This window comes from Pseudomonas sp. S31, assembly GCF_016648105.1.
GTDB lineage: Bacteria > Pseudomonadota > Gammaproteobacteria > Pseudomonadales > Pseudomonadaceae > Aquipseudomonas.
Genome location: NZ_JACVVE010000040.1, coordinates 1 through 52,412, shown reverse-complemented (window position 1 = coordinate 52,412; position 52,412 = coordinate 1). Strand labels below are relative to the sequence as shown.

The window sequence follows — 52,412 nt, the reverse complement described above, 5'->3', positions numbered from 1 at the left end:
CCCCCTCCCCTTGCACCCCCTCCGAACGGAACTAAGCTTGTTGCCACGACGGCTGCGCTTGCAATATGCGCAGCAGACGCGGCGCATGGCCTGACGCCGCCAACAGAAAAAGCTTGACCGATCGATCAGAAAAAAGCGAAAAACGGTACACATTACAACCGTTTATTTGTGTACACTCTCGAAGTCCCGTTCAACAAGAATACTAAAACCGTGGAACCTTAGAATGAGCACTGCAATCAGTCCGACCGCTTATAACTATAGGGTCGTCCGCCAGTTCGCCATCATGACGGTGGTCTGGGGGATTCTGGGCATGGGCCTGGGCGTGTTTATCGCCTCGCAACTGGTCTGGCCCCAGCTCAACCTCGACCTGCCATGGACCAGCTTCGGTCGCCTGCGCCCGCTGCACACCAACCTGGTGATCTTCGCCTTCGGTGGCTGTGCGCTGTTCGGCACCAGCTACTACGTGGTGCAGCGAACCTGCCAGACCCGGCTGATTTCCGACAGCATGGCGGCCTTCACCTTCTGGGGTTGGCAGGCGGTGATCGTCGGTGCGCTGATCACCCTGCCGATGGGCTATACCACCACCAAGGAATATGCCGAGCTGGAATGGCCGCTGGCGATTCTCCTGGCCATCGTCTGGGTCACCTACGCACTGGTGTTCTTCGGCACCATCGTCAAGCGCAAGACCAAGCACATCTATGTCGGCAACTGGTTCTATGGCGCCTTCATCGTGGTCACGGCGATGCTGCACATCGTCAACCACATCTCGCTGCCGGTCAGCCTGTTCAAGTCGTACTCGGCGTACTCCGGCGCCACCGACGCGATGATCCAGTGGTGGTACGGCCACAACGCCGTGGGCTTCTTCCTCACCACCGGCTTCCTGGGGATGATGTACTACTTCGTGCCCAAACAGGCCGAGCGGCCGATCTACTCCTATCGCCTGTCGATCGTCCACTTCTGGGCATTGATCACCCTGTACATCTGGGCCGGCCCGCACCACCTGCACTACACTGCCCTGCCCGACTGGGCGCAGTCGCTGGGCATGGTGATGTCGATCATCCTCCTGGCACCGAGCTGGGGCGGCATGATCAACGGCATGATGACCCTGTCGGGCGCCTGGCACAAACTGCGCACCGACCCGATCCTGCGCTTCCTGGTGGTGTCGCTGGCGTTCTATGGCATGTCCACCTTCGAAGGCCCGATGATGGCGATCAAGACGGTGAACTCGCTATCGCACTACACCGACTGGACCATCGGCCACGTGCACGCCGGAGCCCTCGGCTGGGTGGCGATGATCTCCATCGGCGCGGTCTACCACATGATCCCGCGCCTGTATGGCCGTGCGCAGATGCACAGCGTCGGGCTGATCAACGCGCACTTCTGGCTCGCCACCATCGGCACCGTGCTGTACATCGCCTCGATGTGGGTCAACGGCATCACCCAGGGCCTGATGTGGCGCGCCATCAACGATGACGGCACGCTCACCTACTCCTTCGTCGAGGCCCTCCAGGCCAGCCACCCGGGCTATATCGTACGCGCCCTCGGCGGTGCGTTCTTCGCCTCCGGCATGTTGCTGATGGCCTACAACGTGCTGCGTACCGTGCGGGCCGCCAACCCGGCACAGGCCGAGGAAGCCGCCAAGATCGTCGTCGTGGGAGCGCACTGATGAAGCATGAAGCCGTCGAGAAGAACATCGGCCTGCTGGCCTTCTTCATGGTCATCGCCGTGAGCGTCGGTGGCCTGACCCAGATCGTCCCGCTGTTTTTCCAGGACGTGACCAACAAACCGGTCGAAGGCATGAAGCCGCGCCCCGCCCTCGAACTCGAAGGGCGCGATATCTACATCCGCGAAGGTTGCGTCGGTTGCCACTCGCAGATGATCCGCCCGTTCCGCGCCGAGACCGAGCGCTACGGCCACTACTCGGTAGCCGGCGAAAGCGTCTGGGACCACCCGTTCCTGTGGGGCTCCAAGCGCACCGGCCCGGACCTGGCCCGGGTCGGCGGGCGCTACTCCGACGACTGGCACCGCGCCCACCTGTACAACCCCCGCAACGTCGTGCCCGAGTCGAAGATGCCGTCCTACCCCTGGCTGGTGGAGAACAAGCTCGACGGCAAGGACACCGCGAAGAAGATGGAAGTCCTGCGCACCCTCGGCGTGCCGTACACCGACGAGGACATCGCCGGGGCCCGCGACGCGGTCAAGGGCAAGACCGAAATGGACGCCGTCGTCGCGTACCTGCAAGGTCTTGGCACCATCATCAAGAGCAAACGGTGACGCTGATGGATATCGGGATGATTCGCGGCCTGGGCACCGTCGTGGTGATGGTCGCCTTCGTGGGCCTGGCGCTGTGGGTATTCAACCCACGGCGCAAGCAGGACTTCGACGAAGCGACCCAGTTGCCGTTCGCCGATGACCCCGAAGCCACCCGCCACGTCGAGCAAGCGCAAGCAAAAGCGTCTGGGAGCAAACAACAATGACAACCTTCTGGAGTCTGTACGTCACCGTCCTGACCCTGGGCACCATCTTCTCGCTGACCTGGTTGCTGCTGTCGACCCGCAAGGGCCAGCGCGAAGAGGTCACCGACGAGACCGTCGGGCATGCCTTCGATGGCATCGAGGAATATGACAACCCTCTGCCTCGCTGGTGGTTCTGGCTGTTCGTCGGCACCATCGTCTTCGCCCTCGGCTACCTGGTCCTGTACCCGGGCCTGGGCAACTGGAAAGGCGTGCTGCCGGGCTACAGCTACCTGGATAACGACAAGCAGACCGAGTTCTCCAACGGCCAATCCGGCTGGACCGGCGTGCACGAGTGGGAAAAGGAAATGGCCAAGGCCGATGCCCGCTTCGGGCCGATCTTCGCCAAGTTCGCCGCCATGCCCATCGAGGACGTGGCCAAGGACCCGCAGGCACTGAAGATGGGCGCGCGGCTGTTCGCCTCCAACTGCTCGGTGTGCCATGGCTCGGACGCCAAGGGCGCCTATGGCTTCCCCAACCTGACCGACAGCGACTGGCGCTGGGGCGGCGAGCCGGAAACCATCAAGACCACCATCATGGGCGGTCGGCATGGCGTGATGCCGGCCTGGTCTGAAGTCATCGGCGAACAGGGCGTGGCCGACGTGGCCGCATTCGTGATCAGCAAGCTCGACAAGCGCACGCTGCCCGAAGGCGCCAAGGCCGATGCGGAGAACGGCCAGAAGATCTTCGCCGCCAACTGCGTGGCCTGCCACGGGCCTGAAGGCAAGGGGACCCCAGCCATGGGCGCACCCGACCTGACCCACCCGCAGGCGTTCATCTACGGTTCGAGCTTCGCCCAGCTGCAACAGACCATCCGCTACGGTCGCCAGGGCCAGATGCCGGCCCAGGAACAGCTGCAAGGCAACGACAAGGTACACCTGCTGGCGGCTTATGTGTACAGCCTGTCGCACCAGGCACCGGCACCCGCCGAAGGCCAATGACTCGCTGGCAACGGCCCTGCCCCTGGTGACAGGGCCGTTGCCGCGCAGTCGAAACGGGAACCGGTTCCGCATGCCTTGCCCAGACCCACTGCGCAATCCTGCCAGTACAGGCAGCCCGCCTGTCTACCAATAAGGATTGCCCAGATGAATGAACGCCCCTACCCCAACGCCCTGCCGGCCAAACAACCTGGCCGCCATGGCAATCGCCCGACGCCGAGGGCCTTCGTGTTCGCTTCCGACCCACAATACCCCTGGACCCCCGCCACCGACGATGGCATCGAGCAGTCCGACGCCGAGCGCGACAGCGAATCGCAAGCGCTGATCAACGAGCAGTACGCGAGCATCGCCACCTACCGCACAAGCCTGGGCGGCACGGGCATCCCAGTGATGATCAACGGCGACATGACGGCCTTTGGTCACGGCTGGCAGCGCCGCGTGCTGTATCCGATCCTGCAAGACCACTTGAAAGAGAACTACTACTTCGGCCTGGGCAATCACGACTACCGCAACAACATCGACGACACCCTCAACAATGGCGCTGCCAGGGACAGCGTGATGGACCTGATCGACCATCACAAGGAGCGTGTCGACGTGATGCAACTGCAATCCACTTACGACTACGAGGGCATTCGGCACAGTGGAAGCCTGGGCTACAGCATCAGCTTTGGTCGGGTGCGACTGATTCAGCTGAACAACGAGCCCACGTACCGGGTTTCCTTCATCAGCGGTTCCACTGCCGGACGCATTCGCTTTGAAATCTCCGACGCCCTGGACTGGCTGGAGGAGCAACTCAAGGAAAGCTACGAGCACGGCCAGATCACCCTGCTCAACATGCATCAACCTGATGACTGGGCCGGCAGCGCCGAACAACTCCAACGGTTCCAACGCATGATCGAGCACTATCAGGTCAATGCTGTGTTCGCTGGTCATTATCACAAGGACGCTGGGCGGCATCTGCACGACGCACGCCATTTTGGCCGCGTACCCGCCTACCTGAGCGGCTCGGCCTCCCAGCGCACCTATCTGCTGGCAGAACTGAGCGAAGACGCGCAGCACCTGAGCGTCAAATGCGTACGCGACAACGACTGGGCCGCAGCCGAACACCTGGACACGCTGAAGCTGTATTGAGCGCCAGACAAACACGTTGTTTATAGAAAGGGGCGGCCTGTCAATTGACCTGGGTCAAGCGGCCGCCAAATACACCATTACAGGACACAACCCAATGCGACTGAACGTCGCACCGCGACTCGTGGCGTCCCGACCGGCGTATGATGCCTACAGACGCCTAGCTAGACATGACCGCGGCTGGCACGTACCGGCCGCGGCGTTTTTCCACTGCCGTGGGACTTGATGATGAGCAAGCAAATTCCGGTACATGATGTCACCCCGCCTGCCAGCAAAGGGAAGGACTCCGTCGACCTCTACGCCGCCCGTGAAAAGATCTACACCCGTGCCTTCACCGGCCTGTTCCGCAGGCTGCGGATGGTCGGCGGGGCGTTCCTGTTCCTGCTCTACTTCGGCACCGTGTGGCTGAACTGGGGTGGTCACCAGGCGGTCTGGTGGAACCTGCCGGAGCGCAAGTTCTACATCTTCGGCGCCACCATCTGGCCGCAGGATTTCATCCTGCTCTCGGGCATCCTCATCGTCGCCGCCTTCGGCCTGTTCTTCATCACCGTGTTCGCTGGCCGTGTCTGGTGCGGCTACACCTGCCCGCAAAGCGTGTGGACGTGGATCTTCATGTGGTGCGAGAAAGTCACCGAGGGTGACCGCAACCAGCGCATGAAGCTCGACCGCGCACCCATGAGCGGCAACAAGTTCGTGCGCAAGCTGGCCAAGCACAGCCTGTGGTTGCTGATCGGTTTCGTCACCGGCATGACCTTCGTCGGCTACTTTTCGCCGATCCGCGAACTGTTCAGCGAATTCTTCACCGGCCAGGCCGACGGCTGGGCCTACTTCTGGGTCGGCTTCTTCACCCTGGCCACCTATGGCAACGCCGGCTGGTTGCGCGAGCAAGTGTGCGTGTACATGTGCCCCTACGCACGCTTCCAGAGCGTGATGTTCGACAAGGACACCCTGATCGTTTCCTACGATCCGCGCCGTGGCGAGACCCGTGGCCCGCGCAAGAAGGACGTCGACTACAAGGCCAAGGGCCTGGGCGACTGCATCGACTGCACCATGTGCGTACAGGTCTGCCCGACCGGCATCGACATCCGCGACGGCCTGCAGATCGAATGCATCGGCTGCGCGGCCTGCATCGACGCCTGCGACAGCATCATGGACAAGATGAACTACCCGCGCGGCCTGATCAGCTATACCACCGAGCACAACCTGTCGGGGCAGAAGACCCACATGGCCCGCCCGCGCCTGATCGGCTATGCGGTGGTGCTGCTGGTGATGATCGGCGCCCTGGCCACGGCGTTCGCCACCCGCTCGCTGGTCGGTTTCGACGTCAGCAAGGACCGGGTGCTGTACCGCGAGAACGCCCAAGGGCGGATCGAGAACGTGTACAGCCTCAAGGTGATGAACAAGGACCAGCGCGACCACGTCTACGTGCTCGATGCCTCCGGCCTGCCCGACCTGCGCCTGGAGGGCCAGCGCGAGATCAGCGTGGCCGCCGGCGACATCGTCAGCCTGCCGGTGCAACTGTCGGTCGCCCCCGAGAAGCTGCCTTCGACCACCAACGAAATCACCTTCATCCTCAAGAGCGCCGACGACGGCGACAGCCAGGTTGAAGCCAAGAGCCGCTTCATCGGCCCACAGATCCGCTGAGAGAGAACGACAATGCCTGCTGCCACCGCCGCCAGCCCCTGGTACAAGCACCTCTGGCCCTGGATCATCATCGGCATCCTGACCACCTCGGTGTGCCTGAGCCTGACCATGGTCAGCATTGCCGTGCGCAACCCGGACAACCTGGTCAACGACAACTACTACGAGGCCGGCAAGGGTATCAACCGCTCGCTGGACCGCGAGCTGCTGGCCCAGACCCTCAACCTCAAGGCCAGCGTGCACCTGGACGAACTGACCGGCGAGGTGGACGTACGTCTGAGCGGCAACAGCGACCCGCAAACCTTGGAGCTGAACCTGATCTCGCCGACCCAGCCGGACCGCGACCGCAAGGTGGCGCTGAGCCGTGTCGAAGCCGGTCGCTATGTCGGGCAGCTGGATGACAAGGTCGAAGGAAGGCGCTTCGTCGAACTGCTGGGCAGCCAGGACGACCATGTGTGGCGGCTGTTCGAAGAAGAAAAGGTCGAGCATGGCCTGACCTTGCAATTGGGCGATGAAGCGCTGCAAGGTGCAGAGCATAAGTAGCCGCCGCACCACCATCCTCCCCTGTGGGAGCGGGCTTGCCCCGCGAAAGGGCCTGGCCTGCAGCATGCGTTGCCAGTACCGGCCCTTTCGCGGGGCAAGCCCGCTCCCACAGGGACTGCACTCCAGCCAGTTCTTTGTGTTTGCCCTATGACCCAACCCACCCCCTGCTACCACTGCGCCCTGCCCGTTCCGGCCGGCAGCCACTTCACCGCCCAGGTGCTAGGCGCATCGCGGATGTTCTGCTGCCCGGGCTGCCAGGCGGTGGCGCAGGCCATCGTCGCCGGCGGCCTGGAGCACTACTACCAGCACCGCAGCGAGACCAGTGCCAATCCCGAGGCTTTGCCTCGGCAGTTGCAGGACGAACTGGCACTGTACGACCGCGCCGATGTGCAACAGGGGTTCGTGCACCATGCCGGCGAGCTGGCCCAGGCCACCTTGCTGGTCGAAGGCATCAGCTGCGCGGCTTGTGGCTGGCTGATCGAAAAACACCTGGGCAAGCTGCCCGGCGTTGCCGAAGCACGGCTGAACCTGTCGAACCACCGCTTGCTGCTGAACTGGGACGACCGCCAGTTGCCGCTGTCCGCGCTGCTGGCCGAGCTGCGCCAGATCGGCTATGCCGCCCACCCCTACCAGCCCGACCAGGCCGCCGAGCAACTGGCCCGGGAAAACCGCAGCGCCCTGCGCCGCCTTGGCGTGGCCGGGCTGCTGTGGTTCCAGGCGATGATGGCGACCATGGCCACCTGGCCGGAATTCAACATCGACCTGTCGCCCGAGCTGCACGCCATCCTGCGCTGGGTGGCGCTGTTTCTGACCATCCCGATCGTGTTCTACAGCTGCGCGCCGATCTTCAAGGGCGCCGCGCGCGACCTGCGCACGCGCCACCTGACCATGGACGTGTCGGTGTCGCTGGCCATCGCCCTCGCTTTTGGCGCCGGGATCTGGACCGCCATCAGCGGCAGCGGCGAGCTGTACTTCGATACCGTGGGCATGTTCGCCCTGTTTCTGCTCACCGGCCGCTACCTGGAGCGCCGCGCCCGCGAGCGCACGGCGGCGGCCACCGCGCAGTTGGTCAACCTGCTGCCAGCTTCGTGCCTGCGCCTGGACAGCAACGGCAATGCCGAGCGCATCCTGCTGCACGAGCTGCAGCGCGGCGACAAGGTGCGCGTACTGCCCGGCGCGGTGATCCCCGCCGATGGCCACATCGTCGAAGGCCGCTCCAGCGTCGACGAATCGCTGCTGACTGGCGAATACCTGCCCCTGCCTCGCCAGGCTGGCGAGCGGGTCACCGGCGGCACGCTGAATGTGGAAAGCACCCTGGACATCGCTGTCGAAGCCCTCGGCCAGGACTCGCGACTGTCGGCCATCGTCCGCCTGCTCGAACGTGCCCAGACGGAAAAACCCCGCCTGGCGCGGATCGCCGACCGCGCCGCGCAGTGGTTCCTGCTGTTCAGCCTGCTGGTTGCCGTGGCCATCGGCCTGTGGTGGTGGTACCTGGAGCCGGCGCGGGCGTTCTGGATCGTCCTGGCGATGCTGGTGGCGACCTGCCCGTGCGCCCTTTCGCTGGCCACCCCCACCGCCCTGACCGCTGCCACCGGCACCCTGCACAAGCTCGGGCTGCTGGTGACCCGTGGCCATGTGCTGGAAGGCCTGAACCAGATCGACACGGTGATCTTCGACAAGACCGGCACCCTGACCGAAGGGCGCCTGGCCCTGCGCACCATGCACCCCCTTGGCGCCTTGCCGGCCGAGCGCTGCCTGGCCCTGGCCGCCGCCCTGGAAAACCGCTCCGAGCACCCCATCGCCCGCGCCTTCGGCCATGCCACCTTGCCTGCCGAAGCCGTACGCAGCGTGCCCGGCCTGGGCCTGGAGGGCCAGGTGGACGGGCTGCAGCTGCGCATCGGTCAGCCTGCGTTCGTCTGCTCGCTGAGTGGCACACGCCCACCATCGCTGCCCGAACCCCGTGGCCAGTGGCTGCTGCTGGGCGACACCACGGGGCCGCTGGCCTGGTTCGGCCTGGACGACCGCCTGCGCGAGGATGCGCCGGCGCTGCTGGCCGCGTGCAAGCGACGCGGCTGGCGGACCCTGCTGCTGTCCGGCGACAGTTCGCCGATGGTTGCCGAAGTGGCCGCCCAGTTGGGCATCGACCAGGCCATCGGCGGCCTGCGCCCGGACGACAAGCTCGAACGGCTCAAGGCATTGCAGGCCGCAGGCCACAAGGTGCTGATGCTGGGCGACGGGGTCAACGACGTGCCCGTGCTGGCCGCCGCCGACATCAGTGTGGCCATGGGCAGCGCCACCGACCTGGCCAAAACCAGTGCCGACGCGGTACTGCTGTCCAACCGCCTGCAGGCCCTGGCGCAAGCCTTCGACCTGGCCCGGCGCACACGCCGCAACATCGTCGAGAACCTGCTGTGGGCGACCTTGTATAATGGCCTCATGTTGCCGTTCGCCGCGCTCGGCTGGATCACTCCGGTGTGGGCGGCCATCGGCATGTCGGTCAGTTCGCTGATCGTGGTGCTCAATGCCCTGCGCCTGACCCGCCTGCCGGCAGGCCCGGCGCCGCTGGCGAGCGAAACGCCGCTGCCTGGAAGGAACACGCCATGCCCGCGCTCTATGTGATGATCCCAGCCGCCCTGCTGCTGGTCGGCGTGGCCGTGTACATCTTCTTCTGGGCGGTGGACAGCGGCCAGTACGACGACCTCGACAGCCCCGCCCACAGCATCCTGTTCGACGACCAGGATCCGCGCCACCAGGCCGCGGTGAAATCCGAGCCGGCCGAGGCAGACGACCAGGAACCCCCACCCCGTGCCTGAACTGCTGCCCCTGCTGGGCTCGGCACTGATCCTCGGCCTGCTCGGCGGCGGCCATTGCCTGGGCATGTGCGGCGGCTTGATGGGCGCGCTGACCCTGGCCATACCGCCCGAGCAACGCAGCCGACGCCTGCGCCTGCTGCTGGCTTACAACCTGGGGCGTATCCTCAGCTACGCCTGCGCCGGCCTGCTGCTGGGCCTTGCCGGCTGGGCCGTGGCCAGCAGCCCCGCCGCCCTGGCGTTGCGCGTGATGGCGGCACTGCTGCTGATCGCCATGGGGTTGTACCTGGCCGGTTGGTGGAGCGGGCTGACGCGGATCGAGGCGCTGGGGCGGGGGCTGTGGCGGCATATCCAGCCACTGGCCACGCGCCTGCTGCCGGTGTCGAGCCTGCCGCGGGCGCTGCTGCTCGGCGCGCTATGGGGCTGGTTGCCGTGCGGGCTGGTGTACAGCACCTTGCTGTGGGCCGCGAGCCAAGGCAATGCGGGGTATTCGGCGGCACTGATGCTGGCATTCGGCCTGGGCACCTGGCCGGTGTTGCTGGCCACAGGGCTTGCGGCGGAGCAGGTGAATGCGCTGCTGCGCCGGCGCAGCGTGCGCGTCGCCGGCGGGGTGCTGGTGATCCTGTTCGGTATCTGGACCCTGCCCGGGCCGCATCAGCACTGGTTGATGGGGCACTGAGCGGATGCCGCCGATCGGGCTGCAGCCGCTCGCCGTCAGCCCTTGATGCAGGTCAACACCGCCAGTTACAGCCAGCCCTAGACTCCGGACACTGCATCTCTTTCCGGGACCGCCCACATGCTCGCCGACCTACGTTGGGATGCCGACCTGATTCGTCGCTACGACTCGGCCGGCCCACGCTACACCTCCTACCCGACCGCCGTGCAACTGCACAGCCAAGTGGGCTCGTTCGACCTGCTTCACGCCTTGCGCGAGAGCCGCCGAGCGGTGCGTCCCCTGTCGCTGTACGTGCATGTGCCGTTCTGCGCCAACATCTGCTACTACTGCGCCTGCAACAAGGTCATCACCAAGGACCGCGGTCGCGCCGCGCCCTACCTGCAGCGCCTGGAGCAGGAGATCCAGATGATCGCCTGCCACCTCGACCCACACCAGCGCGTGGAACAGCTGCATTTCGGCGGCGGCACACCCACCTTCCTCAGCCATGCCGAACTGCGCCAGTTGATGACCAGCCTGCGCCGCCACTTCAACCTGTCGGACGACGACAGTGGCGACTACGGCATCGAGCTCGACCCGCGCGAAGCCGACTGGCCGACCATGGGCCTGCTCCGCGAACTGGGTTTCAATCGTGTCAGCCTGGGGGTACAGGACCTTGACCCGGCCGTGCAGCGCGCGGTCAACCGCCTGCAGAGCCTCGAGCAGACCCGCACGCTGATCGAAGCCGCACGCACCCTGCAGTACCGCTCGGTCAACCTCGACCTGATCTACGGCCTGCCAAAGCAGACGGCGGAGGGTTTTGCCCGCACCGTGGACGAGGTGATCGGCCTGCAACCCGACCGCCTGTCGGTGTTCAATTACGCCCACCTGCCCGAGCGTTTCATGCCGCAACGACGCATCGACAGCAACGACCTGCCGCCACCGGCGGCCAAGCTGGAGATGCTGCGCAACACCATCGAGCAATTGACCGCCGCCGGCTATCGCTACATCGGCATGGACCACTTCGCCCTGCCCGACGATGAACTGGCCGTCGCCCAGGAAGAAGGCACCCTGCAGCGCAACTTCCAGGGCTACACCACCCACGGGCACTGCGACCTGATCGGCCTGGGCGTTTCGGCCATCAGCCAGATCGGCGACCTGTATTGCCAGAACAGCAGCGACCTCAGCACCTACCAGGAAGCGCTCGCCAACGGTCAGCTGGCCACCCAGCGCGGCCTGGTGTGCAACGACGACGACCGCCTGCGTCGAGCCGTGATCCAGCAGTTGATCTGCCATTTCGAGCTGGACTTCGAGCCCATCGAGCAGGCCTTCAACATCGATTTTCGCGGCTACTTCAATGAGCTATGGCCGCAACTGCAAAGCATGCAGCATGACGGCCTGATCAGCCTGGATGCCCAGGGCATCCGTATCCTGCCGGCAGGGCGCCTGCTGGCCCGCTCGGTGTGCATGCTGTTCGATGCCTACCTTGCCCTGCAGAACCGCCAGCGATTTTCGCGGGTGATCTGAGACCGAGACGAATAACCACATGGACAATACGGCTTGTCAGGAACACTATGGTCAGGCAAAGCGCTTCGGCGACACACTCGCTGGGGCGCGGCCAGTGCGCGGCAAAATCGCGCATGCTGGCCTCCGACCCGTGCCGTGAGTTACCCTTACGGCCTATGTGTGTTTTTCCACAAGGATCGATAGAACATGTCCGAGCCAGTCAAACTGCGCCCACACAACCAGGCCCATTGCAAGGATTGCAGCCTGGCGCCCCTGTGCCTACCTCTTTCGCTCAACCTGGAAGACATGGATGCACTGGATGAGATCGTCAAACGCGGACGCCCGCTGAAAAAAGGCGAGTTCCTGTTCCGCCAGGGTGACGATTTTGGCTCGGTCTATGCGGTACGTTCCGGTTCCCTCAAGACCTTCAGCCTGAGCGACAGCGGCGAGGAGCAGATCACCGGCTTCCACCTGCCCAGCGAGCTGGTCGGGCTGTCGGGCATGGACACCGAGGCCTACCCGGTTTCGGCCCAGGCCCAGGAAACCACTTCGGTCTGCGAGATCCCCTTCGAGCGCCTCGACGAGCTGTCGGTCCAGCTGCCGCAGCTGCGCCGCCAGCTGATGCGGGTGATGAGCCGCGAGATCCGTGATGACCAGCAAATGATGCTACTGCTGTCGAAGAAAACCGCCGACGAGCGCATTGCCACCTTCCTGGTCAACCTGTCGGCGCGTTTCCGCGCTCGCGGCTATTCGGCCAACCAGTTCCGCCTGAGCATGTCGCGCAACGAGATCGGCAACTACCTGGGCCTGGCGGTGGAAACCGTGTCGCGGGTGTTCACGCGCTTCCAGCAGAACGGCCTGATCAGCGCCGAAGGCAAGGAAGTGCACATCCTCGACCCGATCCAGCTGTGCGCGCTGGCCGGTGGTGCGATGGAGGCCTGAGGCCGCCGTGAACAAGGTATACTGGCGCATTCGTGTTCCAGGATACCCGCGACAATGCACAGCGACGCCTTCGACCTCAAAGCCCTCATCCGCCCGGTAGTGGACTTCCCCAAGCCGGGCGTGATCTTCCGCGACATCACCCCGCTGTTCCAGTCTCCACGCGGGCTGCGCTACGTGGCCGACCAGTTCATCGAGCGCTACGTCGAAGCCGAGTTCAGCCACATCGGCGCCATGGATGCGCGGGGCTTCCTGATCGGCTCGATCATCGCCCACCAACTGAACAAACCGCTCATCCTGTTCCGCAAGCAGGGCAAGCTGCCTGCCAATGTACTTTCGGAAGGCTACCAGACCGAATATGGCGAAGCGTTCCTGGAAGTGCACGCCGACAGCCTGTGCGAAGGCGACTCGGTGCTGATTTTCGATGACCTGATCGCCACCGGCGGCACCTTGCTGGCCGCAGTCAACCTGGTGCGTCGCACTGGCGCCCAGGTGTTCGAGGCGGCGGCGATCATCGATCTGCCGGAGCTTGACGGTTCTCGCCGGCTGCAGGCAGCCGGGGTGCCGACCTTCTGCCTGACCGAGTTTTCCCTGAGCGAGTATTGAGTCGTATCGAGGGCTGCCCTGCAGCCCTTCGCGGGCAAGCCCGCTCCCACAGGGATCGCATCAACCTCGAACCTGTAGGAGCGGGCTTGCCCCGCGATGGGCTGCAGAGCAGCCCCAGCGAATCAAAGGGAGATCGGCTTGCGCCCGGCAAAAGCGTGGGCCAGCGTGCCACCATCGACCAGTTCCAGCTCCCCCCCCAGCGGCACGCCATGGGCGATGCGCGAGGCCACCAGGCCCTTCTCGGCCAGCAACTGAGCGATGTAGTGCGCAGTCGCTTCGCCTTCCACCGTCGGGTTGGTGGCCAGGATCACCTCTGTGAAGGTGCCCTGCTCCTCGATCCGCGCCATCAGCTGCGGAATGCCGATCGCCTCCGGACCCAGGCCGTCGAGCGGCGACAGGTGGCCCTTGAGCACGTAGTAACGACCGCGATAGCCGGTCTGTTCCACCGCATACACATCCATCGGCCCCTCCACCACACACAACTGGCTGTCGTCGCGACGCGGGTCGGCGCACTGCGGGCAGAGCTCCAGCTCGGTCAAGGTGCGGCATTGGCGGCAATGGCCCACTCCCTCCATGGCCTGGGTCAGGGCCTGGGCCAGGCGCAGACCACCACTGCGGTCACGCTCGAGCAACTGCAAAGCCATGCGCTGGGCGGTTTTCTGACCGACGCCCGGAAGGGTGCGCAGGCCGTCGATCAGTTGGCGGATCAGGGGGCTGAAGCTCATGGGAAAGGCCTGACATATCAATGAGAGGCGGTTTATACCGGCGTGGGCGAGCAGCGTCAAATCTCCCACTTCACAGGCGGAAACCACCGACCAGTCGATGCAGTTGACCCACTTGCTCTTGCAACCGTTCACAGGCACGCAGGGTTTCCTCCAGGTTACCTACCCCTTGCTGACCCAGGGTCTCGGTCTGTGCGACTTCGTCGCCCAGCGACTCGACCACCGTCGCCTGTTGCTGGGTCGCGGTGGCCACCGAGTGATTGGTCTGATCCATGTGCTCGATAGCGGCGGTGATGTCGCCAAGCAGCTCCCCGGCCCGCCCGGCCACCTCGACACTGTGCTGGCCCTGTACCTGGCTGTCGAGCATGGCGGCCATGGCGTCGCTGGCCGCCACCTGCAACTGCTCGATCATGCCCTGGATATCCTGGGCCGAGGCATGCGAGCGGTGGGCCAGGCTGCGCACTTCATCGGCGACCACGGCGAACCCGCGCCCGGCCTCCCCGGCCCGGGCTGCCTCGATAGCGGCATTGAGCGCTAGCAGGTTGGTCTGCTGGGCAATCCCCTTGATCACCTCGAGGACATGCCCGATGGCATCGCTATGGCCGTGCAGCGCCTCGATGCGTGCGCGCGAGGCGTCGATGCTCTCGGCCAGACGGCTCATGCCGGCCATGCTCTGCTCCACCACCTCGCGCCCCTCGCCGGCCTGGGCGCTGACCCGGCTGGCCTGCTGCGAGGCGCTGCTGGCATTGCGGGCGATCTCCTGCACCGCCCCATCGAGTTGCTGCAACGCGGTGACCATGCTGGTGCAGCGTATCTGCTGCTGGTCGCTGCCGGCCAGACTGGCGTGCGACACCTGCAACACCTCGCGGGCCAGCGCCTGCAGTTGCCCGGTGGCCCCGGCCACCGATTGCATCGAGGCATGGATGCGCGCGACGAAGCTGTTGAATGCCGTGGCCATGCCGGCGAACTCGTCACGCCCCTGCACAGCCAGGCGCTGGGTCAGGTCACCCTCGCCAGCGGCCACGTCCAGCAGCGCCTGGTTCAACCCCCGCAAGGGCTTGAGCAAGGCGCGCAACAGCAGGCCCAGGATCAGTACGCTGAACAGTAGCCCCAGGGCCATTGCCGCCAACGCGGAATCGCGAAAGTCATCGAGCATCGCATAGGCCTGGTGCTCGTCGAGGTCCAGTGCCATGTACCAGTCCACGCCCGGCAGCCCCTTGATCGGCACGAAGTAGAGCAGGCGCGCCTGCGCGCCCTGGCCAACTTCAGCGAGCCCCGGGGCCGGCGTGCTGATGGCTCCGGGGTATAGCTGCTCCAGGGTCTTGAGATTCAGTGCCGGGTCGGCGTGCGCCATCACTCGGCCCTGGCGGCTGACCAGGAAGGCATGCCCCATGCCACCCAGGTCCAGGCCATTGACGATCCGCTGCAGCACATCCATGGTCATGCCGCCACCCAGTGCGCCGACGACCTGACCGTCGCGCACGATCGGCGTCGCCACGGCCATGATCATCTCCTGGCTGGCGGCGTTGATGTAGGGCTCGGTGACCAACGTGGCCTGGCGTTGCACGGCATCCTGGTACCAGGCGCGCTGTCGCGCATCGAAACCGGCCGGCATGTCCTGATGGGGGCGGATCTGGAAGTGCCCTGCCGTGTCGGACAGGTACACCATGCGAAACGCATTGGCCAACGTTGCCTGGCCGAGCGTATCGCCTGCCTGCTCCAGGCTGGGCAAGCGCCCCAGCACCTGGGCGGCGCTCTCGATCAGCAATACCCGCCCAGCCAGCCAGTGGCTGACGTTGTCCGACGCCAGGCTGCCGAGCTCCTGCAAGCGGCCGTGCAACTGGGTTTGCAGGGCCTGGCGCTGCCAATGCAGGTTGAAGAGGGTGAAGCAGGCAAATAGGCCAACCATCAGCAACGAGGTGACCAGCATGATCTTGTGACTGAATTGCAGGTTGATACGCATCGCTTGAGTGTCCTTGCCAAGCTGGCGTCGCCGCAGGCTGCCGCCCACGGCGCGCCCGAGCCTTACCAGATCGGCAACGAGTAGCTGACGGTCAGGCGGTTGTGATCGGCGTCGCCACCTACTTCGCTACGCAGCATCGAGTTGCGCCAGGCGAAGCCGAGGTTCTTCAACGGCCCGCCCTGGATGACGTAGCTGAGCACCAGGTCACGTTCCCACTCCTTGGCATCGGCCGCCCCGGCGACCTTGATCTGGTCACCCTTGAGATAGGCCAGGTTGAGATTGAGCCCAGGCACGCCCACGGCGGCGAAGTCGTACACGTACTGGCCCAGCACGGTGCGCTCGCCTGCGTAGTTGAAGCTGGCGGTCAGGCGGTCGGTGATCAGGTACAGGCTGGTGCCACCGGCCCCTTCGCCGGGTAGGCTGCCCTGGTTGAGCTGGACGAAGTTGCTGCCATCGGAGACCTCCTGATAGCCCAGGCTGAAGGCATGCCCACCCACGCCATAGGTGAACATGGCGCTCCAGGTGTCATTGTCGATCTCGCCGTCTCCACCGCGGGTATAACCCGAAGTCCGGTAGCCGGCCTTGCCGCTGGCATTGGCGCCGTCGCTACCGGTGCGGAAATAGCGCAGGTCGGACTTGAGCACCTGGCCAGGCGCCAGGGGCAAGCTGTGCAGCAAGCCGAAGAAGTTCTGTTTGTAGTAGTCCTCGAGGTTGGCGTAGTAGTACTGCAGGGTCAGGTCCTTGATCCCCTTGTAATCGCCGCCGGCGAACAGGAACTTGTTGCTCTGCTCCTGGCCACCCGCCACCGCCATGCCGGTGAAGTTGCTCGACATGCGCCCGACCACATGCTCGATCTGGCCCGCCGTGAGGGTCAGCCCGTCGATGTCGTTGGAGGTGACGATGCCGCCCTCGAACAGCTGCGGCAGCAGGCGTGCATCGTTGCTGGTGAGAATCGGCAGCTTCGGTTGCAGAATGCCGTAGCGCGCCTCGGTCTTGGCGAACCGCAGCTTGCCGGTCAGCCCTCCCCGGCTGAACTCGTCGGCCGCTTCGGCGCGCCCTTTGCTGTCGGTGTTCTCGGGGAATACCGAACCCTGCCCAGGAGCATCGAGCTTGATCCCCACGGTGGCGATCGCATCGACGCCGAAGCCGACCGTGCCAGGCGTGTAGCCCGACTGCACGTTGAGCACGAACGCCTGCCCCCATTCGCGGACGCTGTCCTTGTCGACGTCGCGGTAGTCGTGGTTGTAGTAGAAGTTGCGCAGGTCAAGCCTGGCGCTGCTGTCCTCGATGAAGCCCGTGGCCTGCGCCAGCTGGGCCTGTGTTGCCAGCGCGGTGCTCCCCACAGCCATCGCCAGTAACGTCTTTCTCATTGTTCTCGTCTCCCAAGTGTTGCTGTTATGGTTATTGCACTCGAATCCAGGACGAACGCTTCCCCAGGCGAGGCATGTGCCACCTGTGCGAAGCGGGTGTTGTGAAGCGAACGGCGAAGAGCAATCGGGGCCTGTTCAGGCCCCGATGCGGTCAACTCATTGCGACTTGACGGCGCCGCGTACTACCGCGTCTTGCTCGCCCACCTTGGGCGAACGCACGGCCAGCACGGCGATCAGCGAAATCAGCACAGTACCGAGCAGGTACAGGGCGACCGGCTGCCAACTGCCGTTGTAGCGGCTGAGCAGGAAGGTGGCGATCAGCGGCGCGGTACCGCCGGCCAGGGCTGCGCCCAACTGGTAGCCCAGGGTGATGCCGGTGTAGCGAACGCGGGTGGAGAAGATCTCCGAGCTCATGGTGCCGAGCACCGCCGTCACCGGCGCCCAGAGCACGCCGAAGGCGATCACCGTGGCCAACAGCAGCCCCCAGCTGGTACGGGTGTCGAGCAGCATGAAGTACGGCACGACGAACGCCGCGATGGCCAGGATGCCGATGATGTAGACGGTCTTGCGGCCGACCTTGTCCGACAGCCAGCCCATCAGCGGGATCATCAGCGAGGCCACTGCCGCGCCGATCATCACCGCGTTCAGGGTGCTGACCTTGTCATAGCCCAGGGTGCTGACCGCATAGCTGACGACGAAGGTGGAAAAGATGTAGAACGGCGCCGTCTCGACCACTTTCAGGCCAGCGGCGATCAAAACTTCGCGCCAGTGATCGCGCAGGGTCTCGACCAGCGGCATCTTGGCGACGTTGCCGGTTTCCTTGGCTTTCTTGAAGTCCGGGGTCTCGTCCAGGCCATGGCGGATCCACAGGCCCAGAAACACCAGGCCGGCACTGAGCACGAACGGCACCCTCCAGCCCCAGCTCATGAACTGCTCGTCGGGCAACGTGGCCATCAGGCTCACCGCCATGGTCGCCAGCAACATGCCGAGGGTCACGCCGACCTGGGGCACGCTGCCGAACAAGCCCTTGCGCTTGGCAGGGGCGTATTCGTAGGCCAGCAACAGCGCGCCGCCCCACTCGCCGCCGATCCCCAGGCCCTGGATCACCCGAAGGGTGATCAGCAGCACGGGCGCCCATACGCCTATGTGCTCATAGGTCGGCAGGCAACCGATGAGCACGGTTGCACCGCCCATCAGCGACAAGGTGATGACCAGAGTCTTCTTGCGCCCGATGCGGTCGCCGATATGGGCGAACAAAACACACCGATGGGCCGTACGAAGAAGGTCAGGGAGAACGACAGGTAGGCCAGCAGCAGGCCGACGACCGGGTCGAAGGTGGGGAAGAACAGCTTGTTGAATACCAGGGCGGCAGCGGTGCCGTAGAGGAAGTAGTCGAACCATTCGATCGAGCTGCCGGTTAGGCTGGCGACCAAGGCTCGGCCACGCCCCTGGTTTGCAGGGGGGGTTGCGCTGGACGGCGTCATTCGAGTCTCCGTTTTTTTGATGTTATGTCGGCGAGCACAGGGTGAATTGGCGCAAAAGAGCAACCGGGTTGCACCGTGTCGAGCGGATCTTATTCAAGTTTTAAAAAAAGGTGCAACCTAGATTAAACGATTAATCTTCAAATATTTTTGAAACTGCCTGAAAATGCCCTGATTTGATTCGCATACAAGACAGAAAAACCCGCATTCACCCAAAACAGGGCAGCGTGACTGACAAGTCATTTAATTGCTTAACGGTTTCAGCGCAGCGTGCAGGGAATTTAAGGTTGCACCGGGTTGCACCTTTATCGAAAAAGCCCTTACTCTAAAAACGACACAACAACAAACACACCGAGGCAGCAATGAACGTGCTTTTTATTGGTTATGGGCGCATGGGCGGCGCACTGGGCGACGCCTGGTTGAAAGGCAGGTTGGTGGATCACTTGGACATCGTCGACCCTGGCCTGACCGCCGACCCGCAACAAGGCCGCTACGCTCGCCTGGAAGAGGTGCCGGCTGATCGGGCGTTCGACCTGATCGTCCTGGCCGTCAAACCCGCCTACGCCACCACCGCGCTGGCTGGCCTGAACGACCGGCAGTGCAGCCGGGCCGTCGTCGTCTCGGTGGCTGCGGGCGTTACCGAGCACACTCTGAGCAACGCCATCGGCCAACGCAGCCCGGTAGTGCGGGCCATGCCTAATACTCCCGTGCTGGTAGGTGCGGGCTGCACCGGCCTGTATGCCGGCGAAGGGCTGGATGCGGCACGCAAGGCGGTGATCGGCGCCCTGTTCGAAGCAGTGGGCACGGCCTATTGGGTAGCCGAGGAAGGGCTGCTGGATGCCGTCACCGCCATCAGCGGCAGCGGGCCGGCCTACTATCACCTGTTCAGCGAGGCATTGGCGCAGGCCGGTATCAAGCTGGGGCTGGACGCGGAACTGGCCCGCAGTCTCGCCGCACAAACCGCCTTCGGCGCGGCAACGTTGCAACATCAACCCCATGCCAATTTCACCGACTTGCGCATCGCGGTCACCTCACCGAACGGTACCACTGCGGCAGCCATCGATGTTTTCGAAACCGAGGGGCAACTTCGAGAACTGGTTGAAGCTGCAACTTACGCAGCCCATCGACGCTCGGTCGAACTGTCGAAAGATAGCTGAAGTTTTTTGTCCAAACATTCAAGTTAAGTAGCAGACATTAAAAAGCCGCCATTGGGCGGCGGCTTCCTGTAAGGCAAATGCCTTAGAACGGCATCTTGAAGCCCGGCGGCAACTGCATGCCGGCCGTCATGCTGCCCATCTTGTCCTGGCTGTTCTGCTCGACCTTGCGCACGGCGTCGTTCAGGGCCGCGGCGATCAGGTCTTCCAGCACTTCCTTGTCGTCCTCGTCGGTCGACATCAGGCTCTGGTCGATGCTGACACGCTTGACGTCGTGACGACCGGTCATCACCACGCTGACCAGGCCACCACCGGCCTGGCCCGTCACTTCGGCGTTGGCCAGCTCTTCTTGCATCTTGGCCATTTTTTCCTGCATCTGCTGGGCCTGCTTCATCAGGCCGGCCATGCCACCTTTCATCATGGGGGTATACCTCGATTGGGTCATAGGGTGCAGCCCGGCAGCTGGCCGGGCGCAGGGTTATTCCGTTACTGGCCCTGGCTGGCCAGGGCCTCTACAGGCTCAATAGTATCCTGTCGCACCTTGGCACCGAACTGCTTGATCATCTGTTGGATCAACGGATCCTGCTCGATCGACACCACGGCATCCTGTTGACGTTCGGCACGCTTGCGGGCCGCAGCCTGGGCCGGTGTTTCCTGCTCGGGGCGGATCAGCTCGATACGCAGGTTCAGGGTACGCCCCAGGTGCTGGTTGAGCGCGTCGTTCAAGCGGCGCTGCTGGGTGGCGTTGAACAGCGCCCCCTGGCCTGGATCCAGGTGCAGCAGCCAGTCATCGCCATCGACGGCCATCAACGTACAGTTTGCGGCGATGTTGCCTGTCATGCCCGACACTGGCAACTGCGGGAATAATTCCAGCCATTGCAGGGCCAGGCCGGTGGCCGGCGCCGCTGCCGGCAACGGCTCTGGCACGGCGGCCGGGGCCTCTTCCTGGACATGCTCGGCCAGCTCGTCCAGGTAGCTGAAGCCTACCGGGTCGCTGTCGCCGCCGTAGTAGTCCTCGTCCATCGGCGGCTCGTCGTCGCGCTCCATGCCGGCCGGAGAATAGGCAGCTGGGTCGAACGGGGGCTCGTCGTGATCCGCCTGGCTGGCGTGCGGCGCACTGGCGGCTGGCGCGGGAGCCTCGACAGGCGCCGACTGCGGCGCGGGGGCCGTTGTTGCAGCGGCAACGGCAGGCTCTTCCCAGGGCAGGTCGAGCACCTCCTCTACCGCTGCTGTGGGTTCGGGTTCGGGTTCGGGTGCAGGTGCAGGTGCTGCCACCGGCTCGGGCACCGCTGGCACACTGCTTTCGACTACAGGCGCGGGCTGAGGCTCAGGGGCGGGCTCGGCAACCACGGCCGCCCTCTCGGGCGCCTGGGCCGATGCTGCCACCGGAGTTGCCGGATCAGCTGTGGCCTGGCTGATCCCCACCGGCTTTAGTACCGGTGTCGGCGCGCCCTCGGCGTCCGCCGGGCGGAACGCCAGCATGCGCAGCAGGACCATTTCGAATCCACCACGCGGATCCGGCGCCAGAGGCAGGTCGCGGCGGCCGATAAGGCCCATCTGGTAATAGAACTGCACGTCCTCGGCCGGCAAGGCAGCCGCCAGGGCCAGCACCCGCTCGCGATCGCCCTGGCCGTTGTCCACTGCCTCGGGCAGCGCCTGGGCAATGGCTACCCGGTGCAACACATTGAGCATCTCGGCCAGCACACCGCTCCAGTCCGGCCCCTGCTCGGCGAGGTTGCGCACGGCCTCGAGCAAGGCCCGGGCGTCCCCTTCGAGCAGGGCCTGCAACACACCATAGACCTGGCCATGGTCGAGACTGCCGAGCATCGCGCGCACGTCGGCGGCCAGCACCTTGCCCTCGCCGAAGGCGATGGCCTGGTCGGTCAGGCTCATGGCATCACGCATCGAACCATCGGCGGCGCGGCCGAGCAGCCACAAGGCATCGGCTTCGAACGGCACGTTCTCGGCTGCCAGTACATGGCTCAGGTGCTCGACCACCCGCTCCGGGCTCATGTTCTTCAGCGAGAACTGCAGGCAGCGCGAGAGAATGGTGGCCGGCAGCTTCTGCGGGTCGGTGGTGGCGAGGATGAACTTGACGTAGGGTGGCGGCTCTTCCAGCGTCTTCAGCAAGGCGTTGAACGAGTGGGTGGAGAGCATGTGCACTTCGTCGATCAGGTAGACCTTGAAGCGACCACGGCTTGGCGCGTACTGCACGTTGTCGAGCAGCTCGCGGGTGTCTTCGACCTTGGTGCGGCTGGCAGCGTCGATCTCGATCAGGTCGACGAAGCGGCCCTCGTCGATCTCGCGGCACACCGAACAGGTGCCGCACGGCGTGGAGGTGATACCGGTTTCGCAGTTCAGGCACTTGGCGATGATACGGGCGATGGTAGTCTTGCCGACACCACGAGTACCGGTAAACAGGTAGGCGTGGTGCAGGCGCTGGTTGTCCAAGGCATTGATCAAGGCCTTGAGCACATGGGTCTGGCCGACCATTTCGCGGAACGAGCGCGGACGCCATTTACGTGCAAGAACCTGATAACTCATCGAAAAACCATCGCAACCTGATCGAGCGGAAGATCGCTAATGCTAGCGGAGCGGGGCCGAAATTGCACCCTGCGTGGCTCGTCTAAGCTAAGGAACTGGCGCGCGCAGGTCAGGGAGGATTGCGTCTTGCGAAAATTGTTGCTGTTGTGGTTGCTGTGCATGGCTCCCGCCTTCGCCGCGCAGCCGGTACTGCGCTTCTCCGTGGCCGAAAGCTGGAGCATGCCCCTGATCCGTATCGAAGGCGGCCAACCGGTGGGGGGCATGCTGTTCGACCTGATGCAAGCCATGGCCCGGGAGGCCGGTGCACGCCCCGAATACCACGTGATGGCGCGCCTGCGCCTGCAGCAGGCCATGGAAGAGGGCGATATCGATGTACGCTGCTATGTCAGCCCCCAGTGGTTCAACGCCCGCCCGGGCAATTTCGTCTGGAGCATCCCGCTGCTCCATCAGCGCGACTTGCTGGTGGCTCGCGCCTCCGATACTACCCCTGCCCGTCCCGAGCAACTAACGCCGCAGGCCATCGGCACGGTGCTGGGCTTCGCCTACGACACGCTGGAGCCGTTGTTCGCCAAAGGCCAACTGCAACGCGAGGACAGCCGCAACCAGTTGCTGGTCCTGCAGAAGCTGCAGGCAAGCCGCTACCGATACGCGGTGAGCAACCAGCTGTCGTTGCAGTGGTTCAATCAGCAGGTGCCGCCCGAGCAGCGCTTGCAGGTAATCGCGGTGCTCGAGGAGCAACAGCTGGGGTGTCTGGTGCGCAATGACCCATCGATCCCCTCGCAAGGGTTGTTGCGCGCGTTGGTGAGGATGAAGCAATCGGGGGAATTGCAGCGGATCGTCCAGCGCTACGGCGGCGCGGGTTCTTCGGAGGACATTTCGGTGGCGCGGCCTTGAATCGGGGCACACGAATACAACTGAGAATCTATTGGCGCGCCTGCAAGGAAAGAACTCCTGACGCGCCACCCGCACGTGCAGGCTCAGGTTCCAGGCGCCACCGGTCGGGAGTACTGCCCGTCGCGGATCCAGCCGATGAACGAGCGATCATCCTTGCTGATGAACTCGACACGGGCCCAGCCGTCCTTGTACGCCAGCACGCCCACCACATCCTCCTTGACGATATAGGGGCGCTTCGTGGCCTTGCCACCTGCGGTTTTCAGTAGGTAGGCCTTGTCGGCAGAAATGGTCGCCAGGCCGATCCACGGCTTGCTGGCGGTCTGGCTCAGCTCCAGGCCCGTGGTGATTTCCGGCATCAGTACGCTTGGGCAGCCAGGGTGCTCACGGCCTCTTTCCACCGTCAATGTCACGCCGTCTGCCACCGGGGCCACGGTGCCTGGGTAGGCTTCGTCGAGCCAGGTGGTGATCGGCGTAGCCGCTGCATCCTCGACCTTGCCCTTGAGGTAGAACGTACAGTGGCGAGTCACGCCCTGGCCCAACTCCTCGGAGTAATAGCCCTCGACTTGATGTTCCGGCGTGACCGCCAGCATCAGCGTCTCGTATTGGCCCGACTTGAGCACAGGCGCACCTGCCAGTACCGGCATGGCGCTGCACAGCAACAATGCCCCTGCGGCCAACACCTGGTTGGAAAACGTCTTCAGCATCTTACTTCTTCCCTTCCAATGCCTCGTAGGCTCGTTTGATTCTTACGTCGTAATCGCCGTAATCATCGCCGTTGTAGCTTCTCGCCATGCCGGCGTAGTCCTTGTTCTTGGCAGCCTTGATAAACGCCGGATTCTTGCTGCAGAACCCGAGGAACGCCTTGAGTTGCTGGCCGGCATTGAGCTTCATCGCCGTGACGAAGTCGAACACGTTCTTGTGACCGCAATCGGCAAAGTTGAAGCCCATGATCTGGAACATACCCCAAGACGCCGCCTTCAACGCCGCCTCCTGATCCAGGGCGAACGCAGTGGCCATGGTTTCCCAGGCCTTGGCCTGGTCCTTGTTGTTGGTTTGCCATTGGGGCCCGGCTTTCTTTTTGTAGGGGTAGGAAAGCAGCGGATGGGTACGGTCGTACTTGTGCTTGGTGTAACGGCGGAAGATGTGCCCCTCGAAGGCGATCACCGGCAAGCTGGCCGGCCCGAAGCCTGAACGCCCGCCCGATTCCACCGTGGCGAAAGCCTTGACCAGGTTGGCGGTGATGCCGTGGCCCAACTGGGTGGCGGCATTCTGAAAATCGCTGTCGCTCAGGGTGGTGCCGCCATCACAGGTGGCCTGCAGCACCATCTCCCGGTTACGTCGCTCGGCCTCGATGATCGCCCGCGCCCGGGCCAGGTAGTGATTGACCGTGGCCTGGACCATGTCGGGGGCGCTGTTGTTGCCGAACACACTGCCCAAGGCATTGGCGAACGTTGGCAGGCGCAGCGAGGGGTTGAGCTTGACCGGCACGCGGATGGCTTGCTCGATCAGGCTGTTGAAGGTGCGCCCACCGGGGTCCACTACCCCGTCGGGGTGCGCGTACTTGAGGTGACGGAACTGGTACTGGCTGATGCATTGCACCAGGCGGCTGTCGGTGCGGCCGTTTTCCGGCAGTGGCATGCCCAGTCTTGGCGTAGTGATCAGGTTGAGCAGATACTGGATGCACTGCACATCGGCAGGCAGGTTTCGCGCTTTGCCGGGTGCGCCTACCGACGCCACGATGAGGCTCGGCAACCCTTGCAGGTTTTTCATTGCGTACGTCCTTGTCGGTCACATTCCGAAACATATCGCGCCGGAAACTAGCAAGGGGCTCGGGGGATTGTCCAGCGGGCGGCGTAGGGACTTTCTGAAAATGCGGACTGGCTCTTTAAGGCTCGTCAGCTAGCAGACCGGTGAGCCGCACCTGTGAGGGCTGATTTGCCTCGAGGAGATACCGCAGCAGCAGGGCCAGCTCAGGCACCTACTCAGAACACAGAAAGGAAATGAAGCAGAGAAGCGAAGACGGTCTCGAGATTTCGAGGACCTGAAATGGAGGCGGCCCCACCAGCCACACCCCGGCACTCGATGTTCCCGCTATGGCTGCTCCCTTCCGGGCCTGACCAGGTTAACGGGTAATCAATGCGGGGGGACCGATGGGGCCACCACTACGCGGCTCGCCAAGTGACGAGCCGCGCCATTGTACCGGTCTGGGGCGAAGATACAACCGTTGAAGCGAGAAAAAGTCATCGTTTCTCAATGACTTGTCTGGATTGGGCATGGTGCAGGGTGCTAACCGCCCATGGTGAAGCGGCCAAGGCCAATCTCGTCGGATCGGCTAAGCCTGACTCAAGCAACGACGTGTCCTACAGCGTGTACGTCTGGCTGTTCATTGACTCTCATTCGCCCAATGATAAGAATCTTTGGGGAATGCCAGAGCTCGGTTTCCGATATGAGCGTCACACCGAACCAGGAGGTATCAATGCCGAACGTCTCGATTGCGCTGATCAAAGAGAGCAACAGAATGCTTTCCATGCGTGCAAAAAAGGCCGTTGCTGATCGCTCTTCAAAGCTATCGCCAGAAACCATCAACAACATGATGAGAAAAGCGTTCAGCCGCCTCTCACGGTGATTCGGGTGGTCGCCTCGTGAGCTCAAACCAAACCGGACCTTTAGGTGCCGCTGAGCCTAGCCTGCTCACCCACCATGCCGAACATGGCCAAACGAAGGGCCAAGCGTCTGAATCCGAGTCGGTGTCTCTGCATTCGGAATTGCCTTTCGACGTTTTTCGCAAGCTCGTGGAGTCGCCGGACGACTTCCTGGGGCTGCTTGCCTACTCGCTATACAAACGTCACAAGATTGAGTGGATTGGAACTCATCCATATGACGAACACGAAACCTTCAAGAAAGTCGCATGCACGCCGCAACAACTGGGCATGTATCGCTATCAGGCCGAGCAGATGGCCAAAGGCTTCATCGACGTTTCGCTCGATCAGCTGGAAGCCGAGATGCGAAGCTCGATCCTGGAAGGCGAGGTGATTATCAAGATCCAAGATCTGGACAAAGCCCTGCACGCAAAAGTCGCCACACTTGAAAAAACCGTCACAACCAAAGCTGATGCACTGAAGTGGAAGTTCTGGCCGGCCTTGGGCAATCACATGCTCAGCGGCCTAGCATCCGTGATCGTGGCGCTGCTGATCTTCGGCTGCTTCTCACTGTACAACCTGTACCAGCAGCAAGGCGGCCTGGAGGGCATGGCGAAACAGGCGTCCATCCTTTGGGACCAGCAGCTTCCTGATTCCCCTGCCCCACTACCACAGTTTCCCCAAGGCTGAAAACACCTAGACTTGTCCAAATTGCGGAAAATGAGGCAAGTGCCAGGTATTGCATACTTCTGTAGGAGCGGCCTTGTGCCGCGATGGGGCGCGAAGCGGCCCTCGGTCCTGCGCAGCAAGCTGAAATGCCGGGGCCGCTGCGCAGCCCATCGCGGCGCAAGGCCGCTCCTACAGTGATTGCGACTCGCCAGTGATCGAGTCGTCAGATGGCAATACCCTGCTCCGCCAGGAACGCGACGAACGCATCCTCATCCAGCACCTTCACCCCCAGTTCGCTGGCCTTGGCCAACTTGGAGCCCGCACCCGGCCCGGCGACCACGCAGTGGGTCTTGCCCGACACCGAACCGGCCACCTTGGCCCCGAGACTTTCCAGCTTGTCCTTGGCCACGTCGCGACTCATGCGCTCCAGGCTGCCGGTCAGCACCCAGGTCTGGCCAGCCAGCGGCAGGCCTTCGGCGGTTTTCTTCTCGCTGCTCCAGTGCATGCCGAAATCCAGCAACTGGGCTTCGATCTTCCGCGCCAGCTGCTGGTTGGCCTCGTCCTTGAAGAACTCGCGCACGGCCTCGGCCTGTTTGGCGGCCAGCGCCTGGCGCAGATCGATGCCATCGGCGGCGATGATCTTGTCCAGGCTGTCGAGCTTGGCCACCAGCTTTTCCGCGCCGGTCGGCCCCACCGATGCGATGTCGAGCTTGGCGATCATCCCCGCAAGCGTGGTGCTGGCCGCGAACTCGGCCGCCAGCTCGCCTTCGTCCTGCAACTGCATGCCGCTGGCCAACAATTGCTCGATGACCTTGCGGTTATGCTCGTCCTCGAAGAAATTGTGGATCTCGTAGGCCACTTCCAGGCCGATGTCCGGCAGGTAGGTCAGCACCTGTGGCAAGGCCACCTGCACCCGCGCCAGGCTGCCCAGCGAGCGGGCCAGCACCTTGGCGGTCTCCTCACCCACATCCGGAATACCCAGGGCATAGATGAACCGCGCCAGGCTCGGGCGCTTGCTGGCTTCGATGGCATCGAGCAACTTGCGGCTGGACACTTCGGCGAAGCCTTCCAGGCCGACCACCTGGTCGAATTCGAGCTTGTACAGGTCGGCCGGCGAGCCGATCAGGCCCTCGTCCACCAACTGCTCGACGCTCTTCTCGCCCAGGCCGTCGATATCCATGGCGCGCCGCGACACGTAGTGGATGATTGCCTGCTTGAGCTGGGCGCCACAGGCCAGGCGGCCGACGCAGCGGTACACCGCACCTTCGCTGGTGGTTTCCTTGCCCTTGCTGCGCTTGACCAGCTGGGTGCGCTCGACTTGCGAGCCACAGACCGGGCACTCGCTCGGCACTTCGACCGGGCGGGCATCCTGCGGGCGGCGTTCGAGCACCACCTGCATCACCTGCGGGATCACGTCGCCGGCCCGGCGGATGATCACCGTATCGCCGATGCGCAGGCCCAACCGGGCGATCTCGTCCATGTTGTGCAGCGTGGCGTTGGACACGGTCACCCCGGCCACCTTGACCGGCTTCAGACGCGCCACGGGCGTCACTGCACCCGTGCGGCCGACCTGGAATTCGACGTCCAGCACCTCGGTGAGCTCTTCCATGGCCGGGAACTTGTGGGCGATGGCCCAGCGCGGCTCGCGGGCGCGGAAACCCAGCTCGCGCTGCGCGGCCAGGCTGTTGACCTTGAACACCACGCCATCGATCTCGTAGGCCAGGCTGTTACGGCGCTCGCCGATGTCGCGGTAGTACTCCAGGCACTGCTCGATACCGGCGGCATGCTTGAGCTCGCGGCTGATGGGCAGGCCCCAGGCCTTGAGCTGTTCGAGCGTGCCGATGTGGCTGTCGGCGATGGCTTCGGAGACCTGCCCCACGCCATAGCAGCAGAATTCCAGCGGGCGGCTGGCAGTGATCTTCGAGTCGAGCTGACGCAAGCTGCCAGCGGCGGCATTGCGCGGGTTGGCGAAGGTCTTGCCACCGGCTTCGGCCTGGGCGGCGTTGAGCCGGTCGAAACCGGCCTTGCTCATGAAGACTTCGCCACGCACCTCCAGCACGGCCGGCCAGCCCTTGCCCTGCAGCTTCAACGGGATGTTGCGCACGGTGCGCACGTTGGCGCTGATGTCCTCGCCAGTGGTGCCGTCGCCACGCGTGGCGCCCTGCACCAGTTGGCCATCGCGGTACAGCAGGCTCACCGCCAGGCCGTCGAGCTTGGGCTCGCAGCTGAAATCGACCGCGCCCGGTTGATCCAGGCCTTCCACCACGCGGCGGCCGAATTCACGCAGGTCCGCTTCCTCGAAGGCATTGCCCAGGCTGAGCATGGGCACTTCGTGGCGCACCTGGCTGAACGCGGCCAGGGCGGTGCCACCGACGCGCTGGGTGGGCGAGTCCGGCGTCACCAGGTGGGGGTGTTCGGCTTCCAGCGCCTTGAGCTCGTTGAACAGCCGGTCGTACTCGGCGTCGGGCACGCTGGGCTCGTCGAGCACGTAGTAGCGGTAGTTGTGCTGATCGATCTCGGCGCGCAGTTCGTGGATTCGGGATTCGGCGTTCATGTTTTCAGGGTCTCTTGCAAAGCAAAAGAGCAGCCTGGGGTTGGTGCGTGGGGTTGGAGGCTTTTGCTGCCTGTGCCGGCCTCTTCGCGGGTAAACCCGCTCCTACAGGCTCACCACCATTTTCAAGTCGGTGGTGAGCCTGTAGGAGCGGGTTCACCCGCGAAGAGGCCGGCACAAGCGACAACGAAACCCGAACCGACCAGCACGCCCCCAGGCTGCTCTTCGTCTGGATCTATCAGCGTTTCTGAGTCAGCGCCCGACGCTCGAACTCGACGATGCGCTGGCGGTAATGCTCGATCGTCTGCGCGGTCAGCACGCTGCGCTGGTCATCCTTGAGCTCGCCGTCGAGCTCATGGGCCAGCTTGCGCGCAGCAGCCACCATCACGTCGAAGGCCTGCTTCGGATGGCGCGGGCCTGGCAGGCCGAGGAAGAAGCTCACCGCACGGGTGCTGAAGTGGTCGATGTCGTCCAGGTCGAAGATGCCCGGCTTGACCGCGTTGGCCATGGAGAACAGCACCTCGCCGTGGCCGGCCATGCTTTCGTGGCGGTGGAAGATGTCCATCTCGCCGAAGCGCAGGCCGCTCTCGAGAATGTTCTGCAGCAACGCCGGCCCCTTGAAGCCGCCTTCGTCACGGGAGATCACGCTGATCACCAGCACTTCCTCGACCGGAGGCAGCTCCTTGGCGGCATTGCCGGTGGCGGCGAAACCGCTGTTGCGGTTGTTGTCGGCGGCGAAGTCATCCTCGCTGTCGGCGAACAGGTCTGGCTCGCGCGGCTCGGCGCTCAGGTTCAGGTCGCCCTGAGGGGCTTCAGCGGCACGCTTGCCACGCTTGCTTGGCTTCGCGGCCTTGGGGGCAGGCTTGGGCTCGCGCTCACGCGCCGGGGCACTCATCGAAGGCAGGTCGCTTTCGTCGAGTTCAGGCTCTTTCTGCGTCTCCAGTACCCGGGCCGGGCCCAGCACCTCGGCACTGCCTTCTTCGTCAGGCAGGTTGGAGTAGCTGCGATCCAGGCGGAATTTCAGCTTGCCTTTGCCGCCGCGCATGCGGCGCCAGCCGTCGAAAAGAATACCGGCGATGACAATGATGCCGATGACGATCAGCCACTCGCGCAGACCGATTTCCATGTAATCCCGTGCCTCTAATAAAAATATGCTTGAAAACAAAGGGTTCAAAGCCCTTTAACACGTGGCGCCAACTCTATGTTCTGACAGGCGTTTTACCCACGCAAAAAACGAGTGACATTAAGCTAGCACGACCAAAGACAACTTTACACCGTCTGTCGCACATGGCGGGGGCATTTCCCTGCACAATTGTGCGCAATCCCCCTTTCTCAGGCGTCGACCATGGCCAACGCCTCCTCCACATCGACTGCAACAAGACGTGAACAGCCAGGCTCGTGCATGGTTACCCCCATCAGTTGGTCGGCCATTTCCATGGCGATCTTGTTGTGGGTGATGTAGATGAACTGCACGCTTTCACTCATTTCCTTGACCAGGCGCGCGTAGCGCCCGACGTTGGCATCGTCCAGCGGCGCATCGACCTCGTCGAGCATGCAGAACGGTGCGGGGTTCAACTTGAAGATGGCAAACACCAGCGCCAATGCGGTCAGTGCCTTCTCGCCACCGGACAGCAAATGGATCGTGCTGTTCTTCTTGCCCGGCGGACGCGCCATGATCGTCACCCCTGTATCGAGTAGATCTTCGCCCGTCAGTTCCAGATAAGCGCTGCCACCACCGAAAACTTTTGGAAAAAGTGCCTGCAATCCGGCATTTATCTGATCAAAGGTATCCTTGAAGCGGTTGCGGGTTTCCTTGTCGATCTTGCGGATGACGTTTTCCAGGGTCTCCAGCGCCTCGACCAGATCGGCGTCCTGGGCATCGAGGTAACGCTTGCGTTCGGACTGCTGCTCGTATTCTTCGATGGCCGCAAGGTTGATCGCCCCCAGGCGCTGGATGCGCGCCTCCATCTGCTCCAGCTCCTGCTCGGTGCCCTGCTCGCTGGACTCGGCGTCCAGGGTGGCGAGCACCCCTTGCAGGTCGTAGCCGTCGGCCAGCAGTTGCTCCTGCAGGGTCTTGCGGCGCACGTCCAGGCCCTGGCACTCCAGGCGCAACTGCTCGAGCTGACCGCGCAGCAACTGCGCTTGCTGTTCGGCCTGGGTGCGACGGCGCTCGGCATCGCGCAATGCGCGATCGGCTTCGTCCATGTGCAGGCGTGCCTGGCGCATCTCTTCGTCGACGCCCATGCGTTGCTCCAGCAGGGCTTCGAGCTTCATGCGCAGCTCCTCCAGCGGCGCCTCGCCCTCCTCCAGGTTCAGGCTCAGCTGCTCCTGGCGCTCGGTCAGGCGCGCAGCCTGTTGCTCCAGACGTTCCAGGGCCTGGCGGGTGGAATCGTGCTGGGCGCGCAGCGAACCCAGGCGCACCGCCAGTTGATGGGCATGGTCCTTGTGCTGGCGGGCTTCCTGGCGCACGCGGTCGAGGCTTTCGCGCAACGTGTCGCGGCGGGCCATCAACTGCTCGCGCTGCTCGGTGTCCTGGGCCATCAGCTCCAGGGCTTCCTGCAGCAGCAGGCGCGATTCACCCAGTTGTTCGAGCTCCAGGGCGCGCTGCTCCTGCAGTTCATGCAGTTCCTCGTGCAGCCGCCGCAGGCGCAGTTCGAGCTGCTCGGCGCGCGCCTGGGCGGCGGAGAGGCCGGCCTTGAGCTCGCCGTGCTGGCGAGTTTCTTCCTGGGTACGGCGACGCAACTGTTCGCGCTGCTCTTCCAGGTCGAGCTGCTGCTCGCGCAGGGTCTGCAACTGTGCCTCCAGCTGCTCCAGCGCAGCTTCGTGCTCCAGTTGCTCCTGGCCCAGGCGCTCGATCTCCTGGCCACGGGCCAACACACCGCCCTCAGCGTCGCCGCCGCGGCTGACGCGCAGAAAATGCCGGCCGACCCAGTATCCATCGCGGCTGACCAGGCTCTGGCCATCGGCCAACGAAGCACGCAAGGCCAAGGCCTGAGCGAGATCCTCGACCGGCTTGACCTGGGCCAGCCAAGGCGCGAGATCGATGCGACCCTCGACCTTGTCGAGCAGGCTGCCAGGCTGACGCGCACGTTCACCATTGCCCAGCAACAGGCGCATCTCGCCCTGTTCCAGGCCGCTGAAGTCCAGGCTGGCGAAGTCTTCCACCAGCACTGCCTGCAAGTCTGCGCCGAGCACGGTTTCCACGGCCAGCTCCCAGCCCGGCTCCACGCGCAGCCCTTCGGCCAGCCGGGGACGCTGCGCCAGGCCCTGGTCACGCAGCCAGTCGCCAGCACCGGCGGCTGGTTCCAGTGCGGCCTGCTGCAAGGCTTCCAGTGACGCCAGGCGGCCACCAAGCCGCTGGACCTCGCCTTGCGCCTGATGTTGGGCGCGGGTGGCCTGCTGCAATTGCTCGCGCAGCGCCTCCAGGCGTTCGACCACTTGTTCCTCGGCCAGTTGCAGCTCTTCGAGCGACAGCTCGCTGCTGGCCAACTGCTCGGCCAGGTCGAGCATGGCAGCGTCCTGCGGGTCGGCGCCCAACTGGTCACGTTCCTCGCCAAGCTTGCGCTGGCGCTCGGCCAGGCGCTCCAGGCTGGCCTCCAGTTGCTGCAGGCGTGCCTGCTGCACTTCGGCCTGGCGTCGCGGCTCGGCGGAACGGGTGTTGAAGGTATCCCACTGTTCCTGCCAGCCGTGCATGCCCAGCTCGGCTTCCTCCAGGGTGGCCGCGGCTTCCTCGGCAGCGGCCAGGGTCAACTCCTGCTCCGGCTCGAGCATTTGCAGTTCTTCACCCAGGGTAGCCAGCAAGGTGCGGTCATGGCCCAGGTGCGATTCGGTCTCCAGGCGCGTGCGCTCGGCTTCCTTGAAATCGTCCTGCAACTGCCGCAGGCGCTGCTGGCCATGCTGGATGCTCTGCTCGACCCGGGCGATGTCGCCGGCCACCGAATAGAAACGGCCCTGTACCTGGTTGAAGCGCTCGGACAATTCGTGGTGGCCATCGCGCAGGTGCTCGATGCTGGCATCGGCGTTGCGCTGTTCGGCGACCAACGCCTCGTGGGCCACGTCCTGGTCGCCGATCACCGCTTCGCGCTGGCGCACGCGGTCGTCCAGGTCACGCCAGCGCAACGCCGACAGGCGCGCCTTGAGCTGGCGCTCCTGAGCCTTGTATTCGCGGTACTTCTCGGCGGCCTGGGCCTGGCGATGCAGGCGTTCGAGCTGGCGCTCGAGCTCTTCGCGCAGGTCGGTCAGGCGCGCCAGGTTTTCCTGGGTGCGGCGGATGCGGCTTTCGGTCTCGCGGCGACGCTCCTTGTACTTGGAGATGCCGGCCGCTTCCTCGATGAAGTTGCGCAGCTCCTCGGGCTTGGCCTCGATCAGCTTGGAGATCATCCCCTGTTCGATGATCGAATAGCTGCGTGGCCCGAGGCCGGTGCCGAGGAAGATGTCGGTGATGTCGCGGCGCCGGCACTTGGTGCCGTTGAGGTAATAGGTGTTCTGCCCGTCGCGGGTGACCTTGCGGCGGATCGAGATCTCGGCATAGGCCGCGTACTCGCCCACCAGGGTGGTCTCGCTGTTGTCGAACACCAGCTCGATGCTGGCCTGGCTGACCGGCTTGCGGCTGGTGGAGCCGTTGAAGATGACGTCGGTCATCGACTCGCCGCGCAGGTTCTTCGCCGAGCTCTCGCCCATCACCCAGCGCACCGCATCGATGATGTTGGACTTGCCGCAGCCGTTGGGCCCTACCACCGCCGCCATGTTGCTGGGGAAATTGACCGTGGTCGGGTCGACGAACGACTTGAACCCGGCCAGCCGTATGCACTTCAGGCGCATCGGTCAGCCTCGGGCCAGCGCGGCCAGCACCAGCTCGCAACTGCGCTGGCTGTAGGCGCTGAGTACCTCGCGGATGCGCGGCAGGTCGCGGGCGACCACGGCGTCGAGCAAGCGGGCGAACAGTTCCAGGTAATCGACCATGTTGGCCTGGCGTTGGTCCAGGGCCAGGTAATACGCACGGCTCATAGCCGGCTGCAGGTTCTCGACGGTTTCCTGCAGGTAGGGGTTGTCGGCGAACGGGTAGGCGGCGCGCATCACCGCGAAGCTGTCGGCGACGAAGGCCTTGATGTCCTGCCGGTCGCAGGCGTGCTGCAGGCGCTGCTGGATGTCCAGGAACGGGCGCAGGTCGCTGTCGAGGCGCCATTTCTGTGCAACCGCGTTACCCAGCAGGATGTAGAACTCGCCCATCAGCGTGCACAGGCTGCGCACGTTGTGTTCGCTCAGCTCGGTGACGTGCGCGCCGCGGCGCGGCAGGATCGCCACCAGATGGCGACGTTCGAGGATCAGCAGCGCTTCGCGCACCGAACCCCGGCTGACGTCCAGCGCCTGGGTGACCTTCAGCTCCTGGATGCGTTCGCCAGGCGCGAGCTCGCCACGGATGATCCGCTCGGCCAGGTAGTCGGCGATCTGCTCGGAGAGGCTGTCCGGCGCCTTGAACGTCATGGTTTTCCTTCAAAATCATTGGACTGGGCACTAAGGGGGCGATTGTAGCGCACTTGGCCAGCAGGCGAGCAGAGGGTGGCCGCTGTTTATTCGACCATTGCCCGGGTGTTGCAGGCGGCGCGATCTATGCTTGGTAAAGGGACAGCAACAGGCCGTTGGGCAGGGGCTCGAGCGCTTTCCTGACCTTTGAGTCAGAAAAATATTGACCAAGTCGTCAGGTCTGCTTAGAGTCCGCCCAACAACAATAAAACCATTGCGAGGCCATCCCCGTGATCCAGTTTCTCGTCAACCAGGAGCTGCACCGTGAGCACGCCCTGGACCCGAACATGACGGTGTTGCAGTACCTGCGCGAGCACCTGGGCAAACCCGGCACCAAGGAAGGCTGCGCCAGCGGCGACTGCGGCGCCTGCACCGTGGTGGTAGGCGAACTGACCCAGGACGAGCACGGCCAGGACAGCCTGCGCTACCGCAGCCTCAATTCGTGCCTGACCTTCGTCTCGGCCCTGCACGGCAAACAACTGATCAGCGTCGAAGGCCTCAAGCACCAAGGCGAGCTGCACAGCGTGCAACGCGCCATGGCCGATTGCCATGGCTCGCAATGCGGCTTCTGCACCCCCGGCTTCGTCATGTCGTTGTTCGCCCTGCAGAAGAACAGCAGCGGCCACGACCTGCACCGCGCCCAGGAGGCCCTGGCCGGCAACCTGTGCCGCTGCACCGGCTACCGACCGATCCTCGACGCCGCCGAGCAGAGCTGCCGGCAACCTTGCCAGGACCAGTTCGATGCCCACCAGGCGCAAACCATCGCCCGCCTCAAGGCCATCGCCCCGACCGAGACCGACGAGCTCAACAGCGGCGACAAACGCTGCCTGGTGCCGCTGACCGTGGCCGACCTGGCCGACCTGTACAGCTCGCACCCCGAAGCACGCCTGCTGGCCGGCGGCACCGACCTGGCATTGGAAGTCACGCAGATGCACAAGACCCTGCCAGTGATGATCTACGTCGGCCATATCGCCGAGCTCAAGCGCATCGAAACGACCGCCAGCCATCTGGAGATCGGCGCCGCCACCCCGCTCACCGACTGCTACGCCGCACTCGACGCGGAGTACCCCGACTTCGGCGCCCTGCTGCACCGCTTCGCTTCGCTGCAGATCCGCAACCAGGGCACCCTTGGCGGCAACATCGGCAACGCTTCGCCGATCGGCGACTCGCCGCCCCTGCTGATCGCTCTCGACGCGCAGGTGGTGCTCCGCCAAGGTGACCGCCAGCGCACGATGCCGCTGGAGGACTATTTCATCGATTACCGCGTCACCGCCCGCCAGGACAGTGAGTTCATCGAGAAGATCGTGGTGCCGCGCGCCAGCAACGAATGGACGTTTCGCGCCTACAAGGTTTCCAAGCGCCTGGATGACGACATCTCAGCGGTGTGCGGCGCCTTCAACCTGAGCCTCGAAGACGGCGTGGTCAGTGCCGTGCGCATCGCCTTCGGCGGCATGGCCGCCATCCCCAAGCGGGCCCGCGCCTGCGAAGCGGCCCTGCGCGGCAAGCCCTGGACCCAGGCCAGCATCGAACGCGCCTGCCAGGCCCTGGCCGAGGACTTCACCCCGCTCAGCGATTTCCGCGCCAGCCGCGAATACCGCCTGCTGACCGCGCAGAATCTGCTGCGCAAGTACTTCATCGAACAGCAAACACCGCACATCGAGACCCGGGTGACCGCTTATGTCTAACCATCACGCAGCCAAGAGCCAGGCCGAGATGGCCGAACTGTTCCGCCAGGACCTGGCCACCGGGGTCGGGCGCAGCATCAAGCACGACAGCGCCGACAAGCATGTGTCCGGCGAAGCGGTGTACATCGACGACCGCCTGGAATTCCCCAACCAGTTGCACGTGTATGCACGCACCGCCGACCGCGCCCACGCGCGCATCCTGCGCATCGACACCGCGCCCTGCTACGCCTTCGAGGGCGTGCGCATCGCCATTACCCACGAGGATATCCCAGGCCTCAAGGATATCGGCCCGGTGGTGGCCGGCGATCCGCTGCTGGCCATCGACACGGTCGAGTTCTTCGGCCAGCCGGTGCTTGCCGTAGCCGCCCGCGACCTCGACACCGCCCGCCGCGCAGCGATGGCGGCGATCGTCGAGTACGAAGACCTCGAGCCGGTGCTCGATGTGGTCGAGGCGCTGCGCAACAAGCACTTCGTACTCGACAGCCATACCCACCAGAGGGGTGACTCGGCCAGCGCCCTGGCCAGCGCCCCGCACCGTTTGCAGGGCACCCTGCACATCGGCGGCCAGGAACACTTCTACCTGGAGACGCAGATTTCCTCGGTGATGCCCACCGAGGACGGCGGCATGATCGTCTACTGCTCCACGCAGAACCCCACCGAAGTGCAGAAGCTGGTGGCCGAGGTACTCGACGTACCGATGAACAAGGTGGTGCTGGACATGCGCCGCATGGGCGGTGGCTTCGGCGGCAAGGAAACCCAGGCTGCCAGCCCCGCCTGCCTGTGCGCGGTGATCGCGCGCCTGACCGGCCAGCCGACCAAGATGCGCCTGCCACGGGTCGAGGACATGACCATGACCGGCAAGCGCCACCCGTTCTATGTCGAGTACGACGTCGGCTTCGACGATGAGGGTCGCCTGCACGGCATCAACCTGGATCTCGCCGGCAACTGCGGTTATTCACCAGACCTCTCGGGCTCGATCGTCGACCGCGCCATGTTCCACTCAGACAACGCCTACTACCTGGGCGATGCCACTGTGCATGGCCACCGCTGCAAGACCAACACCGCCTCCAATACCGCCTACCGTGGCTTCGGCGGCCCGCAGGGCATGGTCGCCATCGAGCAGGTGATGGACCACATCGCCCGCCACCTCGGCCGCGACCCGTTGGCGGTGCGCAAGGCCAACTACTATGGCAAGACCGAGCGCAACGTCACCCACTACTACCAGACCGTCGAGCACAACATGCTCGAGGAAATGACCGCCGAACTCGAGGCCAGCAGCGACTACGCCGAACGCCGCGAATCGATCCGCCGCTTCAACGCCAACAGCCCGGTGCTGAAGAAGGGCCTGGCGCTGACCCCGGTGAAGTTCGGCATCTCGTTCACCGCCACCTTCCTCAACCAGGCCGGTGCGCTGATCCACATCTATACCGACGGCAGCATCCACCTCAACCACGGCGGTACCGAAATGGGCCAGGGCCTCAATACCAAGGTCGCCCAGGTGGTGGCGCAGGTGTTCCAGGTCGATTTCAGCCGCATCCAGATCACCGCCACCAACACCGACAAGGTGCCCAACACCTCGCCCACGGCGGCTTCCAGTGGCGCCGACCTGAACGGCAAGGCTGCGCAGAACGCCGCCGAGATCCTCAAGAAACGCCTGACCGAGTTCGCCGCCCGGCACTACCAGGTCACCGAGGAAGACGTGGAGTTCCGCAACGGCCATGTGCGCGTGCGTGAGCAGATCGTGAGCTTCGAACAACTGGTGCAACTGGCCTACTTCGCCCAGGTGTCGCTGTCGAGCACGGGCTTCTATCGCACGCCGAAGATCTACTACGACCGCACCCAGGCGCGTGGCCGGCCGTTCTATTACTTCGCCTTCGGCGCCGCCTGCGTGGAGGTGGTGCTCGACACCCTGACCGGCGAATACAAGATGCTGCGTGCCGACATCCTGCACGACGTCGGCGCCTCGCTGAACCCGGCCATCGACATCGGCCAGGTGGAAGGCGGTTTCATCCAGGGCATGGGCTGGCTGACCACCGAGGAACTGGTGTGGAACGCCAAGGGCAAGCTGGTGACCAATGGTCCGGCCAGCTACAAGATCCCGGCAGTGGCCGACATGCCGCTGGACCTGCGGGTGAAGCTGGTGGAAAACCGCAAGAACCCCGAGGACACCGTGTTCCATTCCAAGGCCGTGGGCGAGCCGCCGTTCATGCTCGGCATCGCCGCCTGGTGCGCGATCAAGGACGCCGTGGCCAGCATCGCCGACTACCGCGTGCAGCCACAGATCGACGCCCCGGCGACGCCGGAGCGGGTGCTGTGGGGTTGCGAGCAGATGCGCAAGGCGGTGGCCGAACAGCAGCTGGCCGAACAGGAGCTGGAAACTGTCACACCGTGACAATGCGAGACGCCTGTAGGAGCGGGTTCACCCGCGAATGCGATAGTCGCCTCACCGCCGCATTCGCGGGTAAACCCGCTCCTACAGGGACCGTGACGACCTTCAGAGAGGTTGCATCATGCACCAATGGATCAACGCCCTCGCCGACCACCAGTCCCGCGGCGAACCCTGCGTACTGGTCACCATCATCGAGGAACGTGGCTCGACACCGCGCAACGCCGGCTCGAAGATGGTCGTCAGCGCCAATGGCCTGTTCGACACCATCGGCGGTGGCCACCTGGAATACAAGGCGCTGCACATCGCCAGGCAGATGCTCGCCGAGCGGCGCGGCACCCCGCACCTGGAGCGCTTCAGCCTCGGCGCCAGCCTCGGTCAATGCTGCGGCGGCGTCACCGTGCTGCTGTTCGAGCCGATGGCTGCGGTGCAGGCGCAGATCGCAGTGTTCGGCGCGGGCCATGTCGGCCGCGCTCTGGTACCCTTGCTCGCGGCGCTGCCCTGCCGGGTGCGCTGGATCGATTCGCGTGAACAGGAATTCCCCGCGCTCATCCCGAGTGGGGTGACCCAGGTGGTCAGCGAGGAACCGGTCGACGAAGTGGCCGAACTGCCCGCCGGCTGCTACTGCATCGTCATGACCCACAACCACCAGCTCGACCTGGAGCTGACCGCCGCCATTCTCAAGCGCAACGATTTCACCTGGTTCGGCCTGATCGGCTCGAAGACCAAACGGGTCAAGTTCGAGCATCGCCTGCGCGAGCGCGGCTATGACGATGCCGTGATGGCGCGCATGCGTTGCCCGATGGGCCTGGCCGAGGTCAAGGGCAAGCTGCCGATCGAGATCGCCGTGTCCATCGCCGGGGAAATCATCGCCACCTACAACGCCTGCTTCGGCCAGCATGACGCTGGCGCCAATGCCGGCCCCATTGCCCAGTTGCTGCCGCCCTCCCGGCGCAGCCAAGCCATTTGACGAGTGTGTTATGACCGTTACCCGCAAAGCCTACCGTGCCGCCATCCTGCACAGCATCGCCGACCCGGCCGAGGTGGGCCTGGACGCTTCCCACGAGTACTACGAGGACGGCCTGCTGGTAGTCGACGATGGCCGCATCAGTGCCGTCGGCCCGGCCAGCGAGCTGCTGCCGACCCTGGACGCCGACATCGAGGTGGTGCACCACCAGCACGCGCTGATCACCCCCGGCTTCATCGACACCCACATCCACTTTCCGCAGACCGGCATGATCGGCTCCTACGGCGAGCAATTGCTGGATTGGCTCAACACCTACACCTTCCCCTGCGAAAAGCAGTTCGCCGACAAGGACCATGCCGACAAGGTCGCCGGCCTGTTCATCAAGGAGCTGCTGCGTAACGGCACCACCACCGCCCTGGTGTTCGGCAGCGTGCACCCGCAGTCGGTCAATGCCCTGTTCGAGGAGGCCGAGCGCCTGGACCTGCGCATGATCGCCGGCAAGGTGATGATGGACCGCAATGCCCCCGACTACCTCACCGATACCGCCGAGAGCAGCTACGCCGAGAGCAAGGCGCTGATCGAGCGCTGGCATGGCAAGGGCCGCCTGCACTACGCGGTCACCCCGCGCTTCGCGCCAACCAGCACACCGGAGCAACTGGCCTTGGCAGGCCAACTGCTCAAGGAACACCCCGGGCTGTACCTGCACACGCACCTGTCCGAGAACCTCAAGGAAATCGACTGGGTCAAGGCGCTGTTCCCGGAGCAGAAAGGCTACCTGGACGTGTACGACCACTTCGAACTGCTCGGCGAGCGCTCGGTATTCGCGCACGGCGTGCACCTGTGCGACGAGGAGTGCCAGCGCCTGGCCGACACCGGCTCGGCCGTGGCCTTCTGCCCGACCTCCAACCTGTTCCTCGGCAGCGGCCTGTTCAACCTGCCCCAGGCCGAGCGCTTCAAGGTCAACGTGGGCCTGGGCACCGACGTCGGTGCCGGCACCAGTTTCTCGCTGCTCAACACCCTGAACGAGGCCTACAAGGTCATGCAACTGCAGGGCGCCCGCCTGCACCCCTACAAGTCGCTGTACCTGGCCACCCTCGGCGGTGCACGCGCGCTGCGCCTGGACGACCGCATCGGCAGTCTGCGCCCAGGCAACGATGCCGACTTCGTGGTGCTCGACTACAAGGCCACGCCGTTGCTGGACTACCGTATCCAGCAGTCCAGCAGCATCGAGGAAACCCTGTTCGTGCTCACCACCCTGGGCGACGACCGCACGGTGCGTGAAACCTACGCGGCCGGCCGCCGGGTGCACCAGCGCTAAGGTTTCGAGGCTAACCCGCGGTACAAGGCGCCGCCGATCGCGGCGCCGATCAGTGGTGCCAGCCAGAACAGCCACAACTGCTGCACTGCCCAGCCTCCGACGAACAAGGCCGGCCCGGTGCTACGCGCGGGGTTGACCGAAGTGTTGGTGATAGGGATCGAGATCAGGTGGATCAGGGTCAGGCACAGGCCGATCGCGATTGGCGCAAAACCGGCCGGTGCCCTGGCGTCGGTGGCGCCCATGATCACCACCAGGAACATCGCGGTCATCACCACTTCGCTGACGAAGCCGGAGGCCAGCGAGTAGCCACCTGGGGAATGCTCGGCATAGCCATTCGAGGCCAGCCCGGCCGACAACTCGAAACCCGCCTTGCCGCTGGCGATGAAGTAGATTACCCCGGCAGCCAGGACCGCGCCGATCATCTGGGCGACCACGTAGGGCAGCAATTCCTTGGCCGGGAATCGCCCGCCCACCACCAGGCCGAACGAGACTGCGGGGTTGAGATGGCAACCGGAGATATGGCCGATGGCGAACGCCATGGTCAGGACCGTCAGGCCGAAGGCGAAGGCGACGCCGAGCACGCCGATGCCGACCGGAGAACTGGCCGCCAGGACTGCGCTGCCGCACCCGCCGAGGACCAACCAGAACGTACCGACCAGTTCGGCACCCATACGCGCACCCAGAGACATGGACATGTCGCTTCCCTCAGTAGTTGAACGCAATGATTGCGCAATCCCTACTGCTGGAAGAGGTTTGCCCACAAGAATTTAGCAGACCTTTGGCGGATGACCAGTTGTGGCATGGGGCCGCTCCTACAGAGCTCGCGTTACCCTGGTAGGAGCGGCCTTGTGCCGCGAAAGGGCTGCGCAGCAGCCCCAGGCTCGGGCAGGCAAACGATCAACCCTTGGAGGATGCCTTGGGTTTCTTGAGAAGGTGCGAGAACACCGCATGCAGGTCGTCCGAGGCGCTCTCCTCGTCGAGGTTGAGCTTGCTGTCGATGTGGTCCATGTGGTGCATCATCAGGCTCACCGCCTGCTCGACGTCACGTGCCTCGATGGCGTCGATCAACTGCATGTGCTCGTCGTACGAGCAATGCGAGCGGTTGCCGCTCTCGTACTGGGCGATGATCAGCGAGGTCTGCGACACCAGGCTGCGCTGGAAGCTCACCAGCGGCGCGTTGCCGGCGGCCTCGGCCAGCTTCAGATGGAATTCGCCGGACAGGCGAATGCCCGCGCCGCGGTCGCCGCGCGAGAAGCTGTCGCGCTCCTCGCGGACCATATGGCGCAACTCGTTGAGCTGCTCGGGCGTGGCGTGCTGCACGGCCAGTTCGGTGATCGCGCGTTCGACCATGCGCCGTGAGAAGAACACCTGGCGCGCCTCCTCGACGGTGGGGCTGGCCACCACCGCGCCACGGTTGGGCCGCAGCAGCACCACGCTCTCGTGGGCCAGGCGCGACAGAGCGCGGCGAATGATGGTGCGGCTGACGCCGAAGATCTCGCCCAGCGCTTCCTCGCTCAACTTGGTGCCAGGCGCCAGGCGCTGCTCGAGGATCGCCTCGAAAATGTGCGCATAGACGATGTCGTCCTGGGTACCGCTACGGCCGGCCTTGCCAGTGCGCGCAGGTTTTTTCAGAGGTTGCAGCTGTTCGTTCATGGGCTCTCGAGCACGAAGGATCCGCCAGTCAGGCCTCGACTGTAATACCTGTCGGAGGGTGCTTGGCAAGTCCTGATGAAAAAAGTAGGACCAAGGTATGGCGCCATTGTACACAGGCACAACCCTTTCTGCAGGCCGCCTTTTACTTATATAGCCGTTGTATCGGGGTTTTCGCGAACAAAAGATAAAACATTATTTGCATTCTTTGTACACAAAAGCATAATCCAGCGAGCAACTTCCTGACCAAAAAGTCAACAAATCGGTTCGGATGTCTGCCTTCCCTCGCGGAGCCACCAAGTGCTTAGCGCAGGTCACTGGCTCCAGAACAACAAGAAGACTTGAGGAGTACCGCTGTGGAAAGCCGCAAATCCGAAGCCCCTACGCTGGATCTCGCCCCACCGCTCGAAACGAGCTGGCTGGAGCGGATTTTCAAACTCAAGCAACACGGCAGCACCGTACGCACCGAACTGATCGCCGGGATGACCACCTTCATCACCATGGCGTACATCATCTTCGTCAACCCCAACATCATGGCCGACGCCGGCATCGATCACGGCGCAGCATTCGTCGCCACCTGCATCGCCGCCGCACTGGGCTGCCTGCTCATGGGCCTGTACGCCAACTGGCCGGTGGGCCTGGCGCCAGGCATGGGCCTGAATGCCTTCTTCACCTACACCGTGGTCGGCACCATGGGCTACAACTGGGAAACGGCCTTGGGCGCGGTATTCGTCTCGGGGGTGCTGTTCATGTTCCTGACCTTGTCGAAAGTGCGCGAATGGCTGCTCAACAGCATCCCGGTGAGCCTGCGCCATGCCATGGGGGCCGGCGTCGGATTGTTTCTCGGGCTGATCGGCCTGAAGACCGCTGGCATCATCGTCGACAGCCCGGCCACTCTGATCAAGCTGGGTTCGCTGCATGAACCCGGGCCGCTGCTGGCGGCGCTGTGCTTCCTGCTGATCGCCATCCTCAGCTACAAGCGCGTGTTCGGCGCGATCCTGATCAGCATCATCGGCGTGACCCTGGCCGGCTGGGGCCTGGGGCTGGTGAAGTTCGGCGGGGTGATGTCGATGCCGCCGAGCCTGGCACCGACCTGGATGGCCATGGATGTGGCGGGCGTGTTCAACGTCAGCATGATCAGCGTGGTGCTGGCGTTCCTGTTCGTGCACATGTTCGACACTGCCGGCACGCTGATGGGCGTGGCGCAGCGGGCCAACCTGGTGGCGGCGGATGGCCGCATTGAAAACCTGTCGCGGGCGTTGAAGGCCGACAGTGCTTCGAGTGTGTTCGGCGCCGTGGTCGGCGTGCCGCCGGTGACCAGCTATGTGGAGAGTGCCGCCGGTGTGGCTGCTGGTGGGCGTACCGGGCTGACCGCCGTGGTGGTCGGGTTGTTGTTCGTCGCGGCGATGTTCTTCGCCCCCTTGGCCGGGATGATTCCCGCCTATGCGACTGCCGGCGCGCTGATCTACGTGGCGATGCTGATGATGGGCAGCATGGCGCACATTCATTGGGACGAAGCCACCGACAGCATTCCGGCGATCGTCACGGTGATCATGATGCCGCTGACCTTCTCGGTGGCCGATGGGATTGCGCTGGGCTTCATCAGCTACGTGGCGTTGAAGGCGGGGACGGGCAAGTACAAGGAAATATCGGCGAGCCTGTGGGTGTTGTGCGCGATCTTCATCGCCAAGTTCGTGTTTCTCTGATCCCGACCTGATTTGATTCCCCTGCCCCGGCCTCTTCGCGGGTAAACCCGCTCCTACAGCGGCGCGCAACCCCCTGTAGGAGCGGGTTTACCCGCGAAGAGGCCAGTACAGGCAACACAAAACCAGCAGACGAAAAAAAGCCCGCCAGTGTGAGAGCGGGCCAAGGACCTACGAAGATTCTTCTAGCGACCCACTAGCTTCCACGATAGGTCGAATAGCTGTACGGCGAGATCAGCAGCGGCACGTGATAGTGCTCCTGCTTTTCATCGATGCCGAAGCGCAGCACGACAACATCCAGAAACGCCGTGTCCGGCAGCTGCACGCCGCGGGCACGGTAGTAGGCGCCAGCACTGAACTGCAGCTGGTAGACACCGGTACGGTAGTCATCGCCCTGCAGCAATGGCGCATCGACGCGGCCATCGCTGTTGGTCACTGCCGTGTTCACCAGCTCCAGTCGCTGGCCGTCGACGCGGTACAGCTCGACCTTGATCGCGCTGCCCGGGCAGCCGTGAGCGGCATCCAATACGTGTGTGGTCAAACGTCCCATCTGCTTGTCGCCTCTTGTTCAATCTGTGGGCAAGAAATACACAACCCTCGCACCAGCACAGGGCATGCGGCGCGTTGGAATGCCCTCATTAAGACATTTCGACGAAATATTGTACACAATTTTTTGAACCCTTCCGCCGCAGCCCTTGCAAACCGGCCACCAGTCGTAAATACAGGCACTCAGGAGCCAGCTTCAACTTTAGCTGACCAATCAGGCAGGTTTCTTGCACAGGCTTTGGTGGTGTAGCCCGGGCGACAAAAGGGCAGAAATGCGGAAAAACAGGCTTACAAAAGATTTCAGAAGTTGTATACAATCAGCCCATCCGGTGGTGCGACATCCCGACGCGGCTCGCCCCCACCCCGCACCAACGCACAAGAAGGAAGATAGCAGTGAGCGCTGACTACCCTCGCGACCTGATCGGTTACGGCAACACCCCACCTCACCCGCAATGGCCGGGCAATGCCCGCATCGCGCTGTCTTTCGTGCTGAACTACGAAGAAGGTGGCGAGCGCAACATCCTGCACGGCGACAAGGAGTCCGAAGCCTTTCTCTCCGAGATGGTCGCCGCCCAGCCGCTGCAAGGCGCACGCAACATGAGCATGGAATCGCTCTACGAATATGGCAGCCGCGCCGGCGTGTGGCGCCTGCTCAAGCTGTTCAAGGACAGCGGCGTGCCGCTGACCATCTTCGCCGTGGCCATGGCCGCCCAGCGCCACCCCGACGTGATCCGCGCCATGGTCGAGGCTGGCCATGAGATCTGCAGCCACGGCTACCGCTGGATCGACTACCAGTACATGGACGAGGCCCAGGAGCGCGAGCACATGCTCGAAGCCATCCGCATCCTCACCGAAATCACCGGCGAGCGCCCACTGGGCTGGTACACCGGCCGCACCGGCCCGAACACCCGTCGCCTGGTGATGGAGGAAGGCGGCTTCCTCTATGACAGCGACACCTACGACGACGACCTGCCCTACTGGGAGTCGAACAACCCCACCGGCAAGCCGCACCTGGTGATCCCCTACACCCTCGACACCAACGACATGCGCTTCACCCAGGTGCAGGGCTTCAACTGCGGCGAGCAGTTCTACCAGTACCTCAAGGACGCCTTCGACGTGCTGTACGCCGAAGGCAGCGAAGCGCCGAAGATGCTTTCCATCGGCCTGCACTGCCGCCTGATCGGCCGCCCTGCCCGCCTGGCCGCGCTCAAGCGCTTCATCGACTACGCCAAGAGCCACGAGCAGGTCTGGTTCGCCCGTCGCGTGGACATCGCCCGCCACTGGCACGCCACCCATCCGTACAAGAAAGAGAACGCCTGATGACCGCCTTCAAGACCCTCAAGCCATCGACCCTGGGCCGTGACGCCTTCGTCCAGGCCTTCGCCGACATCTACGAGCACTCGCCGTGGGTCGCCGAACGTGCGTTCGAGCTGGGCCAACCGGGCGAGTTGGACGAGATCGAGGCGCTGCACCAGCGCATGAGCGACATCCTGCTCAGCGCCAGCCACGCCGAGCAGCTGGCGCTGATCAACGCTCACCCGGACCTGGCAGGCAAGGCTGCCATCCAGGGCGAGCTGACCGAATCGAGCACGAACGAACAGGCCGGCGCCGGTATCCACCAATGCACCGCCGACGAGTTCGCCCGTTTCACCGAGCTGAACGACGCCTACAAGGCCAAGTTCCAGTTCCCCTTCATCATGGCGGTAAAAGGCAGCAACCGGCACCAGATTCTCGCTGCCTTCGAGAAACGCATCCACAACGATGTCGATACCGAATTCAAGGAGGCCCTGGCGCAGATCAACCTGATCGCCCTGTTCCGCCTGCTGCAGCTTTGAGGGCTTGGCCTGCCAGCCGGCCCACCCTAATCAAGAACAACGAACATAGAAGAGATAACCGCATGCGCACCCTGATGATCGAACCCCTGAGCAAAGAAGCCTTCGCCCCCTTCGGTGACGTGATCGAAACCGACGGCAGCGACCACTTCATGATCAACAACGGTTCGACCATGCGCTTCCACAAGCTCGCCACGGTCGAGACCGCCGAGCCCGAGGACAAGGCCATCATCAGCATCTTCCGCGCCGACGCGTTGGACATGCCGCTGACGGTCCGCATGCTGGAACGCCATCCGCTGGGCAGCCAGGCTTTCATCCCGCTGCTCGGCAACCCCTTTCTGATCGTGGTCGCGCCCGTTGGCGATGCACCTGTATCAGGCTTGGTCCGAGCCTTCCGCAGCAACGGCAGGCAGGGCGTCAATTACCATCGCGGCGTCTGGCACCACCCGGTGCTGACGATCGAAAAGCGGGATGACTTCCTGGTGGTTGATCGCAGTGGTTCTGGCAACAACTGCGATGAGCATTACTTCACCGAGGAACAGATGCTGATCCTCAATCCCCACCAATAAGAAAAGGTCAATCATCGCCTGCGGTGATTGGCATGAGGTACATACTGTGGAAGCACACCTTCACGAATGGCTGAACCTGAGCATTCGCTGGGTTCACATGATCACCGGTGTCGCCTGGATCGGTGCATCGTTCTACTTCGTCTGGCTGGAGAACCACCTGAACCGAAGCAACCCGCGCGATGGGTTGTCGGGTGATCTCTGGGCGATTCACGGCGGTGGTATCTACCACCTGGAGAAATACAAACTCGCGCCCCCGAAAATGCCCGAGAACCTGCACTGGTTCAAATGGGAAGCCTATTTCACCTGGATGTCCGGGATCGCCCTGCTGTGCGTGGTGTTCTACTGGAACCCGACCCTGTACCTGCTGGCTCCCGGCAGCACCCTGAGCGGTGCCGAGGGCGTGGCCATCGGTATCGGTTCGCTGGTCGCCGGCTGGTTCATCTACGACTTCCTCTGCGACTCGCCCCTGGGCAAGAAGCCAGCGCTGCTCGGCGCCGTGCTGTTCGTGCTGATCATCGCTGCCTGCTGGGGCTTCAGCCTGGTGTTCAGCGGCCGTGGTGCGTACCTGCACACCGGCGCGATCATCGGTACCATCATGGTCGGCAACGTGTTCCGCATCATCATGCCCGCCCAGCGCCAGCTGGTGGCGGCGATCGAGAACAACCAGACCCCAGACCCGGTACTGCCGGCCAAGGGCCTGCTGCGTTCGCGCCACAACAACTACTTCACCTTGCCGGTGCTGTTCATCATGATCAGCAACCACTTCCCGAGCACCTACGGCAGCCAGTACAACTGGTTGATCCTGGCCGGCATCGCGGTGGCGGCGGTACTGATCCGTCACTACTTCAACACCCGTCACGACAGCAACAAGTACGCCTGGACCTTGCCGGTCGGCGCCCTGGCGATGATCTGCCTGGCCTACGTCACCGGCCCCAAGCCAATGGCGACCAGCCCGGAGCAAGCTGCGGCGAAGATCGAGTACCAGCCGCTGCCAGCCACCGCGGTGGGCGGCAAGACCGCTGCCCAGCTGCGTGAAGAGGAAGCCGCCAAGCCCGCCGAAGCGCCTGCCGCACCGGCTGCAGAAGCCACGGCCCAAGTCGGCGGCGACGCCTTCGACAAGATCCACGACGTCATCCAGGAACGCTGCACCGTGTGCCACTCGTCCAAGCCGACCAGCCCACTGTTCAGTGCCGCCCCCGCCGGCGTGATGTTCGACACCCCGCAGCAGATCCAGGCCCAGGCCGCGCGCATCCAGGCACAAGCGGTCGCCAGCCAGATCATGCCGCTGGGCAACATCACCCAGATGACCACCGAGGAGCGCAAGTTGGTCGGTGACTGGATCGCCAAGGGCGCGCCGGTCAACTAAAGCACCACCGGACAACCCGCTCGCTTGCAGGAGCGGGCTTGTCCCGCGAAGAGGCCGGTACCGGCCTCTTCGTACAAGCGATAAGCAACAAGCAAGCATCGAGCGTCACGCTTTACCCCGGGAACCCCAGGCTTCTTCACGAAGCCTGCCGCGTAAAGCCTGGCGCTTGGATCCGAGAATAAAAACAAGACTCGAGGTGCTGCATGTCCCAGTTACGCCAAGCGTACATTCCCGTCGCGCCCCCGCGACAGCCCCTGCCCTTGTTCCAACTGATCCTGGTTGGCCTGCAACATGTACTGCTGATGTACGGCGGCGCCATCGCCGTTCCGCTGATCATCGGCCAGGCCGCCGGCCTTTCCCGTGAAGAAGTCGCCTTCCTGATCAACGCCGACCTGCTGGTCGCCGGCATCGCCACCATCATCCAGTCGTTCGGCATCGGCCCGGTCGGGATCCGCATGCCGGTGATGATGGGCGCCAGTTTCGCCGCCGTCGGCAGCATGGTGGCCATGGCCGGCATGCCCGGCGTGGGCCTGCAGGGGATCTTCGGCGCGACCATCGCCGCCGGGTTCTTCGGCATGCTGATCGCGCCGTTCATGTCCAAGGTCGTACGCTTCTTCCCACCCCTGGTCACCGGTACGGTCATCACCTCCATTGGCCTGTCGCTGTTCCCGGTGGCGGTCAACTGGGCCGGTGGCGGTGCCGATGCCGAGCGCTTCGGCGCGCCGATCTACCTGCTGGTGGCCAGTTTGGTGCTGGCCGTGATCCTGCTGATCAACCGCTTCATGCGCGGCTTCTGGGTCAACGTCTCGGTGCTGGTAGGCATGGGCCTGGGTTACGTCCTGGCCGGCTCCATCGGCATGGTCGACCTGTCCGGCCTGGGCCAGGCGCCATGGCTGCAGGTGGTCACGCCACTGCACTTCGGCATGCCGACCTTCAGCCTGGCGCCGATCCTGTCCATGTGCCTGGTGGTGGTGATCATCTTCGTCGAGTCCACCGGCATGTTCCTCGCCCTGGGCAAGGTCACCGACCGTGAGGTGACGCCGGGCATGCTGCGGCGCGGCCTGCTGTGCGATGCCGGCGCATCGTTCGTGGCCGGTTTCTTCAACACCTTCACCCACTCCTCGTTCGCCCAGAACATCGGCCTGGTGCAGATGACCGGGGTCCGCTGCCGCTATGTCACAGTCACCGCCGGTGCACTGCTGATCCTGCTCAGCCTGCTGCCCAAGGCGGCCTACCTGATCGCCTCGATCCCGCCCGCGGTACTGGGCGGCGCCTCCATCGCCATGTTCGGCATGGTCACCGCCACGGGCATCAAGATCCTCCAGGAAGCCGACATCAGCGACCGTCGCAACCAGCTGCTGGTGGCGGTGAGCATCGGGTTCGGCCTGATCCCGGTGGTACGCCCGGAGTTCTTCGCGCAGATGCCACAGTGGATGGAGCCCATCACCCACAGCGGCATCGCCATGGCGACCATCAGTGCCCTGGTACTCAACGTGCTGTTCAACATCCTCGGCGGCGCCGACCGCACCGCGCACAACGAGGCGTGCCAGCAACATTGAGGCAAGGGGCGACCGCTGCGGGCGCCCCACTTCTCCCGCTACACACGCAAAGGCCTCGGCCCACTGGACGTGGGCCGTATGGGGCACGCGTGCGCCTTCGATACCGCCAACAACAATAAGTCCGGGAACCACGACATGACGCGCATCACCTCGTCCCTGCTGTTGGGCAGCAGCCTGCTGGCCACTCTCCCCGCCCATGCCGGCGAATGGCTGCAGTGGCACGGCGAAAGCCTCACCTACCTGTACGGCAAGGATTTCAAGGTCAACCCCCGCATCCAGCAGACCATCACCTTCGAGCACGCCAACAAATGGAAGTACGGCGATACCTTCCTGTTCGTCGACAAGATCTTCTACAACGGCCAGGCCGACGCGAGCAAAGGCGTCACCACCTACTACGGCGAATTCAGCCCACGCCTGTCGTTCGGCAAGATCTTCGATCGCAAGCTGGCCTTCGGTCCGGTCAAGGATGTGCTGCTGGCCATGACCTACGAGCGCGGCGAGGGTGACAACGAAGCCTACCTGATCGGCCCCGGCTTCGACCTGGCGATCCCCGGCTTCAACTACTTCACCCTCAACTTCTACCTGCGCAACACCGAAGGCAGCCGTCCTGGCGATAACGTCTGGCAGATCACCCCGGCCTGGTCCTACACCTTCCCCGTGGGTAAATCGGACATTCTGTTCGACGGCTACATGGACTGGGTGGTCGACAACGACCAGACCCGACGCGGCACCTACCACGCCAACCTGCAGTTCAACCCCCAGCTCAAGTACGACCTGGGCAAGGCCCTCAACCTCGGCGCCAAACAGCTGTACGTGGGCATCGAGTACAGCTACTGGAAGGACAAATACGGCATCGACAGCCGGGGCAATATCGACAGCAACCAGAGCGTGACCAGCGCCCTGGTCAAGGTGCATTTCTAAGAAGCTGACCAAACGCCCAACTTTGTTTCAGCGTGCTCCAGGACGGAGCACTTGAGGCTTGGCGCGCAAGTGAGTAATCTGCGCGCCCCTCGATCAGGGCAGGACGGATCCTGCCCACGTTAACTGACCGCTCGGTCAATGAATACGGGCGGTTGGCCGACGTGTTGCCAGCTTGAAGACCCCTTTTCATCGGTGCAGTACGACGTCGAGCAGGATGGTTGCCACCAACCCGGAGAGTTGGCGCAACTCTTGCCAATCAGCTGTGGCCAATCGAAAAAAGCTGACTCATAAGACAAAAAACAGCGTCATCCAAAACGCTGACAACAGATCACCCTAGGGAGCGAATTTCACAATGCGTACCATCAACAGCCTGATTCTCGCGGGCGGCCTGCTGGCCTGCGGCACCACCTACGCCGGCGACCTGCTGCAGTGGCAGAACAACAGCCTGACCTACCTGTGGGGCAAGAACTTCAAGGTCAACCCCGAAACCCAGCAGACCTTCACCTTCGAGCACGCCGACGGCTGGAAGTACGGCGACAACTTCATCTTCGTCGACAAGATCTTCTACCAGGGCAAGAAGGACGCCAGCAACGGCCCGAACACCTATTACGGCGAGATCACCCCGCGCCTGTCGTTCGGCAAGATCTTCGACCAGAAGCTCGAGTTCGGCCCGGTCAAGGACGTGCTGCTGGCGATGACCTACGAGTTCGGCGAAGGTGATACCGAGGCCTACCTGATCGGGCCGGGCTTCGACCTGGACATCCCTGGCTTCGACTACTTCCAGCTGAACTTCTACCAGCGCACCACCGATGGCAGCCGCCCCGGCGATAACGTCTGGCAGATCACCCCGGTCTGGTCCTACACCATCCCCGTGGGCTCGTCCGACATCCTCATCGATGGCTACATGGACTGGGTGGTGGATAACGACGAGAACAGCCACGGCACCTACCAGGCCAACCTGCACTTCAACCCACAGGTGAAGTACGACCTGGGCAAGGCCCTGCATTTTGGTGAGAAGCAACTGTACGTCGGCTTCGAGTACGACTACTGGAAGAACAAGTACGGCATCAAGGGAGGGTGTCAGAAATTTTGTGTTCGGGCATAACATGAGTAAGAGGTGCATG

The 52,412-nt window shown here is 63.8% G+C and carries 45 protein-coding genes and 1 other RNA gene; 29 read left to right on the top strand and 17 right to left on the bottom strand.

Annotated features, from left to right (window positions below):
* Window positions 1-223: 223 nt before the first annotated feature.
* From ccoN to IAE37_RS23365, 13 genes are all read left to right on the top strand, one after another.
* A complete protein-coding gene (ccoN, locus tag IAE37_RS23425) occupies window positions 224-1,666 on the top strand; it encodes a cytochrome-c oxidase, cbb3-type subunit I (protein ID WP_201177390.1) in 1,443 nt (480 codons plus the stop codon).
* On the top strand, window positions 1,666-2,274 hold the full coding sequence (gene ccoO, locus IAE37_RS23420; protein ID WP_201177389.1) for a cytochrome-c oxidase, cbb3-type subunit II: 609 nt from the start codon (window positions 1,666-1,668) through the stop codon (window positions 2,272-2,274). Before ccoN ends, ccoO begins: the two co-directional genes overlap by 1 nt.
* A gap of 5 nt (window positions 2,275-2,279) precedes the next feature.
* Window positions 2,280-2,477: a cbb3-type cytochrome oxidase subunit 3 gene (locus IAE37_RS23415; RefSeq protein WP_201177388.1), complete on the top strand. Its 198-nt coding sequence runs from the start codon at window positions 2,280-2,282 to the stop codon at window positions 2,475-2,477.
* A complete protein-coding gene (gene ccoP, locus IAE37_RS23410; protein WP_201177387.1) occupies window positions 2,474-3,454 on the top strand; it encodes a cytochrome-c oxidase, cbb3-type subunit III in 981 nt (326 codons plus the stop codon). The genes IAE37_RS23415 and ccoP overlap by 4 nt, the downstream gene beginning before the upstream one ends.
* Window positions 3,455-3,598: 144 nt before the next feature.
* On the top strand, window positions 3,599-4,582 hold the full coding sequence (locus tag IAE37_RS23405) for a metallophosphoesterase family protein (RefSeq protein WP_201177386.1): 984 nt from the start codon (window positions 3,599-3,601) through the stop codon (window positions 4,580-4,582).
* Window positions 4,583-4,807: 225 nt separating this feature from the next.
* Window positions 4,808-6,223 (top strand): cytochrome c oxidase accessory protein CcoG, encoded by a 1,416-nt coding sequence (gene ccoG / locus IAE37_RS23400; protein ID WP_201177384.1) that lies wholly within the window; start codon window positions 4,808-4,810, stop codon window positions 6,221-6,223.
* 12 nt (window positions 6,224-6,235) lie between these two features.
* A complete protein-coding gene (locus IAE37_RS23395; protein WP_201177382.1) occupies window positions 6,236-6,763 on the top strand; it encodes a FixH family protein in 528 nt (175 codons plus the stop codon).
* A 147-nt stretch (window positions 6,764-6,910) separates the two neighbouring features.
* Entirely contained in the window at window positions 6,911-9,382 is a 2,472-nt protein-coding gene (locus tag IAE37_RS23390) for a heavy metal translocating P-type ATPase (protein WP_201177380.1), read from the top strand.
* On the top strand, window positions 9,364-9,576 hold the full coding sequence (ccoS, locus tag IAE37_RS23385; RefSeq protein WP_201177378.1) for a cbb3-type cytochrome oxidase assembly protein CcoS: 213 nt from the start codon (window positions 9,364-9,366) through the stop codon (window positions 9,574-9,576). Before IAE37_RS23390 ends, ccoS begins: the two co-directional genes overlap by 19 nt.
* Complete coding sequence (locus tag IAE37_RS23380) at window positions 9,569-10,252, top strand: sulfite exporter TauE/SafE family protein (protein ID WP_201177376.1); 684 nt, start codon at window positions 9,569-9,571, stop codon at window positions 10,250-10,252. Before ccoS ends, IAE37_RS23380 begins: the two co-directional genes overlap by 8 nt.
* Window positions 10,253-10,369: 117 nt before the next feature.
* Window positions 10,370-11,752, top strand: coding sequence for an oxygen-independent coproporphyrinogen III oxidase (gene hemN, locus IAE37_RS23375; protein ID WP_201177374.1), 1,383 nt, complete (start codon window positions 10,370-10,372; stop codon window positions 11,750-11,752).
* A 186-nt stretch (window positions 11,753-11,938) separates the two neighbouring features.
* Entirely contained in the window at window positions 11,939-12,673 is a 735-nt protein-coding gene (gene fnrA, locus IAE37_RS23370; protein ID WP_201177371.1) for a Crp/Fnr family transcriptional regulator FnrA, read from the top strand.
* A gap of 54 nt (window positions 12,674-12,727) precedes the next feature.
* The gene (locus IAE37_RS23365; protein WP_201177368.1) at window positions 12,728-13,276 is read left to right on the top strand and encodes an adenine phosphoribosyltransferase; all 549 of its coding nucleotides are present in this window, start codon (window positions 12,728-12,730) and stop codon (window positions 13,274-13,276) included.
* A 122-nt stretch (window positions 13,277-13,398) separates the two neighbouring features.
* On the opposite strand, the gene recR is transcribed toward IAE37_RS23365, so the two are convergent.
* The 5 genes from recR to IAE37_RS23340 form a co-directional block, all read right to left on the bottom strand.
* A complete protein-coding gene (gene recR / locus IAE37_RS23360; RefSeq protein WP_201177365.1) occupies window positions 13,399-14,001 on the bottom strand; it encodes a recombination mediator RecR in 603 nt (200 codons plus the stop codon).
* Window positions 14,002-14,071: 70 nt separating this feature from the next.
* Entirely contained in the window at window positions 14,072-15,907 is a 1,836-nt protein-coding gene (locus tag IAE37_RS23355) for a methyl-accepting chemotaxis protein (RefSeq protein WP_442967857.1), read from the bottom strand.
* A 116-nt stretch (window positions 15,908-16,023) separates the two neighbouring features.
* The gene (locus IAE37_RS23350) at window positions 16,024-17,331 is read right to left on the bottom strand and encodes an OprD family porin (RefSeq protein ID WP_201177359.1); all 1,308 of its coding nucleotides are present in this window, start codon (window positions 17,329-17,331) and stop codon (window positions 16,024-16,026) included.
* Window positions 17,332-17,487: 156 nt separating this feature from the next.
* Window positions 17,488-18,588 carry an MFS transporter gene (locus tag IAE37_RS23345; protein WP_201177356.1) on the bottom strand — a complete coding sequence of 367 codons (1,101 nt, stop codon included), beginning with the start codon at window positions 18,586-18,588 and terminating at the stop codon, window positions 17,488-17,490.
* A complete protein-coding gene (locus tag IAE37_RS23340) occupies window positions 18,525-18,815 on the bottom strand; it encodes a hypothetical protein (protein ID WP_201177354.1) in 291 nt (96 codons plus the stop codon). Before IAE37_RS23340 ends, IAE37_RS23345 begins: the two co-directional genes overlap by 64 nt.
* Before the next feature lie 359 nt (window positions 18,816-19,174).
* Here IAE37_RS23340 and proC point away from each other — a divergent pair, with 359 nt between their 5' ends.
* Complete coding sequence (proC, locus tag IAE37_RS23335; RefSeq protein ID WP_201177352.1) at window positions 19,175-19,969, top strand: pyrroline-5-carboxylate reductase; 795 nt, start codon at window positions 19,175-19,177, stop codon at window positions 19,967-19,969.
* An 82-nt stretch (window positions 19,970-20,051) separates the two neighbouring features.
* On the opposite strand, the gene IAE37_RS23330 is transcribed toward proC, so the two are convergent.
* Together IAE37_RS23330 and dnaX are read right to left on the bottom strand one after the other, a co-directional pair.
* Entirely contained in the window at window positions 20,052-20,387 is a 336-nt protein-coding gene (locus tag IAE37_RS23330) for a YbaB/EbfC family nucleoid-associated protein (protein WP_054899968.1), read from the bottom strand.
* A 65-nt stretch (window positions 20,388-20,452) separates the two neighbouring features.
* Window positions 20,453-22,510, bottom strand: a complete 2,058-nt coding sequence (dnaX, locus tag IAE37_RS23325; protein WP_201177350.1) for a DNA polymerase III subunit gamma/tau — start codon at window positions 22,508-22,510, stop codon at window positions 20,453-20,455.
* Window positions 22,511-22,636: 126 nt separating this feature from the next.
* Here dnaX and IAE37_RS23320 point away from each other — a divergent pair, with 126 nt between their 5' ends.
* Entirely contained in the window at window positions 22,637-23,404 is a 768-nt protein-coding gene (locus IAE37_RS23320) for a substrate-binding periplasmic protein (protein ID WP_201177348.1), read from the top strand.
* Between the two features lie 83 nt (window positions 23,405-23,487).
* On the opposite strand, the gene IAE37_RS23315 is transcribed toward IAE37_RS23320, so the two are convergent.
* From IAE37_RS23315 to ffs, 3 genes are all read right to left on the bottom strand, one after another.
* On the bottom strand, window positions 23,488-24,108 hold the full coding sequence (locus IAE37_RS23315; RefSeq protein ID WP_201177346.1) for a hypothetical protein: 621 nt from the start codon (window positions 24,106-24,108) through the stop codon (window positions 23,488-23,490).
* 1 nt (window position 24,109) lies between these two features.
* Window positions 24,110-25,174, bottom strand: coding sequence for an N-acetylmuramidase family protein (locus IAE37_RS23310; RefSeq protein ID WP_201177344.1), 1,065 nt, complete (start codon window positions 25,172-25,174; stop codon window positions 24,110-24,112).
* A gap of 286 nt (window positions 25,175-25,460) precedes the next feature.
* An RNA gene (gene ffs / locus IAE37_RS23305) (signal recognition particle sRNA small type) lies at window positions 25,461-25,557 on the bottom strand.
* 323 nt (window positions 25,558-25,880) lie between these two features.
* Here ffs and IAE37_RS23300 point away from each other — a divergent pair.
* Together IAE37_RS23300 and IAE37_RS23295 are read left to right on the top strand one after the other, a co-directional pair.
* Window positions 25,881-26,030: a hypothetical protein gene (locus IAE37_RS23300; RefSeq protein ID WP_201177342.1), complete on the top strand. Its 150-nt coding sequence runs from the start codon at window positions 25,881-25,883 to the stop codon at window positions 26,028-26,030.
* 16 nt (window positions 26,031-26,046) lie between these two features.
* Window positions 26,047-26,733 carry a hypothetical protein gene (locus IAE37_RS23295; protein WP_201177341.1) on the top strand — a complete coding sequence of 229 codons (687 nt, stop codon included), beginning with the start codon at window positions 26,047-26,049 and terminating at the stop codon, window positions 26,731-26,733.
* A 202-nt stretch (window positions 26,734-26,935) separates the two neighbouring features.
* On the opposite strand, the gene ligA is transcribed toward IAE37_RS23295, so the two are convergent.
* The 4 genes from ligA to IAE37_RS23275 all read right to left on the bottom strand — a co-directional run bounded on the left by ligA (window position 26,936) and on the right by IAE37_RS23275 (window position 34,747).
* Window positions 26,936-29,266, bottom strand: a complete 2,331-nt coding sequence (gene ligA / locus IAE37_RS23290) for an NAD-dependent DNA ligase LigA (protein WP_201177339.1) — start codon at window positions 29,264-29,266, stop codon at window positions 26,936-26,938.
* 235 nt (window positions 29,267-29,501) lie between these two features.
* The gene (gene zipA / locus IAE37_RS23285; protein WP_201177337.1) at window positions 29,502-30,389 is read right to left on the bottom strand and encodes a cell division protein ZipA; all 888 of its coding nucleotides are present in this window, start codon (window positions 30,387-30,389) and stop codon (window positions 29,502-29,504) included.
* Between the two features lie 206 nt (window positions 30,390-30,595).
* On the bottom strand, window positions 30,596-34,084 hold the full coding sequence (gene smc / locus IAE37_RS23280; protein WP_201177335.1) for a chromosome segregation protein SMC: 3,489 nt from the start codon (window positions 34,082-34,084) through the stop codon (window positions 30,596-30,598).
* Window positions 34,085-34,087: 3 nt separating this feature from the next.
* Window positions 34,088-34,747, bottom strand: a complete 660-nt coding sequence (locus tag IAE37_RS23275) for a GntR family transcriptional regulator (protein ID WP_201177333.1) — start codon at window positions 34,745-34,747, stop codon at window positions 34,088-34,090.
* A 269-nt stretch (window positions 34,748-35,016) separates the two neighbouring features.
* On the opposite strand from IAE37_RS23275, the gene xdhA reads away from it, so the two are divergent.
* The 4 genes from xdhA to guaD all read left to right on the top strand — a co-directional run bounded on the left by xdhA (window position 35,017) and on the right by guaD (window position 41,142).
* Window positions 35,017-36,471, top strand: a complete 1,455-nt coding sequence (xdhA, locus tag IAE37_RS23270) for a xanthine dehydrogenase small subunit (protein WP_201177331.1) — start codon at window positions 35,017-35,019, stop codon at window positions 36,469-36,471.
* The gene (xdhB, locus tag IAE37_RS23265) at window positions 36,464-38,863 is read left to right on the top strand and encodes a xanthine dehydrogenase molybdopterin binding subunit (RefSeq protein WP_201177329.1); all 2,400 of its coding nucleotides are present in this window, start codon (window positions 36,464-36,466) and stop codon (window positions 38,861-38,863) included. Before xdhA ends, xdhB begins: the two co-directional genes overlap by 8 nt.
* Before the next feature lie 118 nt (window positions 38,864-38,981).
* The gene (gene xdhC, locus IAE37_RS23260; protein ID WP_201177327.1) at window positions 38,982-39,827 is read left to right on the top strand and encodes a xanthine dehydrogenase accessory protein XdhC; all 846 of its coding nucleotides are present in this window, start codon (window positions 38,982-38,984) and stop codon (window positions 39,825-39,827) included.
* Between the two features lie 10 nt (window positions 39,828-39,837).
* Window positions 39,838-41,142: a guanine deaminase gene (gene guaD / locus IAE37_RS23255; protein WP_201177325.1), complete on the top strand. Its 1,305-nt coding sequence runs from the start codon at window positions 39,838-39,840 to the stop codon at window positions 41,140-41,142.
* Here guaD and aqpZ read toward each other — a convergent pair.
* Both aqpZ and IAE37_RS23245 read right to left on the bottom strand, forming a co-directional pair.
* Window positions 41,139-41,837 carry an aquaporin Z gene (gene aqpZ, locus IAE37_RS23250; RefSeq protein ID WP_201177323.1) on the bottom strand — a complete coding sequence of 233 codons (699 nt, stop codon included), beginning with the start codon at window positions 41,835-41,837 and terminating at the stop codon, window positions 41,139-41,141. The two genes, guaD and aqpZ, sit on opposite strands and share 4 nt — an antisense overlap.
* Before the next feature lie 202 nt (window positions 41,838-42,039).
* Entirely contained in the window at window positions 42,040-42,795 is a 756-nt protein-coding gene (locus tag IAE37_RS23245) for a GntR family transcriptional regulator (RefSeq protein ID WP_201177320.1), read from the bottom strand.
* A gap of 353 nt (window positions 42,796-43,148) precedes the next feature.
* On the opposite strand from IAE37_RS23245, the gene IAE37_RS23240 reads away from it, so the two are divergent.
* Window positions 43,149-44,498, top strand: coding sequence for an NCS2 family permease (locus IAE37_RS23240; protein ID WP_201177318.1), 1,350 nt, complete (start codon window positions 43,149-43,151; stop codon window positions 44,496-44,498).
* 193 nt (window positions 44,499-44,691) lie between these two features.
* Here the strand turns inward: IAE37_RS23240 and uraH are convergent, their stop codons facing one another.
* A complete protein-coding gene (gene uraH, locus IAE37_RS23235; protein ID WP_201177316.1) occupies window positions 44,692-45,045 on the bottom strand; it encodes a hydroxyisourate hydrolase in 354 nt (117 codons plus the stop codon).
* A gap of 389 nt (window positions 45,046-45,434) precedes the next feature.
* Here uraH and puuE point away from each other — a divergent pair, with 389 nt between their 5' ends.
* The 7 genes from puuE to IAE37_RS23200 all read left to right on the top strand — a co-directional run bounded on the left by puuE (window position 45,435) and on the right by IAE37_RS23200 (window position 52,393).
* Complete coding sequence (gene puuE / locus IAE37_RS23230) at window positions 45,435-46,361, top strand: allantoinase PuuE (protein WP_201177314.1); 927 nt, start codon at window positions 45,435-45,437, stop codon at window positions 46,359-46,361.
* A complete protein-coding gene (gene uraD, locus IAE37_RS23225) occupies window positions 46,361-46,876 on the top strand; it encodes a 2-oxo-4-hydroxy-4-carboxy-5-ureidoimidazoline decarboxylase (protein ID WP_201177313.1) in 516 nt (171 codons plus the stop codon). The genes puuE and uraD overlap by 1 nt, the downstream gene beginning before the upstream one ends.
* A 62-nt stretch (window positions 46,877-46,938) precedes the next feature.
* Window positions 46,939-47,442, top strand: coding sequence for an ureidoglycolate lyase (locus IAE37_RS23220; RefSeq protein WP_056801462.1), 504 nt, complete (start codon window positions 46,939-46,941; stop codon window positions 47,440-47,442).
* Window positions 47,443-47,488: 46 nt separating this feature from the next.
* The gene (locus tag IAE37_RS23215; protein WP_201177312.1) at window positions 47,489-48,808 is read left to right on the top strand and encodes a urate hydroxylase PuuD; all 1,320 of its coding nucleotides are present in this window, start codon (window positions 47,489-47,491) and stop codon (window positions 48,806-48,808) included.
* 203 nt (window positions 48,809-49,011) lie between these two features.
* A complete protein-coding gene (locus IAE37_RS23210) occupies window positions 49,012-50,367 on the top strand; it encodes a nucleobase:cation symporter-2 family protein (RefSeq protein WP_201177311.1) in 1,356 nt (451 codons plus the stop codon).
* 135 nt (window positions 50,368-50,502) lie between these two features.
* The gene (locus IAE37_RS23205; protein WP_201177310.1) at window positions 50,503-51,288 is read left to right on the top strand and encodes an outer membrane protein OmpK; all 786 of its coding nucleotides are present in this window, start codon (window positions 50,503-50,505) and stop codon (window positions 51,286-51,288) included.
* 352 nt (window positions 51,289-51,640) lie between these two features.
* On the top strand, window positions 51,641-52,393 hold the full coding sequence (locus IAE37_RS23200) for an outer membrane protein OmpK (protein WP_201177309.1): 753 nt from the start codon (window positions 51,641-51,643) through the stop codon (window positions 52,391-52,393).
* Window positions 52,394-52,412: the final 19 nt, after the last annotated feature.

Coding starts and splice junctions, on each gene's coding strand:
- ccoN (WP_201177390.1), top strand. CDS start 224: ATGAGCACTGCAATCAGTCCGACCGCTTATAACTATAGGGTCGTCCGC.
- ccoO (WP_201177389.1), top strand. CDS start 1,666: ATGAAGCATGAAGCCGTCGAGAAGAACATCGGCCTGCTGGCCTTCTTC.
- IAE37_RS23415 (WP_201177388.1), top strand. CDS start 2,280: ATGGATATCGGGATGATTCGCGGCCTGGGCACCGTCGTGGTGATGGTC.
- ccoP (WP_201177387.1), top strand. CDS start 2,474: ATGACAACCTTCTGGAGTCTGTACGTCACCGTCCTGACCCTGGGCACC.
- IAE37_RS23405 (WP_201177386.1), top strand. CDS start 3,599: ATGAATGAACGCCCCTACCCCAACGCCCTGCCGGCCAAACAACCTGGC.
- ccoG (WP_201177384.1), top strand. CDS start 4,808: ATGAGCAAGCAAATTCCGGTACATGATGTCACCCCGCCTGCCAGCAAA.
- IAE37_RS23395 (WP_201177382.1), top strand. CDS start 6,236: ATGCCTGCTGCCACCGCCGCCAGCCCCTGGTACAAGCACCTCTGGCCC.
- IAE37_RS23390 (WP_201177380.1), top strand. CDS start 6,911: ATGACCCAACCCACCCCCTGCTACCACTGCGCCCTGCCCGTTCCGGCC.
- ccoS (WP_201177378.1), top strand. CDS start 9,364: ATGCCCGCGCTCTATGTGATGATCCCAGCCGCCCTGCTGCTGGTCGGC.
- hemN (WP_201177374.1), top strand. CDS start 10,370: ATGCTCGCCGACCTACGTTGGGATGCCGACCTGATTCGTCGCTACGAC.
- fnrA (WP_201177371.1), top strand. CDS start 11,939: ATGTCCGAGCCAGTCAAACTGCGCCCACACAACCAGGCCCATTGCAAG.
- IAE37_RS23365 (WP_201177368.1), top strand. CDS start 12,728: ATGCACAGCGACGCCTTCGACCTCAAAGCCCTCATCCGCCCGGTAGTG.
- recR (WP_201177365.1), bottom strand. CDS start 14,001: ATGAGCTTCAGCCCCCTGATCCGCCAACTGATCGACGGCCTGCGCACC.
- IAE37_RS23355 (WP_442967857.1), bottom strand. CDS start 15,907: ATGGTTGGCCTATTTGCCTGCTTCACCCTCTTCAACCTGCATTGGCAG.
- IAE37_RS23350 (WP_201177359.1), bottom strand. CDS start 17,331: ATGAGAAAGACGTTACTGGCGATGGCTGTGGGGAGCACCGCGCTGGCA.
- IAE37_RS23340 (WP_201177354.1), bottom strand. CDS start 18,815: ATGACGCCGTCCAGCGCAACCCCCCCTGCAAACCAGGGGCGTGGCCGA.
- proC (WP_201177352.1), top strand. CDS start 19,175: ATGAACGTGCTTTTTATTGGTTATGGGCGCATGGGCGGCGCACTGGGC.
- IAE37_RS23330 (WP_054899968.1), bottom strand. CDS start 20,387: ATGATGAAAGGTGGCATGGCCGGCCTGATGAAGCAGGCCCAGCAGATG.
- dnaX (WP_201177350.1), bottom strand. CDS start 22,510: ATGAGTTATCAGGTTCTTGCACGTAAATGGCGTCCGCGCTCGTTCCGC.
- IAE37_RS23315 (WP_201177346.1), bottom strand. CDS start 24,108: ATGCTGAAGACGTTTTCCAACCAGGTGTTGGCCGCAGGGGCATTGTTG.
- IAE37_RS23310 (WP_201177344.1), bottom strand. CDS start 25,174: ATGAAAAACCTGCAAGGGTTGCCGAGCCTCATCGTGGCGTCGGTAGGC.
- IAE37_RS23300 (WP_201177342.1), top strand. CDS start 25,881: ATGCCGAACGTCTCGATTGCGCTGATCAAAGAGAGCAACAGAATGCTT.
- ligA (WP_201177339.1), bottom strand. CDS start 29,266: ATGAACGCCGAATCCCGAATCCACGAACTGCGCGCCGAGATCGATCAG.
- zipA (WP_201177337.1), bottom strand. CDS start 30,389: ATGGAAATCGGTCTGCGCGAGTGGCTGATCGTCATCGGCATCATTGTC.
- smc (WP_201177335.1), bottom strand. CDS start 34,084: ATGCGCCTGAAGTGCATACGGCTGGCCGGGTTCAAGTCGTTCGTCGAC.
- IAE37_RS23275 (WP_201177333.1), bottom strand. CDS start 34,747: ATGACGTTCAAGGCGCCGGACAGCCTCTCCGAGCAGATCGCCGACTAC.
- xdhB (WP_201177329.1), top strand. CDS start 36,464: ATGTCTAACCATCACGCAGCCAAGAGCCAGGCCGAGATGGCCGAACTG.
- xdhC (WP_201177327.1), top strand. CDS start 38,982: ATGCACCAATGGATCAACGCCCTCGCCGACCACCAGTCCCGCGGCGAA.
- guaD (WP_201177325.1), top strand. CDS start 39,838: ATGACCGTTACCCGCAAAGCCTACCGTGCCGCCATCCTGCACAGCATC.
- aqpZ (WP_201177323.1), bottom strand. CDS start 41,837: ATGTCCATGTCTCTGGGTGCGCGTATGGGTGCCGAACTGGTCGGTACG.
- IAE37_RS23245 (WP_201177320.1), bottom strand. CDS start 42,795: ATGAACGAACAGCTGCAACCTCTGAAAAAACCTGCGCGCACTGGCAAG.
- uraH (WP_201177316.1), bottom strand. CDS start 45,045: ATGGGACGTTTGACCACACACGTATTGGATGCCGCTCACGGCTGCCCG.
- uraD (WP_201177313.1), top strand. CDS start 46,361: ATGACCGCCTTCAAGACCCTCAAGCCATCGACCCTGGGCCGTGACGCC.
- IAE37_RS23220 (WP_056801462.1), top strand. CDS start 46,939: ATGCGCACCCTGATGATCGAACCCCTGAGCAAAGAAGCCTTCGCCCCC.
- IAE37_RS23210 (WP_201177311.1), top strand. CDS start 49,012: ATGTCCCAGTTACGCCAAGCGTACATTCCCGTCGCGCCCCCGCGACAG.
- IAE37_RS23205 (WP_201177310.1), top strand. CDS start 50,503: ATGACGCGCATCACCTCGTCCCTGCTGTTGGGCAGCAGCCTGCTGGCC.
- IAE37_RS23200 (WP_201177309.1), top strand. CDS start 51,641: ATGCGTACCATCAACAGCCTGATTCTCGCGGGCGGCCTGCTGGCCTGC.